This is a genomic window from Limosilactobacillus equigenerosi DSM 18793 = JCM 14505 (assembly GCF_001311375.1).
In the GTDB taxonomy this organism is placed as follows: domain Bacteria; phylum Bacillota; class Bacilli; order Lactobacillales; family Lactobacillaceae; genus Limosilactobacillus; species Limosilactobacillus equigenerosi.
On sequence record NZ_BBAS01000002.1, the window covers coordinates 1 to 57,671 of the forward strand.

Consider the following 57,671-nt stretch of genomic DNA (forward strand, 5'->3'; position numbering starts at 1 on the left):
ATCAAACGAATTAATCATTCGTAATGACTGTATATTATATTACTCCCTACTTAGTTAATTTGCAATACCTTTTTATAAAAAAATATGGTTTGTTTTACTTGTTCCTCTCCGTATAGCGATTCTGCCCCTTTCATTTCCTACTAGATTAAAAAACTGGTACTTCAACCGTACCAGTTTGATCATTAATCAACAATTAACTTATCCCTTATTTACGGTGAACTTACACCGAAAACCACGATTACTATAATATGATTGCACCCCATTATAATAGGCAAAGGTTCGGCCATGGCGTTTACTGCCAAATAACGCATCCCCATGTTGACGAAATGCCGGGTCCGTTGCTAACCATGATTGGGACTTTTGGTCAAAATCCCCTAGCGTCTGCAAAAACTGATAATCTTCTTCAGTTAGCACGGCTGCTCCAATTTCATTAGACAATTGTTCCATCGATGTTGCATTCTTACGTGCCGCTAATGCTGCTTCATCGTAACAAACCGCGCGCCGGTCAACAGGTGATTCCTCAGCACAATCAAAGAAGACGTAGGTATCATCCGTTTCATTTACAAGATCAACTTCGCCCCCAGTCGCTTCCATCCGCGCTAAAACTTCCCATTGCTGATCAAGCAACAGGGCTGTTTGAACTGCTGTCCAATCAATTTCTGGGTGTCGTTCGGTTAACCGTTGTTGCAAAGTCGTTAAAAATTCTTGTTGATTAATTTCAATCATTAAGTCACCTATCACTAAAAATATTCCATCATATTAACGAAATTAATTTTACAATACTTATTACTAAAAGCACACTATTTAATAATCAATTCCACTTTCGGCTAGTATCAATTCGTCTTTTAATTGATACCGAAAATTTTTCACCCATTTTTGGTCAACTACATCGTGAGCTAATAAAAATCGTTGCCATGTGATATGGTAAAAATTCTACTAAATATTCCTCTAACGCATTATAGTGTTGCCCTCCTCGTTATCGATTTAAAGGCTAACTACCAAGATTAATCCGAAATAATCGACATTTGTATCTTCGTTTCGTTGAAGTAACTGATCATACTAATTTAAAACAAAATAGTAACCAATAATGCCACCTAGTTAGTCCAAAACTAACTGGGTGGCATTTTATTACTTTAAATTCCGAAAAATATACTTACCTTTTCCGTGACCGGTAACTGGTTTGATGCTTTCATCTCTGATTCTCCAGTTTATCGTATTCCTCTTCCGTCACAGGCTCACACCAAGTGACAGTGGCATTCGGATCATCCACTCCAGGAGCGATATGAGAAAACCAACTGTTCTTCGTTGCACCATGCCAGTGTTTCACCTCAGTCGAGATGTTTACCACATAACCGGGCTTTAGTAGCTGATCGGGTTTTCCTTTCTCCTGATACCAACCCTCACCGGCTACGCAGAGAAGTATCTTAGCTGCCTTAGCCAACTCATTAAAGCTAACAACTACGCCATCCTGCAGAACATCATCGTCTTTACTTTTATTATATTTCTTTACCAGTAACTTCATAATAGCTAAAGTTTCAGGCTTCAAGTAACTTAATGAATCAAAATCAATTACATAATCGTCCATGGCATATCCATGCTTTCATGATAAGCTAACTTTTTCACTTCCAGTATGATTCCTTTTTGAAAAATAACCAAGTTAGACGACTTAACACTAAATTATTCCACGTTGCAGTGCCATAAAAATCGTAATAACCAACAAATCTGCACTACCACCTAAGCTATAGTTTTTCTTTTTAAAAGTTTGATTGAGCTGCTGCATAAACTGTCTGCCAGCTGACGTACCGTAGCCACCTAGATTCAAGTATGTTTTTGCCTGTTCATGTGCCCAGGTAATCACTTCAAGGTTACCTGCTCTCTTAATTAAATTAGAATCTTCAATCTCACTTACTATCTTCATCAAGGTATCCAGCAAGCGCGTATTCAATTCACCATGACTTTGAGCTAAAAATGGTAATGAAATATCTCGCACTAACGGATAACCGGCTTCAGCTTCTGCTCTAACACCGCCCTTGCCATATTGCAAAAATTGTTTTTCACCAGCCGTCTCTTGCTTTTGTCCTAGATCACGCTTAACTAATCCTTTAGTCATTTCTTGAATAACTATGAATTCATCGCGATCATTTTTTTGACAATAGCTACTAGCACAGACAAATAAACCTAATGAAAAAAACTGCTCCTTTATGAGTATTTACATGGTCAGTAGCATTAAACATTGTTTTTTCAGCTTCTATTCCTGCCTGACGCAGCATTTCAAACATTTGTTTTAAATCTGTTCCACTAAATGTAGATCCTATTTTAGCAGCCTGGTTAAAATAATCAGATAGGCTTAAACTACTATCAATGAATAAATAAACATCCATATCAGGATGCGGCCCTACATCAACCGGATCTACCAATCCCGGTTTAGGATTAGTGACTACCTCATACAGCAATGACTTCAAAGCATTGCGAGTAATTTTTTCTATTGCCATTTTGTTCTTTCTAATTACTTAAATAGCGATTACTTAATAAGAAATGTCGCAGAATCTGGTTAAAACGATCAGGTACTTCAGCCATAATATCATGACCACAATTATCAACTAAAGCTGTCTTAATAGAACGATTGACCATAGTCATCCACTTAGCAAAATCCGCATCATAATATGGACTTTGCACAGCTGCAATCACATCAATTGGTACTGAACTATTCTTGATAATATCTCTCCAATCATATTTGATATGTTCACATAACAAATCAAAATTGTCAGCTCTACTGAAGGGATGCTCGACTCTCGCTTTATCGAGTGCAAAAGTTACATTACTGCTTAATCCATTGAGAGTTTCATGTACCTGTGGCTCTTCTTTAGCTTCAGTCAGATAATTATCCAGCGTGTAATTCATAAAACCGTACTGCCAATCGGACGTATTTAGCATATAAGGTGTCTGATCAACTACAACTACCAACTTAATCAATTCAGGCGCTGTTTTAATTAGATCATAAAGTAAACTGCCACCCATGGAATGTCCAACGAAAGCTGATTGCTTAATGCCTAAATGCTGGACTAATTCGATCAAATCATCTGTTAAGCGTTGCAAAGTATGACCTTGCGTCGTTCTTTGGCTGGAACCAAAATTGCGATGATCATATGTAATCACTTGATAGCCCATCTGAACAAAATAATCTACCTGCTCGGTCCATACTTCCTGATAGCCACCAAAACCAGCCACAAAAATAATGGGATTTCCTGTGCCTTTTATCTGATAATCAATCTTAATTCCATCACTAGTTACAAAATCCATTTTATTCCTCTTTAATCGCTTGCCATGGATCCTTACTTAGAATGGGCCCAGTTGCAGTTTTAATTAAAATCTGTTGGTCACGACCTAAAGAATATTCTTCTAATGAAAAACCATTTCCCCCATGAATCACTTGCACATCTACATGCGTACCAAATTGGTTTAGATTTGCCAAGAATTTTTTAGCCTCATCTACACTCATTTTAGGTAAATCCGGCATAATCAAATCCAAGTCACTGATATGTTCAGAACTCTCCTTAACCATCTTAATGCCAGTCGCCATTTCGTAAGCAAGTGAACCACTAATACCCCACTGATAATTAGTTAAAAGCGATGCAATTTTAATCAATGCCTGAACAGCAATCAGCTTCTGTCTTTCAATTGGTAAATCTCGCCAAGATTCATGCTTAATAAAATAATCAGGATGATAGTGTTTAACCACATTAGACCCTTTTAAATAGCCAGCTAAGCGCTGATTGCGCTCGTAACCGCGTAAACCCACCGGAATTAAAGCATCTTTTACTATGCCGCGTCTGACCACAACAATTTTAGCTTTAGACAAAGAATCCTTTGCCCATTTAGGTAAAGGATTCTCTTCTAATATTAAGTCATCGTTATTAGCAAAAGTTAATAAATCATGCGGCCAAATATTAGTTATTTTTCCCATTGACCATCAACCATTCCACGCATCTTAATTGTGGCCTTACGTCCACTTTCAATGGCAATTGGAGTTTCATAACGGAAGTGTAAATCAGTTGGCTGACCCTTAGTACTTGCAATTGCTTCATCGATTAAATCATGAACTTCTTTAACTGCATCGTCATTAGCATCCCAAGATGAAACATCGTGAACTAATTTGTATAAAGCACCTAATTTTTCATAATTAAAGATATCGTATGCCATTGCGGGAACATGCTTAGTAGCTTCCTCAAGTTCTGCAATCGTTCTTTGGGTGATACGAGCAGCTGATGCCTTAGACATAGCTTGAATAGTAATGGATTTATCAGCTAAAGCAATTATTCTGTTAGATTGCAAGCCGTGAGCCAAAAAGCCACCTGAAACGGCATCCCCAGGAATAAAATCAATTACTGGGTGCCCAGCTTGACGTGCCTTAGCATATGCAGCAGCACTAGAAGCCAAACCAATGTGAATACCAATTAACTCTTCCTTATAGCCATAAGCCTGACTCGGTACATCAACAATCAAAATAATTGGACGTTTAACTTCTTTATCCTTGTCTTCTTCAACAATCTTATTAACGATCTTAGAAATGACAAAGCCTTCTTGCAAACCCACTTCACCATTACGTACACGTGGGAAACGGTTATTCTTATCAGGAACGATGGCAATATATTCTTTTCCATCAACTTCAGCTGCTAAAACCGTTGGATATTCTGACTTAGCATTCTTAATGCCAGTCAATTTTTCAAACCATAAACGACCACGACTCTTGTCAACTGGAGTATCACTAGCAACAGTTGCAGTAATTTCGTGCTTTTCAGCCTTAGTTTCGCTAAAAATTTTACGATATTCCGCAGTAGTCAAAGGCTTAGAAAAATCAATCTTATCAAGCAAAGTCAAATAGAAATCAGCCTTATCTGTTCTGTGAGCATCTTTCTTTTGACCGATAGCTTCAGAAATTGAAGTTCTGATAGTTTCGACGTCATCTTCAACTAATTCGTCAGCAATACCAGTCTTTACTCTTTGACGAGTACCTAAAGTATCCCAGATTAAATCTTTATCGCTAGAATCAAATTCACGTACGCCAGCTTCTTGTTCGATAACTTCCGGACCGTTCAAAGCAACTCTAGCTTTTTGGGTAGTAATAAGATATGACAAAACAGCACTAGTAATTGACATACCGCCAAAACTACCCACTCTACCTGGAACTAAACCGATAACAGGAACATACTTCTTTAAGGCAATGACAGCATTTTGAATTTCAGAAATTGATAAAAGCCCATAATTTGCTTCTTGCAAACGTACACCACCAGTATCCAAAACAATGATTGGATAAATAGTTTTACCATTCTTGTTATCATCTAAGGCTTCTTCCAAAGTAGCAACGATTTTAGCACCGGAAACCTCTCCGATACCACCACCTTGGAACTTACCTTCGATTGAAATAACAACCACGTCTTTGCCGTTAAGCTTACCTTTAACTAAAATAATCCCGTCATCACTTTCAGGCACGATATTCTGTGGCTCAAGGTGAGGTGAAATCATATCATATTCTGGACCGACTAATTCACGACCAGAATTTTCATCAACTAATGCAAATGCACGTTGCCGGGCATTTAATTCAACAAAACTATTTTTCATCTTTTAATGCCTCCATTGCTTGAGTCAAACGCAAGTTAACAACACCAGGGGTTGCACCAAAATCATGCACAATAAATTTACCGTTTAATGGGTAGCGGGCAAAGAAACGATTTAAGACATTTTGCCAAACTTTGCCGAAACCATCGCTACCAGTAGTAATGTCTAGCATTGTCTTATCTCCATCTGCTGGATAAACTAAAATTTCTAGATCACCGGAGGCAACTACCCCAACATGTGCGAATTTTTTTTACAGGTGTAGAATTTTGATATTCAAAATGTAATTTTTCCATTCTCTTTTACCTCCTAAATTATGACCAAGATCTAAATTTTGCAGGTGGATTGTAAAGACCATGTGACCATTCAACAAGGTCATCCATGGTTTGAGCTGCAAGAAGTGAACGCTTAGCATCTTCACGGCGTACGCCTAAATCTTCTGGCAAAGCAACAATACCTTTTTCACGCAACCGCTTTACTTCTTTTGGATTTGAACGCAAACCAACTGGAGTTACACCGGCAATTGCCTCAATAGCAGCCTTTTTTTCTTCCATGCTGTCAGTCTTGTAAAGGTAGGCAATCCCTTCCTCAGTCACAATATGAGTGGTATCTTCTGAGTAAATCATGATTGGTACATTAGCCAACTTAGCTTCTTTTCTAACTTTTTCGGCATCCAAGTGATCAACAAAGACCGGCTTCTTATTTGAACCAAAAGTTTCAACCATTTGTACAACCAACTTTTGACCCTTAGCTAATGGATCATCATCTGGCTTCAAGCTTTGCCAAGCTGGAGTTGAGTGACGACGACCAGTTGGGTTAGAACCCATGTTAGGAGCACCACCAAAACCAGACAAACGACCGTTAGTAACAGTTGAAGAATTACCCCATTGATCAATTTGTAAAGTTGAACCTACGAACATATCAAGCGCATATTGCCCAGCAACTTGACCTAAAGCACGGTTAGAACGCATTGTACCATCTTTACCAACAAAGAAGATGTCAGGACGAGCGGCAATATATTTTTCCATTCCGACTTCACCACCAAATGAATGGACAGATTGAACCCAGCCACTTTCAATTGCTGGAATCAAAGTTGGAGTTGGGTTTAATTCCCAGTTGCGACAGATCTTACCCTTAAGTCCCAATTGTTCACCGTAAGTAGGTAAAAGAAGTTCAATTGCAGAAGTGTTAAAACCGACACCGTGGTTCAAGGTTTGAACATGGTGTTTAGCATATATTCCCTTAATGGCCATCATTCCCATCAAGATTTGCAATTCAGTAATTGCTTGTGGATCACGTGTAAATAATGGTTCTAGTTGATATGGTTTATCCGCTGGAATAACGATGTCTACCCAATCGCTAGGAATATCAACACGTGGCAACTTATCTACCACTTCATTAGCTTGAACAATGACGATTCCATCGTGGAATGCTGCAGCTTCAACGATTGTTGGTGTTTCTTCAGTGTTAAACCCAGTATAAAGATTACCCTCATGGTCAACCTTGTCTGCAGCTACTAAAACCACGTTTGGGATTAAATCAATGAATAAACGACCAAACAATTCAAGATAGGTATGAATGTCACCAACAGTCATTGTTCCGTCCGCAATCATTTGTGATACACGTGTACTTTGAGGACCGGCAAATGAAAAGTCCATCTTTGAAGCAATTCCTAAGTCAAAAATATCAAGGTGTTCGGGACGTGAGATACTAGACATAATCATGTGTAAATCATGAACACGTTCTGGATCAACCTTGGTTAATGCTTCTGACAAGAATGAAGCTTGCTTTTGGTTGTCACCTTCAAGCACTACCTTGTCTCCCGGCTTAATCAAAGCATTCAATACTTCAACAACATCTTTAGTTTTAGCAAATTTGCCGTTCAATAATGAACTGGCACTTGCTAAACGTGCATTCTTTGCATCTCGATGAGTATGCCAATTCTTTTCTTCAGTCATTATTTTTCTCCCATTTATTAAATAAATAATCTGCATCATCAACCAACATCGTTGATAATGTCACGATGTTCAGTTGATCCGTCTTAGCTTTTAATAGCTTTGTAAAAGCTGTTCCAGGTGAAAACTCACAGCTACTAGTTGGCTGATATTCAAGCGCAACTTGCATCATTGTTTCCCACAATACTGGATAAATTAGGTTATTACCTAAATCATAAGTAATGTCTTCTAAATTCTTTACCGCATGACCATTGTAGTTAGCCAAATAAATACAACTTGGCTTATGCAGATCTAGTGTGCTAATAAAAGCATTCAATTGATCTGCTGCCTTTTGCATTAATGGCGAATGTGATGGATTGGGCACATGCAAAAGTTTTGCTTTCGATGCACCATTTTCTTTCGCTAATTCAAGCATTTCTTCGATCGCACTAATCTTACCTGAAACGGTATTTTGCATTTCTGAATTTTGATTAGAAATATAAACTGGATTAGTCTCCGAATGCACCTGAGCAACCAGTTTCTTTACTTCTGATCTGCTTAAGCCAACTACGACACCCATGCCGTAACCTTCGGGATAACATTCCTGCATTAGCTTGGCTCTAAGAGCAACTAACTTAAAAACATCTTCCTTGCTAATTACCTTTGCGGCATAAGCAGCAGCAAAAACGCCCAAGGAATGCCCAGCAACCAAAGTTGGATTCCAGTCTAACTTTTGCAATCGATCAACTTGATCAATCTGTAAAAGTAAAATACTAAGCTGGATTTGAACAGAATCTTGATAAGCATCAGCCGTATCAACTAACTTAACATTCGTCCATTTTTCCACTTGTTCCTTTAATTGCTGGTTAACTTGATCAAGCATCCCCGCATGTTGACCCCCCTGACCTGGGAATAACCACAAGCTTCGCAAAATAATCACCTCTTTGGATCTCACTATTTTTAGTTTAAATCATTTGAATGATAATTTATAATATATAAACAGAATAATACTTAACCAAATAGTTATGAATTAGGTGATCAAAATGAACTTAACTACATTAAAATACTTTATTTCTGTGGCATCTCTCGGTTCAATTACTGAAGCTGCTAAAGAAGCTTATGTCAGCCAATCTGCCGTCAGCAAAACTATCAAGCAACTTGAAGAAGAAATTGACGTTAAACTATTCGACCGCGAAGGTAGAACGATTAAATTGAATCAACAAGGTAAACTTTTCTATTCTTACGTTTCTGATAGCTTAAATCTACTTGATAGAGGAATTAAGGCTGTTCAAGGTTCTAAAAATATCGATCAAAGCCCATTGAATGTTCTATTTACTGTAGCTTCGCCTTTAATTTCTAAAATAATTTTACGAATGCAGGAAGTATTACCCAACATTAGCTTGAATATTCATCAAAAAAATATTTTCGCCAAAGATTTAGAGCAATTTGACTTTATTATTTCCACTACTAAGATCCCTAACTTTAATAGCATCCCCATCACTACTGAGGAATTACTAATTGGGGCCAAAAAGGAAGCCTTCCTAACAGGGATTTTATTGAGCTAAAAGATTTAGAAAAATATGTTTTTGTTGGTTTGGATAAAGAAGCCGAACTGCAGCAAACTATCGACCAATTTTTAATCGCTCATAATATTATGCTCAATTATCAATATCAATCAGATGAACCCGCAACGGTACGGCAGCTAATTGCTAACGGAATCGGAATAGGTTTTATCCCCGCTATTAGCTGGCAGGATTTTGAAACACAAAATATTACTAAAATTCATATTTATCCAGAAACACCTCATCGCACAATTTATTTAAACTCGCCTCATCACAATTTGACTGATGCACAACGCCTTTTTAGCAACGAAATAGCCAATGTTTTTTTTACAAGAACGAGAGCATGCTCAACAATAATTTTTAATTAACCCTTTGCATTTTTGAAAAAAAACCGGTAAATTAAACTTGAACTTCTTTTGGACCTCACAATTCAAAAGAAAAGAGGGCTTCATATGAAAAGATATCAGTTTAAAAGTTATCACACGGCTGATATTGGTGATTATTTAAAAGTATTTGCTTGTACGGCTGTGATGTCACAGCCGATCATGTCAATGATCATGGGCGCGAATCAGTCAACTAATATACAAGACATCTTTGGTGTTTTCTACAATCTGGTTAAATACACTGCTCCAGCCTTTATTTTTGGGATTCTGTATACCACTATTCGAACTAATGATGAGCAAGGCAATTTTTCTTATCAAAAGCACATGCGGAGTAATTGGTCGAACTTATTTGTTCCGACCATCTGGTGGACTTTAATTTATTTATTGGGAATGCCATGGTTGCAACAGGTTAATAAATTCAATAACTTTGGCTCATTCTGCTGGCACTTTATCAATGGTAATGCGGCACCGTACTTGTGGTACAACACGATGATGCTGCAATTTATTATTTTGATGCCAATCTTTTGGGGATTAAGCCGCTATGTAGGACACAACTTAACACGCGGAATTTGGGTCGCAGTTATCACTTTTGTACTCTATTTTGCTTGGCTTTGGTTTTATGATTATTACGTCTTCCACGGCGTACACGAACATGATTGGTATCTGCTAGATCGTATTTTCATTTCATTCTTTATTTATGGTGTATATGGTATGCTAGCCTGGCAATTGCGCGGTCAATACAATCGGTTAGTCACTAAGTTCTGGTGGCTAATCGCAATCGCATTTGTTGGCTGCTTCATTTGGACTAACATTGAATTACAAAAGTTTGGTCATCCAATCAACTTAAACAATGCACCATATTACAAGCCTTCAATGACACTCTACTGTTTGGCAGTTATTGCGCTAGTTTCCGCATTTTGCTTGCATCAAGTGCGGAAGAATTCACAGACTAGTTTAAACGTTTTCCACTTCTTAGCCACTTATGCCTATCGTGCATATCTGTCTAATGTTTTTTGGAATCAATTAATCTGGCGCGGACTTAATATGCAATATCATGCCACTTATCATCCAATCTTAACCCTATTTGGCACATGGATTTTAACCTGGATTCTGTCATTTACTTCTGCGTATTGCTTACATGTCTGGTGGATGAAAGCGAAGACGTTGATTTTAAGGTAAAAAAGGCGCTACTTCTGATTTTTTTCAGAAGTAACGCTTGTTCTACCACTAGTCAAGTAAAACTTTGATACATAAGCGATAAGTTTTTAATAACTTAACTATTTTAAACTTGTCGATTTTAAATTTGATTACAAATGTTCAAATTTAGGTACACCAAAAAGACCTTAAGTATTTTAAAACAAAATAGTAACCAATAATGCCACCTAGTTAGTCAAAAACTAACTGGGTGGCATTTTATTACTTTAAATCCCGAAAAAAATATACTTACCTTTTCCGTGACCGGTAACTGGTTTAATAACCTGGTGCACCAACATCACTCTTAATAATTCTGAAGCTCGCGACGCTTTAATTCCCAAACCATTCATGACATCAGACCGTCCAAAAATTATTTGATCCCTAAATTTCGTCGCTAATTTTGTGATTTGATGACCGGTTTTGGGTGGAAAAATATTATCAATGTCCGGTTTCATTTGTTTCCTAAACTTACCGATAATATGCAATGCTCGATAGTAATTTTTCAGGGTAAGTCCTTCCTTAAAAATAAAAATAATTTTAAAGTTAAACTATTAAAAAACTGTGTTATTATACATAGGAAAGTAAAAACACGGTTCGGTTGGTAGTCCGAACATCAGTACCCACTGATCAGTATCCTTCCCTCCAGGATGTCCCACTTTCTTAGTCTAATTTAAGGAGGGGACATGATGGTTACTCAATCTTGTCTAACAATTATTTTTGATGGTAGTTTTTACAAAGCTATTTTAGAATGTCATGATGATGTTAACTATTCAGTTGCATCCGTTACCCTTGGCAGTTCAATACCAAAGATGTCATTAATCCTAAAACTGGTAAATCAGGATTATCAACGATTTCATTTTCATCATGAACCAAACGGAACGCCAATCGTTACGAAACACATTAACCCAAACGTGCCCAACGATTAGCCAATCGGACAATGCGGTCTCATGGCATTAGTACTAAAGCCCAAAGTACCCTACAAAACCAATTTGAGGAACGAAAAAGGTTACGTAAAGCAAAACACACTACTGAAAAACAATTAGCACAAGAGCTTCGTTACCAAAAACGAGTAGCTAAGCATCGCAAAAAAAACATCGTGGTCATTAATGTTATGCATGGTCGTTACTATTGACGACCATGTTTTATTTTTGCCTAAAAAAGTTGATATCTAGTTTCAGTACCTCAATTAGCTAGAATCGTAAAACAAAACTTCCTACCAACTTGGAAAGCAAAAAAGTGTACTAATTCCAATTGTCAAAAGAGGAATCCGTACACTTTTAATCTATTCATAATACCATAACACTGGCGTTTTCAGGCTATTCATCTGTACGTTCAAGCACCGTTACGATCTCAACATGCCACGAGATCAGTTGATCAATTACACATTCTTAATTAACCGCTAGTTAAGGCGGTTTGGGCTATCCAACTAAAAGCAGTACATCCGTTTACTCGAATCTAAAATGTTGAATCTTGAAGGATTTTAGTGATGGATAGTAGTTCACGGATTTTGTTGGTTTGTGGGAAAACTTATCTATATTGAACAGTGATATGTGTATTTTTTATAATCATGAAATACCTTTAATATTAAAGTTGATATTAGCTATTTTTTTCCTCATTTAATATTTTCAGCACATCAACAATTTTAGGCACAGTGATAATTTCTGACGCATCAACATCCCAATTATTTTCGTTAATCTTTTTACTATTTGTAACCCCATGATAAATCCTGGAACTATAGCCTTTTGATTCACACAATTTAATCATTTGATTTATTTTTTTCTTTGTTTTCATCAAAGAATTTTCTACCTGCATCTAGATATAGATACTGAATTCCTAAAAAATAATTTTCTAAATGCGGCATTATTGACAGGTTCCTATCATTTTCAAAAAAAGTTAGCTGATGTTTTTGTTTTGTGATAGAAATTATTATCCAGTACTGATTTGTTGAGATAAATATCCTTTTTTTAATTTGCCATTATCAACTATGTGTTCATTAATTTTACCAATAATAAATATTTTATGCTGCGCTATATTCCTAAGATGATATCCAATTCTATAAGACACGAATCGATCAAACATCCCATGCTCAAATTCAAGCCATTTTTGATAATATTCAGAGCTTAAATTACTTTTGGTCCAATTTTCTAAATAATTAATAATCAGTCTAGAATCCGAGAGGAAGTCAATTATTGCCCTAGCCACATGGGTATGAGATTCGACCGTATTTTCTAGTCGATTAATACTGAATATTAAATAATCATGTGCATCATTACCAATATAGAAAATATGAACTAACTGATTTAATAACCCCAAAGTTTATGCAAAAGTATGTGCAAGTTCTCTGTCATCACTATCTAAATCCCTGTTTAGTTTTATACTCATTGTCATATTTGGAAGTGTCACCATAAAAAAAATGGTATTTTTTCTGCACCATTTCCGTCCAATGTATCATTCGAGTTCAATCTACTTATACCTTCCCATCACAATATCTTTAACTTTTTGCAGATAATTATCAGTATATTCAAATATAAACAATTAACTATCAATGACAACCAGCATAACTTTCCCCTTATCTCCCAATTTTTATAAATGGTATTACTAATAAGGCCTAAATAGGCAACGTCACCTATGGATATTTAATATATTAATAACAAATCAAGATAACTAATTCAATAACGTTACTATAATTAACAAACTAAATTTGGTCCCCTGTCAATAAAATGTACAAATTAAATGGAGACTTTTGTGACTATGCAGCTTGTAATTTATAATGCTTTAATTGGCAATCTTCCTCAAACGTTTTTGGCGATTTAAATCCGCAATGGCTATGAATTCTGACAGTGTTGTAAAAAGTTTCAATGTACTCAAAAACCAACCGCCGAGCTTCGTGATAACTATAGATGTTGAATTAATTTAACCATTATCGCTTAATAAGCGCATGAAATGACTCGATACAAGCGTTGTCCCATGGATAATCCTTCTTAGAGTAAGACAAGGTAAATCCACATGTTGCAGCCATATAAGCCGTTGATGTAAACTGGCTACCACGATCACTATGCATAATTAGCGGACGAGTTACGTTGCGCCTGCGCTTAGCTCGCCCAATAAGCGATACAACATTACTTACTTCAAGATTATCAGACAGGTCCCAGGCAATAATTTTGCGCGAAAACAAATCCATGATAGATGTAGGATACACAAAGCCCTTACGTGTCGAAATATACGTCGTATCAATACACCAAGCAGCGTTTGGTGCATCGGGATTAAACTGTTCATCAAGTAGGTTAATAAGCTTTGAAGAGTAGTTTGAATTTTGTGTAGTAGCTACCCATGGCTTGATGTAAATGGTCTTGATTCCTAATTCTCGTATGTATAATCCCACTGTCCTAACCGATATATTATACCCAGCTTTCCTTAATTCTTGGGTAATTTTAGGCGCACCATAAACACATCGAAACTTCTTCCAAATTCTAAGAATTTCGTTCTTAATGACTTGTTTTTGATTTTTGGACTCAAGTATAGGACGTCGAATGGTGTCATAGTAATTTAACCGTGATAAGTCTAGGTTTTTAATCACCCAAGAGGCTGAAGAATATTCCGGTCCTTTTTTTTACAAGTTTTACCAACGATGTCATAAATGACCTCATTGCACTCAGCTACCCCAGAATCCTTATAGTTTTTTTAAGACTTCAATAGCTCCTTTGGCATCACGTAATTCACGCTTTAACCGTGCGTTTTTCTTTTCAATATCACTGGCATAATTACCAGAACCAATTCTAACCCCAAACCTTTGTGATTTACTGTTTCTAAAATTGTTCTATTCAATTAGACAAACTGGGATTTATGAAGCTGAATTTATCTACGAATTTATCTATTAAAGATTTTATCCATATTTGAATAAAATAAGGGTAAATCCAAATTTTCTTGCTTCCCAGCATCATAAATACTTTTACATCCATACATAATGTCTTTTACATCATTATGTAACGTCATAATTCTGCTTGTGAGCTCATTTCCTGCAAACATTCGTTTCATTATCATACCTGCGACAGCAGAAGGTATTTTGTAAGGAAGAAGTTCATTTTTATATAATTTCAAATTGACCCCTCTAGCTTTTACTACTTTAACAGTTTCTCTTACCGATTTCACTGCTATAGATAATGCGTGGGAATCTCTCATAAGATTAATCGCAAGCTGTTTTGGGTCATCAATTTTTCCTGCTCGTGCAGCAGTAGAAGTAACACCTGCATTTATTGCCATGTGAATCCATATCCATTCCACCATATCATAAGGAACTTCTGTTTTTAGGTCTGTAGATTTAAGAAGTTCTATCAAATCTCTATAGTTTGGAATGCTTGCTTTTTCCTTGCTTTCAAGCATTATATGGTCAAATAGAACACAGTTCAACTCTTGCTGTATCATACTTCCACCAGCAGTAGGAAATCCTATAATGTATTTAAAATTACCTACTATTTCTTCAATCTCTTTGCGACTGTTCCAAAAGTTACAGAATAATATCAAACTTCCCGTAATGTTGTTTTGCGAAAGTGTTGCTATAGCATCTTTTATTTTTCCGCGTGAAACACTCAAAAGAATAAAGTCATAACTTGTATCCGGTTTTGCAAGATTTACAGTGTATGTATCTGTTTTTTCTTCTCCCTTATTATTATAACGTCCGTCTAATATAGTTATATTCAGCTTTGCTGGAACATTTTGTTTTTTATTTTCCCTAACTAAATGCTCAATCTGATGTCCTGCTTTTTGAAATACATATCCATAAGTTGTACCTATCACACCTAAGCCTAAAATACATATTTTCAAATTTAGATCCTCCTTTAGTTCTTTGTATTAATTATAACCGATTTCGAATCTCTTTTTACCTTGTCCAATTTTTATTCTAACCCCAGGGCTTTTTTTTGTACATATTCCTAAACTATCTCTATATGGTTTTTTTTCTTAAGTATTCAATGCATCTCTGAAATCGTTCCATATATGTGTGATTATTAACTTCATAATAGTTTAAATAATCAACTTTATCAAAAACCTCAAGAGTAGCCTCACCGCTTAAAAGATTTTTATATACTAACATGATTAAATGATATGATCCATCGATTCCTAAAATAAGGTGCATCATATACGTTGAACCACCATTTTATTCAGGACACAATGCTTCAATACTATTTGGCGCCACAAGTACTTTCTTTTGTTTTACCGGTGACCATTTAACTGTATTAACCAAATCACCAAGATTCACATGAACAGCATCAAACTTTTTGTATGGATGATCATCATTTTCGCCTTTAATCGGATACGGAAAGAGCATGTACGTTCGTTGTATGGACCCTGAATTTACGTAAATTCTTAATTGTGGAACTCTAACGTGAAGCTTCTTTCCATCAATTACCACGCCTACTTCTTTATAGATGATACTTTTTTTACCTTCATATACCTCCAAATTAATTGCTAATTTACCCCTCAGATCATTTTTCAAAATTGTTGAACGAGCATAGTATACTGCACATCCTGATATTATTAACGAAAATACACTAATTCCTGTGGTAATATTCATTCTTAGATTACATCTTCCTTGTACAAATCCCGAATAGACCATTGAAATCTATTTCGAAAAAGTTGCACTCTTGCTTTTTGAGTGTGTTAAAAAGCACCTGGACTAAGTCACTTCATTAAAATCTACTCATTTTAAACACAAAACAAGCATCTAAAATATCCCATTATGTTGACCTAAATCGCACTTTATGTAACGCGACCCTACCAACCCTTCACCAAATTTTAATCGATTTCTGTCCGTTCCAGCAACGTCACACTCTCAACATGCGTCGTTTGTGGGAATTGATCAACCGGTTGAATTGGCTTCGTTACCCGATAACCTTGTTCCATTAATCGTTGCAGGTCCCGGACTAACGTGGCGGGATTACATGAAACATAGACAATCTTTTGGGGCGCCATTTTCCCGGCTGCTTCAATTAATTGTTCATCCAAGCCTTTCCGTGGTGGATCAACAATCAAGACATCTGGTTTTAAGCCGGCTGCTTGCCACTTGGCCATTTGTTCTTCGGCCTTACCAACCACAAATTCAGCATTCTCAATCTGGTTATGTAACGCATTTAACTTGGCATCTTCAATCGCCGCCGGAACTATTTCAACCCCATAAACTTTTTGCGCATGCTTCGCCACCGCCAACGAAATGGTCCCAATCCCACAGTACGCATCAATCACCGTTTGGGTCCCATCTAATTCAGCCGCATCAATGGCTGCTTGGTAAAGCTTTTCTGTTTGTTGCGGATTAACTTGGTAAAACGATAATGGTGAAATCGTAAAATCAATCCCCAACAATTGATCATGAATCGTTGGTTCGCCCCATAAAACGTGATTTTCCGGTCCTAACACGACATTCGTATTTTTAGCATTCACATTATGGATAATGCTCGTAATTCCCGGAATTTGATCCACCATGCCCGCCACTAATTCCTTAGCGTGTGGTAATTTTGATGTCCGTGTCACAATTACCACCATGACTTGGTGACTGTAATAGCCACGCCGGACCATTAAATGCTTAACATCACCCGTTTGCTTCGTTTCATCATATGCCCGTAACTTTAAGTCCCGCATTAAATTCCGCACCGTAACAATCGTTTGGTCAATCACCGGATCTTGGATATAAAAATCTTCCATCGGCACTAAATCATGACTACCACGCTTATAGAAGCCTGTTTGTAACGCCCCCCGTTGGTAACGAACGGGCACTTGGGCTTTATTCCGGTAATGGTATGGTGCCGCCATTCCGAGCGTTGGCGCCACCGTTAAATCAAGGTGGGCTTTAGTTAATAAGTCTTGAATTAACTTTTGCTTAAACTTTAATTGGGCTGGGTACTTCAAATGTCCTAACGGGGCAATCCCGGTTTGTAAAAACATTTGGTTGGCATTTTCCACGCGGTCAGGACTCGTGGTTAAGCGTTGCGTTAGCATTCCCCACGCAAAGTTTTGGGTTAATTTCGTCACCCGCACTTCCACTTTTTCCCCCGGCAACGTATCCGGCACGAAAATTGGGTATTGAGCGACTTTTAACACCCCGTTTCCTTGATACGTTAAATCCGCAATCGTCCCCGTGATGGTCTCACCCCGGTGAACTGGTAAATTTACTTTCATTCAAATCTCCTTAATCGACAAAAGCGGTCCGGTTTTGTTGCAAAACCCAACCGCTTTTCATTATTCATCCGCTAAATGATTATCAACATCCCGAATGAAATCTTGTTCCATCCGTTTCATTTCGGGGGTCATTTCACTGCTAATCGCATTCGTTGGAATTTGTTCCACATTGGCCACCACTTCAATATGTTGATGTAAATTATGGAAATGCTTTGGTGCATCCCCACCGTATTCACCATCTAAGTTAATCATCAAGCGATCAGCTTCATTCAATGGTTCAATCAACACATCTTTGGCCTTGACGTAAATCACCCGCTCATCATCAACGTGGGTTCCTTTCAAGGCTTTGGCCATAATTTGGAGCATGCCAGCAAGGGAACTATCCTTCACAATTAACAACGAGAAGTTACCATCATCCAATGATGCATCTGGCACCACTTGTTCAAAGCCTCCGACGGAATTCGTTAAGGCTAATAAAATTGTGGAAATATCACCTTCATAAACTTCGCCATCGTATGTCACTCGGACTTTGACCGGCTTCACCCGTGGCAACAATTCCGTTCCCTTGGCAAAGTAAGCTAAGTAACCAAACATTGACTTCATTTGTGATGGAACTTCATAGGTCAATTCCGTTAACGTTCCGGCCGCCGCAATGTTCATAAAGTAGTGATCTTCAACTTGCCCCACATCAATTTTAAATCGATTCTCCGGATTTAAAATCACGCGGGCCGCCCCAACTGGATCTTCCCGGGGAATCTTTAAGGCCCGAGCATAATCATTCGTCGTCCCGGACGGAATCACGGCCAATAATGGGCGATGCTCAAAGCCGGCAATCCCATTCATGACTTCGTTAATCGTCCCGTCACCACCGGCAGCCACGATTAAATCAAAGCCTTCCCGCACGGCCCGAGCTGCTTCATTTAAGGCCGAATTAGGTTCCGGCGTCGTAGCAAACGCACTCGTTTCATAGCCGGCTTGTTCATACACGGCTAAGATATCAACTAAATCATGCTTAATGGCTTCGCGCCCCGATGTTGGATTATAAATAATCCGTGCTCGCTTCGTCATCTACTTCTACCTCTATTGTGCGTTTAAGGCTTGCATTAACAACTTGTTAACCACGCCAGGGTTGGCCGTTCCCTTGGTTTGCTTCATAATTTGTCCAACTAAGAAACCAACCGCCCGGTCTTTCCCGTTCTTAAAGTCTTCAATTGATTGTGGGTTATTAGCTAAAATTTCATCCACAATTGGTTGTAATTGGGCTGGATCAGATAATTGAACTAAGCCATTCTTCTTCGCGAATTCCGCTGGTTCTTCCCCTTGTAAGATTCCTTGGAAGACCTTCTTGGCCATCTTAGATGAAATCGTGCCATCATCGATTAACTTAATCATTCCGGCTAAGTTAGCTGGCGTTAACTTAGTTTGTGGTAAATCAACGTGTTCGGTGTTTAAGTAACTGTTCACGTCGTTCATTAAGTAATTGGCTACCTTACGGGCATCCGCACCTTCAGCAACCGTGGCTTCAAAGAAGTCCGACATTTCCTTGGTTTGCGTTAAGACCATTGCATCATAATCCGTTAAACCAAGGTCATTGACATAGTGAGCCCGCCGTTCACCTGGCATTTGTGGCATTTCCGCCGTAATTTCCGCAATCCAGTCATCGCTAACATGAACGGCTGGCACATCTGGTTCAGGGAAGTAACGGTAATCGTCACTTCCTTCTTTCGTCCGCATGGAAATCGTTGACTTCGTGGCTTCATCGTACCGCCGTGTTTCTTGAACAATTTGCCCCCCAGCTAAGAGAACTTTTTGATGCCGTTCTTGTTCAAAGTTCAACGCATTCCGCACATAATTGAAGGAATTAATGTTCTTCATTTCCGTTTTGGTCCCAAATTCCTTAGCCCCATATGGCCGCACCGAAATGTTGGTATCAACCCGCATTGAACCTTCTTCCATCTTCACGTCGGAAATCCCCGTAAATTGAATCCGTTGCCGTAAGGCTTCTAAGTACGCTACCGCTTCGTCAGGTGAAGCGATATCAGGCTTAGACACGATTTCAATCAATGGCGTCCCTTGCCGGTTTAAGTCCACGTATGAATATTGACCGGTGTGGGTGTTCTTCCCGGCATCTTCTTCAATATGCATTTCAGCAATCCCAATCTTCTTTTTCTTGCCGTCAACTTCGATTTCCACCCAACCATCGTGAGCAATTGGCGTTTCGGATTGCGTAATTTGGTACGCTTTCGGATTATCAGGATAGAAGTAATTCTTCCGATCAAAGTGCATGTTTGGATTAATTTCCGCATGGAGGGCTAACCCAGCCATAATCCCGGCTTTCACCACACCCTTGTTTAACGTTGGTAAGACCCCAGGGTATCCCCAATCCAACATGTTAGTGTTTTCGTTGGCTGCCGCCCCAAAGTTAACTGGCGAAGGGCTAAAAATCTTGGAGTTAGTTTTTAATTCAACGTGACTTCCAACCCAATTGTCGTTTCAAAATTCATCTTATTGGTCTCCTCCTAACTTAGCGTGATGATTGTGGGCATCCGTAGTTTGTTCAAAGACGTACGCCGTGTTGTAAAGCGTTTGTTCGTCGTACTTCTTCCCAATTAATTGCATCCCAACTGGCATCCCATTCTTCTTGGAGAAGCCGGCTGGAATTGACATCGCTGGCACCCCAGCTAAGTTGGCCGTCACCGTTAAGATATCGTTGTAGTACATCTTCTTGGGATCATCAATATCTTCACCAATCTTGAAGGCCGTTGAAACTCCCGTCGCCCCGATAATCACATCATGATCTTCAAAAACCTTTTCAAAGTCTTGGGCAATTAAACGCCGAACCTTAGCCGCTTTGTTGAAGTAAGCATCGTAGAAACCAGCAGATAAGGAGAACGTCCCTAACATAATCCGGCGCTTAACTTCTTCGCCGAACCCTTCCGAACGTGTCTTAACGTAAACGTCTTCCAAGTTTTTCACATCATCAGCCCGGAACCCGTACCGAATCCCATCAAACCGTTGTAAGTTTGACGAAGCTTCGGATGACGCTAAGATGTAGTAAACCGGTACCCCATACTTCGTGTGTGGTAAGGAAACTTCATCGACAATCGCCCCGAGTGATTCTAAGTGCTTTAACCCAGCTTCAATGACTTCACGTACATCTTCATCAATTGCGTCACTAACGTATTCCTTTGGCACCGCAATCCGTAAGCCCTTAACACTCGCTTCGTCTAAGCCCGCTGCAAAGTCAGGCACCGCTTGGTGTGAACTCGTCATATCATGGTCATCTTGACCGCTAATGGCACTCATCAAGATGGCGTTATCCTTGACCGTCCGCGTAATCCACCCCACTTGGTCAAAACTCGAACCAAAGGCGATCACGCCCCAACGGGAAACCCGACCATACGTTGGTTTCATCCCAACAACCCCATTAAAGGCGGATGGCATCCGAATTGAACCACCAGTATCCGTCCCCAAGGCACCAAGGACGTCCCCAGCTGCCACCGCCGCGGCTGAACCACCAGAACTACCACCTGGTACCCGTGTTAAGTCCCATGGGTTCTTAGTCGTCCCAAAGTAAGACGTTTCGGTTGAGGAACCCATTGCGAATTCATCGAGGTTCGTCTTCCCGACATTGATTGCCCCAGCTTGGTTTAATTTTTCCACCACCGTGGCATCGAAAACGGGGGTGAAATGTTCCAACATCTTCGAAGAAGCCGTCGTCGTTAAGCCTTGCGTTAAAATGTTGTCTTTCACCGCTAAAGGAATCCCGGCTAATAATTGGTCTTCCTTAATCCCAGCTGCATCTAAAGCTTGGGCTTGCTTAAGGGCCGCTTCATCATTACGGTTCACAAAGGCATTAACATCAGCTTCCGTAGCGTCCATCCGCTTGAGACTGGCTTCCACTAATTCCGTGGCCGTTACTTTCCCAGCCACTAAATCAGCATGTAATTGGGTAATATCCGTTTGGTTAAAATCCATGGTTAATTAGTCCTCACTTCCGTCTAAGATTGCTGGCACCTTGATTAACCCATTTTCAGTTTCCGGCGCATTATCGAGTAAGGCTTGCCGCAATTCATCACTACTCTTAACGGCGACGTCTTCACGCATCACATTAACTTCATCCGTGGCCGTCGTCATTGGGGCGACGCCCGTCGTATCAACTTCTTCTAATTGATCAAACAATTCCACAATTGCTTCAAGTTGTGGAACAAATTTATCTAATTCTGCATCCGTAAAGGATAACTTGGCCAATTCGGCCACGTGCTTTACCTGTTCACGGTCTAAATTTGCTGCCATGCATCGGTCCTCATTTCTATCAAATTCAATTATCTACAAACATTTATTTTACCACACTTCAACGCGTTAATAAGCACTGAAGACGTGGCGGTTATAGTTATCGGAGTTTCCATCACGATAAACCACCGCTTGGATATCATTATCCGTGGTTTGAATCTTAATTTCGATTGGCACCCCACTTGGTAAATACTTCTTAGCTTGGCGTTCGACATATTGCGTAAAACTCTGAATTTCACTCTCGCTATAGAACTGAGTGGAAATCGTCACGTTCATCCCGCTTAAATTGCCGTTATAGTATTGCGCTTGGGCCGTCACCCCACTTAAATTCGGGAAGAAGTTTTGAATCCGATCCCGAAAGTTCGTGAAGTTTTGCGTATCATCATCTTTTTTTATCGGTCTTCGTGGTTGTTGTTTCGACTTCTGGTAACAGTTTGGTTTGGTAATCAAGCTTCTTCCAGTGTTGGATTTGATTTCCTTCAGCGCGTGTATAAGCGACAAAGTTCCCACCAACCAAACTTTCATCACCAGCTTGTTGGTAAATCGCAAAGACAATTGGAATCCGTTGCGTCGCCTTTTTTTGCCGGAGTCGTTGCATTTTCGCGGCAGCGGCTTTCCCAGCAGCCTGGGCTTCACTTGATTCAATGTCCTTCGTGTACGTTGGTCCATCAGCTTTCTTTTGATACTGATATTGTGAATTAACCGCAATCCCAATCACCATCCCCCGCAACGATAATTGATTGCCTGATTGTGTCATAAAATCTTGCTCTTCAATTTGTTGCAGATATTCTGGATTGGGATTATCTTTACTTCCCTTGGCCGGATTTAACCCTTGGGGATGCTTTTCTGATTTGCGAGCCAACCATTGGTTAATAGTGTGACTAGATAAGTATTGTCCCTCTTGAAAAATATACGTTTTGGGGGCAAATTCTTGTTTAGCCACATTTATCAGCCCACTATCAAAACTCTTTAAGCTCGTAATGGAGTTCCCATTGTCTAAATTCACGCCTCGCGACTTACTAACGAGATACTTCCCATTCACCACCACCGTCCGGTAAGTATTATTACTCCCGTTTGATAAGGTGGTCATTTGCTTGCTTTTCGAATTGCCACAAGCCGCAAGCAAGAGTCCTAAACTCACGACCAATGATAAACTGACTAACTTCCGCTTCATTTTGTTGCTTCCTCCATCGCCGCTTGGAATTGCGTTTCATTCCAAACGAGCACTGATAATTGTTGCGCTTTTGCTAATTTACTACCAGCTTTTTCTCCCGCAATTAATAAATCTGTCTTTTTGGAAACACTACCGGTCACCTTTGCTCCCTGCGCTTCCAACCATTGCTTCGCATCTGAACGGCTCATCGTAGTTAAGGTCCCCGTTAGGACTACCGTTTTACCCGTCCATTCACTATTATCGCTCGCGGTCGTTGGCGCTAAGTAGGTGAAATTAACGCCAGCGGTTTGTAATTCAGTAATTAAAGTTTGAACTTGCGGATTGGCAAAGTAGGTTTTAAGGCTGGCAGCAATCGTCGGTCCAATTGAATCTACAGCCGCAATTTGCTCCTCATCCGCGGCCATCAACGTTGGTAAATCTCCAAACTCGGCCATTAACAGTTGGGCGGCTTTGCCCCCAACGTGACGAATTCCGAGCCCAAATAGTAATCGTTCCGCTGAATTTTGGCGACTTTGATCAATCGCAGTTAGCAATTTAGTCGCCGATTTTTCACCAACTTTATCTAACGTTAACAATTCGGCCAAGGTTAATTGATACAACCCAGCCACATCATGAACTAATTGTTTATCCCACAATTGTTCTAAAATTTTCGGTCCTAATCCATCAATATTCATGGCGTTTCGAGAAACAAAATGCGCCAAGCCTTCCTTAATTTGGGCTGGACACATCGGATTCAAGCACCGCAAGGCCACTTCATCCGCCAAATTAACTAATTCGTGTTCACACACCGGACAATGCGTTGGGATTTGATATGGTTGGCTATCGGCTGGTCGTTGATCCACGACCACCCGTTCAATTTCCGGAATAATATCACCAGCTTTATGCAACAACACCGTATCACCTAAGCGAATATCTTTAGCTTGTAGATAATCCGGATTATGTAAGGACGCCCGACTCACCGTGGTACCAGCGAGTTGGACTGAATCCATCACGGCCGTTGGCGTCACCGTTCCCGTCCGGCCCACGGTCCATTCAATCGCTCGAACCACGGTTGGCGCCTCTTCAGGTGGGAATTTATAAGCAATTTCCCACCGCGGAACTTTCACCGTAGCCCCGAGTTGGGTTTGTAAGGTTAAATCGTTCACCTTTTCTACAATCCCGTCAATTCCATATGGTAATTGATCACGTTGCGCAGTGTACCGATCAATATACGCTTTAATTTCAGCTGGTGTCCGCACCACTTGATTATCCAAATTAACCGGTAAGCCCAGCGCAGCCATTTTTTTTCCAACGCTTCCACTTGGGTCGTCACGCCGAACGTTTCATAATCCGGCACATAATACATAAAGACCGTCAATTCTCGGCAGCCGTAACTGCTGAATCAAGTTGCCGCAAACTCCCTGCCGCCGCATTTCGGGGGTTAGCGAAGACCGGTTCCCCATTTGCTTCTCGTTGGGCATTTAACTTGGCAAAGGCGGCTTTAGGCATATAACATTCACCACGAAATTCAAGCGACCACGGTTCGGGTAACGTTTGGGGCACACTTTTGATCGTCTTTACATTGGCCGTCACATCTTCTCCGACCAAGCCATTCCCCCGCGTTGACGCTTGGACCAAGCGTCCTTCTTCATAAACTAATGATAACGACAAGCCATCAATTTTTAATTCCAGGTTATAAGCTAAGTCCTCAGTTGCAACTTGGTTGGCTAACCGATTATTAAATGCTAATAATTCATCGAGCGAAAAAACATCCCCCATTGATAACATTGGTTGCTCATGCGGTACTTTGGCAAGTTGACCTTGGGTTTGTCCACCAACTAATTGGGTGGGGGAATCCGGAGTTACTAAGTCCGGATACTTAGTTTCAATCGCAACTAATTCGGCATAGGCTTGATCATAGACATAATCGGCGACGCTAGGTGCATCTTGTTCGTAATATTCTTTCCCCCATTGACGCAATTGGGCCCGTAATTCCGGCAATTTAGCTGCGAGTTGGTCCTTGGATAATTCGGTTAACTGTTCGTTTGCCATGGTTATTCCTCAACTTTAGTAATCGGCGCAAAGCTTGCTAACAAGCGCTTCACCCCTTGTTGTGGGAAGGCGATATCTAATTCCATATCAGTCCCGGTTCCATTGACTGAGACCACCGTTCCCGTTCCCCACTTTTTATGCGTGACCTTATCACCGGTTGCCCAACTTTCCTTATCAGCTCCCGTCCCAGTATTCGCCACTTTTGGGGCCACCTTTTTACCTGGGGTCCGTCGTGGCGTTGACCGGTATGTCGTGGCCTGACTGGCTTGACTTGCATAACCACCGTAAAGGCCTTGGGAGGTTTTTCCAAAGGATAAGCCACCTTGGTTTTCACTTTGAATTAATTGATCATCAATTTCATCCACAAAATCGGATGGTTGGTTTCGTTGCACCCGTCCATATAGCATCCGTGAATAAGCATTCGTTAGGTATAATTTCCGTTCGGCCCGCGTGATCCCGACATATGCCAACCGGCGTTCTTCTTCCATTTCTTCGTTGTTTTCCATTGAACGCGCTAATGGAAAGACTCCGGTTTCCATCCCAACTAAGAACACCACTGGAAATTCCAACCCCTTCGCCGCGTGTAGGGTCATTAACGTCACCGCTGGTTCTTGTTCATCCACATCATCTTGATCCGAAACTAACGCTAAATCAGCTAAGAAATTCACGATTTTTTTCTAATGGGTCAACCTCATCGTCAGCGTGTTGCTTATCATATTCCGCCGTTACCGACTTAAATTCATCTAAGTTTTCCCGGCGAGCTTGGGCTTGTAAGGTCTTATCTTGACGTAAGCTTCATCATAGCCAGACTTATCTAAAATATAATCCGTTAAATCCGTAATTGACATCACCTTAGCATGATCACGTAAGTCTTCCATTAACATCCCAAAGGCTTCCAATTTATTTTTCGCCGCTGCCCCTAATTCGGTTGCCATCATCACATTTTGCGCCGCATATAACATGGGCCAATGATTATCCATTGCAAAGGCTCGGAGATGTTCGACACTCGTCGCTCCGATGCCTCGTTTAGGCGTATTAACCACCCGCATAAAACTCATCGAATCATTGGGATTGGCAATCAACGTTAAGTACGCTAAAATATCCCGAATTTCTTTCCGGTCATAGAACTTGTGGCCCCCAACCATCGTGTACGGGATTGAACTCTTAAGGAAGGTTTCTTCAATTACCCGCGATTGGGCATTCGTCCGGTAAAGCACGGCAAAATCATTGGCGTGGCGACCTTGTTCCCGCATTAGGGTTTGAATTTGTTGCACGATAAAGCGCGCTTCATCATGCTCATTTTGCGCCCGATAGTAAGAAATCTTGTCTCCCGCTTCATTTTGCGTCCACAAATTCTTATCCTTACGTTGTAAGTTATTGGCGATCACTTCATTGGCCGCTTGCAAAATCGTCTTGGTGGAACGGTAATTTTGTTCCAACATCACCGTTTGGGCTTGAGGATAATCCCGTTCGAAATTTAAAATGTTGTTCATATTGGCGCCCCGCCAACCATAAATACTTTGGTCCGCGTCCCCAACGACACATAGATTTTGGTACCCCTTGGCTAATAAGTTCACCAATTGATATTGCGCATCGTTAGTATCTTGGTATTCGTCAACATGAATGTATTGGAATTTTTGTTGGTAACGTTGCAACGTTTCCGGTGACTTTTCAAATAATTCAATCGTTTTCATGATTAAATCATCAAAGTCTAACGATTGATTAGTTTGTAAGGCTTGTTGATATTGAGTGTAAACTTGACCCACCATTTGATGGAACGGTCCGCGGTGTTTAGCCAGATAAGTGGCCGGCATTTCCATTGCGTTTTTGGCATTCGAAATCGCCGCTAAAATTTGGCGCGGATCAAATTTTTCCGTATCAATATTCAAATCACCACAAATTTGCTTCACTAACGTCCGTTGTTCACTCGGATCGGCAATCGTAAAGGCGCGGTTGTACCCAAGTAACTCAATGTCCCGGCGTAAAATCCGCACACACAAGGCGTGGAAGGTTGAAACCCAAATATCTTTAGCGTCATCCCCCAATAAATTGGCAATCCGTTCTTGCATTTCCCGCGCGGCCTTATTGGTAAAGGTAATCGCTAAAATATGCCATGGCAAGACATGCTTAGCTTCAATTAAGTACGCAATCCGGTGCGTTAACACCCGTGTCTTCCCGGAACCCGCCCCGGCCATCACCAATAATGGTCCTTCAGTGGCTAACACGGCTTCTTGTTGCTTGTCATTCATTCCTTGTAATAATGTTGCTTCAATACTCACGATTACTCTCTCCTTAACTGTAAACTGGAATAAAAACGCAAAAACCCCGCTCTGCCGAAGCAGTTGGGGTATCTAAAATTTAACGATCATATTGATCGAGATCATATGTTTGAATAATTTGAATTAACTTTTGTGCGTAATTCGGGTCCGTTGCGTAATTAGCATCTTGCAACGCTTGCGCGGCTTCTTGATAGTTTTGTGCTTTCACCACTGGTTCGTAATTATCAGATTTATAATACGTTCCTTCGAGCATCAAACGCGTATGATCGGCAATCGATGCATCCCAACTATCATAAACCTTAAAGCGCCCCTTAATGGTAATCCATTGACCATTCACATATTCACGCGTCGTAAATAGCTTTGAATTGGCCCCGGTCCCCTTAATTCCAAACAAATTATTATCTTCTTTCGATAATTGGCTCTTGCCCCAATTCGACTCTAAAATTGCTTGAGCAATCGTAATTGACGACATCACGTGATACTTAGCTTGCATCCGTTGGGCTTCAGGGGCCACGCGTTTAATAAAGTCCCGCTTTTCTTTGGCTTGCCGTTCAATCGTTTGTTGCTGTTCCATTCGTAAGCGATAATTCATGTAGGCGTGCCGACCAAAGTACGCCCCCACGAGTACAATCATTAATGATAAAAACTAATGATTAGTTTCGTGATTAATTTCATTTTCCGCCGGCGTCGTTTTGCCATTGATTGCTCCTCCAGATTAAACATGATTACCTTATATGATACCGTACTTAACCACAAATTTTAAGTCCTGTAACATAAATGAAAAATGAGGCCGGAATCCCGTTAATTCCCGACCTCATCTGATTCAAATTAATTTTAGTGGAATTGCATCCCACCATCAATTTCTAAGGTTTGCCCCGTCATGTAATTGGAGTCTTCGCCAGCTAAGAAAGCCACTCCGGCTGATGCCTTCGACCGGACAACCGACCTTAACGATACTCCTGATACCCCTAGCATCGTCGAAATTAGTTTTGAACATGGGATCCCCGTCGCGCTTAATGGTGAAGAACTTCCATTAGAGACGCTCATTGCTCAATTAGATCAGTTAGCTGGCCAACATGGTATCGGCCGGATTGATCATATCGAAAATCGGCTGGTTGGGATTAAGTCGCGGGAAGTCTATGAAGCTCCCGCTGCCACGGTCTTAATTAAGGCCCACCAAGACTTAGAAAACTTAACCTTAGAACGGGGATTAGGTCATTACAAGCTATTAGTTGAACACGAAATTAGTAATTTAATCTATAACGCCCAATGGTTCTCACCATTATTTAAAGCGTTAATGGCCTTTATTAAAGCCAGTCAACAAGACGTTACCGGCGTGGTCCGGGTTAAATTATTCAAAGGTAATGTTATCTGTGAAGGGCGGCAATCACCAGTTTCCCTTTACAATGAGGATTTGGCAACTTACACAAGTAGTGACTCTTTCGACCACGAAGCTGCCAATGGTTTTATTAAACTTTGGGGGCTTCCAACTCAAGTTTATGCCCAAGTTCACCAACATCACGATCACAAGGAGTAAATTATGAGTATTGATACTGCCTGGGGTGGCCGGTTTCAAGCCGCCGGATCCCAATGGGTCGATGAATTCGGCGCCTCAATTAACTTTGATCAATTAATGGCGGCTGAAGATTTAGCCGGTTCGCTTGCCCACGTCAAAATGTTGGGCGATACAGGAATCTTAACCGCTGCTGAAGCTGATCAAATTACAGCGGGCCTTCACACCTTACAAACCGAACTTAATGCGGGCCAATTAACCTTTGACGCCACCCATGAAGATATTCACATGAATTTAGAGGCCTTGTTAACGGAAAAAAATCGGCTCCGTGGCGGGCAAACTTCATACTGCTCGGAGTCGGAATGACCAAGTTGCCACTGATTTCCACTTATATTTAAAGCATCGGTTGCCGTTAGTGATTGATGCCATCAAACAATTACAAACCGCCCTTGTTAACCAAGCTAGTCAACACATTCACACGATCATGCCTGGCTATACCCACTTACAACACGCCCAACCAATTTCGTTTGGCCACTACTTAACGGCTTACTACGCGATGCTCAAACGGGATATCGAACGGTTTGAATTTAATCAACAGCATACTGATCTCTCGCCCCTTGGTGCCGCCGCTTTAGCCGGGACCACCTTCCCAATTGATCGGGAAGAAACCACTCAATTACTCGGCTTTAAACAACCATATACCAACTCACTGGATGCTGTCAGCGATCGGGACTTTGCCCTTGAATTTTTAAGCAATGCTGCCATCTTGATGATGCACCTCTCGCGGTTTAGTGAAGAATTGATTAGTTGGTGCTCCTACGAATTTAATTACTTAGAAATGGCTGACGAATACTCCACCGGTAGCTCGATTATGCCCCAAAAGAAAAATCCTGATATGGCTGAACTCACGCGGGGCAAAACCGGACGGGTTTACGGACATTTAATGGGCCTCTTAGCCACAATGAAAAGTTTACCGCTTGCTTACAATAAAGATATGCAAGAAGATAAAGAAGGCGTTTTTGACACCGTTAAAACCATTATTCCGTGCTTAAAAGTGATGACCGGCATGATTGAAACGATGCATGTTAATACCGCTCAAATGCAACAGGCGGTCCAAAATGACTTCAGTAACGCCACGGAATTAGCTGACTACCTCGCCGCTAAGGGGATTCCGTTCCGGCAAGCCCATGCTATTGTCGGGCAATTAGTCTACGAAGGAATTCAAAACCACCAAAATCTCCAAGACTTATCATTAGCTCAATTTAAAGCGATTGATGCCCGGATTGACGCTGATGTTTACCACGTTTTAGATCCCACTGTTGCCGTTGAACAGCGGACTTCACTCGGTGGTACCGGCTTTGACCAAGTTGAATCCCAAGTTAAACAAGCCCAACAAGAACTTCAGCTTCCGTAATTATTATTAACAATAAAGCGCTCGCAATCGCGAGCGCTTTTTATAATTAATCTAATTTTAGTTCTGCACAGCTTTGGGGCGTTACCCCTGGTAGCCACTTCGCAAGCCCTCGTTGTAAATCGGACAACTCACCAGTACTATAAGCCATTAAATGGCCTTGACTAGCATTGGATAATTGCTGAGTTGCTTCAAGGTGACGTTGCACGGCTTGGACCGTCGCAATCGCTGGATCAACTAACGTTACTTGCGGTCCAAGCACTTGTTGAATTTCAGGGGTTAAAAATGGAAAATGCGTACACCCTAAAATTAACGCTGTAATCGGTTGGTTAACTAACGGTGCTAAAGCAGTTTGAACCGCGGCTAAAGCAGCCGGGGTCCCAGTTTGACCAGTTTCGACCACCCGCACTAACGGTTGCGTCGCAAGACTAGTTACTTGAACCGTTGGATTCAGGTACGTTAATTGTTGCTCATACGCCCCGGAATGGATCGTGCTATCAGTGGCAATCACCCCAATTTGAGTGGCCCCAGTTGCGAGCGCCGCTTGGCCCCTGGTTCAATTACTCCAATCACTGGAATGGGCAAGGTTTGCCGTAACAATGGTAACGCGGCCGCCGTAGCCGTATTACATGCAATCACCATTAACTTAACGTCATGCACAACAAAATAATTGGCAATGCGTTGCACAAACATTTGAATTGTTTCATCGGTCTTCGTTCCATACGGGAAATGTCCTTGATCACCAATAAACATAATTGATTCACCAGGTAATTGGGCTTTTAATTGGCGCACCACTGACAAACCACCAATCCCAGAATCCATGACCCCAATTGGTCGATTATCCATTTGGCTCCCCCTTTCAAGTTAAACTAAGTACTTCTATCATAACACAAACCGCCAAGGGGAGCGCTCCCTTGGCGGTTAATTAGCTTTAATTACATTTCGTCTGGTGCTTGCACGTCTAACATGAGTAACGCGTACTTAAGGACATGACTAACCGCTTGCACCACGGCTAACCGCGTATCCCGTAACGCTTCATCATCTAAAATCCGCGTATGGGCGTAGTAACGGTTAAATCGCTTGGCTAATTCTAAAGCGTACTTAGCAATCACACTCGGGTCGTAATTCTTCGCTGCCCGTTCAATTGCATCCGCGAATTGGCCCATAAAGGAAACAATTTCCCATTCAGCTTCACCAATTTGCGTTAAGTCCGTCGTGCTAAAGTCCCGTTTGTTTCCTTTCCGTAACAGACTTTCGGCCCGGGCCCGTGAATATTGTACGTAAGGACCGGTTTCCCCTTCAAACTTCACCACTTCATCAAGATTAAAGTCGATGGCATTCCGCCGGTTGTTCTTCAAGTCATGGAAAATTACGGCACCGACCCCAACTTGCTTCGCAACTTCATCGGCGTTCGCTAACGTTGGGTTCTTTTCGGCAATTTGTTGCCGAGCAAGGCGAATTGAATCGTTCAAGACGTCTTCTAAGGAAACCACGTTCCCTTTCCGGGTGGACATCTTCTTCCCGTTCAAGCTCATTAACCCAAAAGAAATATGTTCAATTTGGTCGTACCAGTAAAGCCCATTTCCTTTAATCCAGCCCGTAATTGCTTAAAGTAGGATTCTTGTTCAGCCCCCACCACGTAAAGTGACTTCACGTGGCCATACATCCGCTTGCGGTAAAGGGCAGCCGCAATATCCCGCGTAATGTAGGTCGTTGTCCCGTTACTCTTGATAATTAACAATGGTGGTAAATCGTATTTGTCTAAGTCAACGATTTGTGCCCCTTGACTTGGCTTTAAAATGCCTTTGTTCTTTAAGAGTTGAATTGGTTCATCCATCTTTGGTGCCATGAAGGCTTCCCCAGAGTATGAATCAAAATCTACCCCTAACATGTCGTAAACCCGTTGGAAACGTTCTAAGGAAATTTCACGGAACCACTTCCATAAGCGCCGGGCTTCTTCATCCCCATTTTCCAACTTAGCAAACCATTCCCGGCCTAAGTCATCGTATTCAGGGTGATCTTCAGCTTCCTTACTAATCCGCACATAGTATGACAACAGCGTGTTAATTGGGTCCTTGGCAATTTCATCATCGTCCCCCCACATCTTGTAGGCGGCCATCATCTTCCCAAATTGGGTTCCCCAGTCACCAAGGTAATCAATCCGGACTGGTTGATAATATTCTTTTTCCAAAATCCGGGCAATTGCTTCCCCAATCATCGTGGAACGTAAATGCCCCATCCCCATTGGCTTGGCAATGTTTGGTGATGAGTAATCCATCGTTACATGAGCATTGTGACCGAGATTACGCCGCCCGTAGTTCGCTGGATCTTGCAAAATTTCCGTTAAAATATTAGCCCCAACTTGCCCTTGGTCCATGTAAAAGTTAATGTATGGACCGGCTTGTTCGACCTTTTGATACCCCGTTGTATCTAATTGCGCGATTAAGTCTCCGGCAATCATTTGTGGTGCTTTCCGCAAGGTCTTAGCCAAGAAAAACGTTGGGAATGCAAAGTCCCCGTGTTCACTATCCTTTGGCCGTTCAAGCTTATTTAAAATGTCATCGATGGTTAAATCCGGCAAAACCGCTTGGAGCGTTTGCGCGATTTGTAATTGTTCGTCCATTGGTTCCTCCGCTTATTTTCTAGCAGTTAAAACTTATTCATACCGAACTATTATACCAAGGAACTACACTGTGATTCAATCATTCTCAGCATGTCTCTTAAATTTAAGTTATAATAAAATCATTACAAGACGAAAGGATTTTCATTATGCCACAACCATTTGATCGACGGCGGCGTCCGCGGACCAGTCACCGCCCTACGCCCCCAGTGATTGTTAATCTCGGGGATCGCTTTCCCTTAACCATCAAAAAAACTTGGGGTTGAAGGCCAAGGAATTGGCTACTTCAAACACAAAGTTTGTTTTGTACCCGGCGCTCTCCCTGGCGAAGTCGTTGTTGCCGAAGTGACCAAAATTCACGAGAAATACTTAGAAGCTAAAATTCATCAACTGCGAACTCCTAGTCCGGCCCGCGTAACCCCACGAGATGCTTATGCTGGAGAAGCTGGGGGCTTTGAATTAGAACACTTAGCTTATGCTGAACAACTTAAATTTAAACGCCAAGTCGTGCTAGATAGCTTAGCTAAATTTAAACCGCGAGGCTACAAACACTATGAAGTCCGTGATACGATTCCGGCCCCCCACCCTTATGGTTACCGCAATAAAGCCCAATTCCAACTACGCCAAGTTGATGGCCACGTTGTCGCCGGCCTTTACCGCGCTAATAGCCATGACGTCATTGATATGGAAACGTGTGCGATTCAAATGCCGGCCACAATGAGAGTGATGCGGCAACTCGTTGCTTGGATTGAAGAATTGCAACTCCCCATCTATGATGAAGCTACCAATAGTGGGATTATCAAAACTATTGCCATCCGTGAATCAGCTAGCACGAATGAAATTCAGGTTACGTTTATTACCAACAGTAAAAAAATTACCGCAAAAACGGCGCCTCATTGAACGTTTGCAAACGACTTTCCCCAACGTCGTTTCCATTATGCAAAACTTCAATCCCGGTGATACACCTCTGGTTTGGGGTGACGAAACAATGCTGTTAGCCGGGCGCCCAACCATTACCGAATCATTAATGGGCCTGGATTTTCAATTATCAGCACGCTCCTTCTTACAATTAAATCCGGAACAAACCGAGACATTGTATGAAGAAGCCGCCCAAGCGGTCGACTTACAGCCAACCGATACGCTCATTGATGCCTACGCGGGGATTGGGACGATTGGCTTATCCCTCGCCAACCGGGTCCAACAAGTCCGCGGGATGGAGGTTATTCCAGCGGCCGTTGATGATGCCAACCACAATGCGCAATTAAACGGGATTGATAATGCTCATTACGAAGTCGGGACGGCTGAAGAATTGATGCCACAATGGCGCGCTGCCGGACTCCACTTTGATGCCTTAATTGTCGATCCACCACGGACCGGCCTTGATCAAGCCTTAATTGAACAAATTTTAGCGGAAAATCCCACTAAATTCGCCTACGTTTCTTGTAACATGGCCACGTTGGCACGAAACCTGGCACGGCTTACCCCTACCTATCGAGTGGACTATATCCAACCGGTTGATATGATGCCCCAAACTCCACGGTGCGAAGCTGTTGTTAAATTAAGTTTAAATCCTAATGCATAAATAAAAGCTGGCGAGAAATGAAAATTTCCTTGCCAGCTTTTTTCGACGGCGCCTTGCGACCTGGATGTAACTACGTTCGCCACGCAGAAGCTAGTGCCTAACTATGACGAAGGCGCCGATCCTAGCATAGCTAGTACCAACGTCTTGTCTACGTTAGGCCACGGCTTCCCTAATGCGTGGCTCACGACCTGATACTAACTACGCTCGCTCAGCAGCACCTTAGGGCCTAACTCAAAATGACGCCGAACCTGGCTAAACCAGTTCCGACGCCATTTGTATCGTTACGCCAACAGGCGCTTTGATAGCTAAGCTCGCGAACTATTTAGTCATATAATCTCTTGTCATTGGCAGATTTTGACCACTTGGACCCTTGGTTAATAGGTATTGAATACAATCAATATTACCGGATTCAAATGACGCTGCACAAGCTTGGAGATATAAATCCCACATCCGCATAAAGCGTTGATCATGCGTCTTGGCAATTTCAGGACTCGCTTGTTTAAAATTCCGATCCCAAGTCTCTAACGTCTTTTGATAATGACGCCGCAACGTTTCTAAATCGGTTAACTGTAAACCGGCATCAACAATATGCCCTAAAATTTCCGTCATCCCTGGAATATAACCACCAGGGAAAATGTACTTATTAATCCACCCGTTATAGGCACCACTCTGTTGCCGGGTAATTCCATGAATCAATGCGACCCCATTTGGGGCTAAGTATCGTTCAACCGTTTGGAAATATTCACCCAGATTTTCCGGCCCCACATGTTCAAACATGCCGACACTCGTAATGTAATCAAACGGGGCATGATCCAATTGACGATAATCTTCCAAAATAACTTGCGCCCGATTTTCAAGTCCTTCCGCTTTAATTCGTTCGTTCACGGCGCGGGCTTGTTCTTGACTTAAAGTAATCCCGACCACTTTTAAATCATATTCTTTGGCTGCCGTAAGCATTAAAGTTCCCCAACCACACCCAATATCTAATAATGTTTGACCGGGTTGCGGATTAAGTTTCTTCAAAATATGATGTACTTTCGCCATTTGAGCCTCTTTTAAACTTAAGTGGGGATCTTCAAAATAAGCACATGAGTACGTCATCGTTTCATCTAGCCATTGGGCGTAAAAATCATTTCCTAAATCGTAATGACTTTGAACATCTGCTTTTGACTTAGCTTGCGTATGCGTTTGTTTAGGCAAAAAGTGGCGATACTTGCTACTCCGTAAAAAAAGAATCAGCGTTTTGATATGCTGATAAAATTAACTTCTGAATTGATCCATCAATCTCAATCCGCCCATCCATATAGGCTTCTCCCAGCGTTATCGAAGCATTCTTTCGTAAGTCATTAATAGCAATCTCATCATTTAATTTAATTGCCACTTCAGGGTGACCGTTGCCACCATATTGTTCAGTTTTACCATCCGGATACGTCACTACCACCGGAATATTAAACGACTTCTTCAAAACCTGCTTTAAAACAAAATTATCAAACATCTTACCTAATCCTCTCTCAAAAATACTATAGTTATAGTCTAGCACTTTGGAAGCGACTTCATAAGTAATTCGACCCTTAATTGTCCTAAATTAAACCAATCCTTAATAAATGTATCAAAACCTAAAAAAACGCCTTAGCAAAATTGCTAAGACGTTTTTCATATAAGGTTGAATCGTTGGTAGATAACCAACCAATCGATTAACGCTTACTAAATTGACTAGCCTTACGAGCCTTCTTAAGACCTGGCTTACGACGTTCCTTCATCCGTGGGTCCCGCGTTAAGAGACCAGCCTTCTTCAAGGCATCCCGGAAGTCAGGGTCGACTGCTAACAAGGCACGAGCAATCCCGTGACGAGTAGCACCTGCTTGACCAGCGAAACCACCACCGTTAACGTTAACTAAAACATCGTATTGACCTTCAGTCTTCGTTACACCAAATGGTTGGTTCACGATAGCACGTAAGTTAGCGAACGGAATGTAATCTTCGATTGCGCGCCCGTTCATAGTAATTTGACCTGAACCTGGTACTAACCGAACCCGTGCGGTTGCATCCTTACGACGTCCAGTAGCACTGTATTGTACTTGTTGAGCCAATTCCGTTCCCTCCTTAGATTAAGTTCGTGATGTCTAACACTTCTGGTTGTTGTGCCGCATGCTTGTGGTTAGCATCAGCGTACACATGCAACTTCATCCCAGTCTTGCGACCAAGAGGGTTGTGTGGAAGCATCCCCTTGATAGTCTTTTCAACCATCCGTTCTGGGGCAAGGGCCATAAATTCGGCTGCCGTCCGCTTCTTAAGACCACCTGGGTGGTTTGAGTGACGGTAGTAAATCTTTTGGCTAAGCTTCTTACCAGTTAACTTAACTTGTGCTGCATTGATCACGATGACGTTGTCACCAGTGTCAACATGAGGGGTGAAAGTTGGCTTGTTCTTACCGCGTAAGACAGATGCTACAACTGATGCTAAACGCCCCAAAGGAACGTCCGTAGCATCAACGATGTACCACTTGCGTTCAACTTCACCAGGTTTTGCCATGTATGTCGTTCTCACGATTATGATCCTCCAATATTTGTCTTTCTTTTACAATAAATTGTGTACCGAGTAATTTATGGAAAAGAAATACCAACACTTAGTTTACTCGGTTTTGTTAAAATCGTCAACGGTTTTTACATTTGTTTCATCGTAATTAACGCTAACTAAATAGAGGCCGGCTGCCGGGGCAGTCATCCGAGCGGCCTGGCGATCATGCGCGGCTAAAATGCGAGAATGTCATCCACCGGTCGTTGCCCATTACCAATTTCAAGTAAGGTCGCTACCATAATCCGAACTTGATTGTATAAAAAGCCATTTCCTTCAAATTCAAAGATAATTTCATCATTCACATCATCGCGCACCACACTCGCATCATCAATTCGGCGAACATTACTTTTGGCTTGGCTACCGGATGCCACAAATGAAGTAAAATCATGCTCACCAATCAAATCCTGCGCGGCCTGATTCATTTTAGCGACATCAACCGGGTATTTATAATGCGACGTATAAAAGCGTTTAAACGGATCAACAAACTCGCCTTGCGCCACTCGATACCGATAGCGTTTACTGTGCGTATCATAACGAGCATGAAAATCTGGCGCCACTTGTTCAGCTTTTTCACCAAAATGTCGCGTGGTAACAGACTATTTAACGCTTTTCGCATCGATTCGTTGCTTAATTCAAATGGACAATCAAAATGCGCAACCTGATTTAAAGCGTGCACGCCCGCATCCGTCCGGCCCGAACCAATTACATGGAGCGGTGGGGTTGGATTCTTCGCAATTTTATTCACGGCAATTTTTAAGGTTTGTTCAATCGTCCGTTTGTGAGGTTGAATTTGAAAGCCGGCAAAGCCCGACCCATCATAGGCAAAGGTAATTTTATAACGATACATCTTTTTCCTCACTTTCTTAACCAAATTAGACTGCATGTTATAGCAACCATCACAATGACTAACCACGTATCAATCCGCTTCCACTGCATGATCCGATATTGACTCCGCGAAGCATCCGGGTCATAACCACGTGCTTCCATTGCCGTAGCTAATTCGTCCGCGCGTTTAAATGATCCAACCAATAATGGCACCATAATCGGCACGAGCGAGCGTAACCGATGAACTAATCCACCTTGATTAAACCGCACCCCCCGCGCTCGTTGCGCATTCATAATGACATTAACTTCATTAAATAAAGTCGGCACAAACCGTAATGCAATCGCAATCATCATGGTAATTTGATTGACCGGCACTTTTAACACCTTCAATGGTTTCAACAGGGCTGCCAATCCATTCGCAAGTGATAGTGAGTCCGTAGTCGCCGTAAGCGCCGTTGACACATTAATAATTAAAAAGAATCGTAAAAAAATCGTGCCACATTGCCGTAAACCATTAGCTGTAATGGTAAAAATCCACCAATGCCAGTACACTTCCCCGCCACTTGAAAAAAAAGGAGCTGAATTAAGACCGTCATCGCAATCACAGCTAGTAACCCGCGAATGCCATGCCAATAAAATTTTAATGGAACCCGGGTCGTTAACATCGTCAGCATTAATAACCCAACTAACACTAAATTACTCAACCAATTATTGGCAATAAATACCAAGCAAACAAACCACAGACATAAAATTAATTATCCGGGCATTTAACTGATGCCACCATGATGAAATTGGCACATATGAACCAAATAAAACCTTAGTTTGCATCATGTCCCTCCAATTCAGTTGCCAATTGGGTTGCTAATTGTTCCATCGTTAACGGTAGCGGCTGTAGCTGGGCGCCACTTTGCCGGGCCAAGTACGCTAATTGAACCGCGGTTGGTAACGATAATTGCCAAGTTGCTAATTGCTCCGCTTGTTCAAATAATTCCCGCGGTGGTAATCGTCGCTACTTTTCCCTCGGTTAATACAACCACTTGATTAGCAACTTGGGCAACTAATTCCATATCATGTGTAATCATGACAATTAACATCTCTTGTTGTTGACAAGTTTGAATTAATTCTACTAATTCATGTTGCCCTTTCGGATCAAGCCCCACTGACGGTTCATCTAAGATTAAAACTTGCGGTTGCATGGCTAAAACGCCCGCAATCGCCACTCGGCGTTGTTGGCCACCAGATAATTCGAATGGTGATTGGTCAAACAACTTGGGATTAACCTTAACTTGCTGTAAGGATTTAATTGCCCGCTGCCGCGCATCCGCTTTAGATAACCCTAAATTTAACGGGCCAAACATTACGTCATCCAACACGGTTTCCGCAAAGAGTTGCTTTTCTGGAAATTGAAAGACATACCCAATTCCTTGGCGCCATTGATCTAATTGTTTGGAAGTTGCTTGGCGGTCAATTATGACTTCATTCCGCTTAATTTGACCTTGTTGTGGTGACTGCAACCCGGCTAATAACTGCATTAACGTAGTTTTTCCACTCCCAGTTTGCCCAATAATGGCTGTCACTTGCCCACTTTCCATCGTTAAATCAATTCCGGATAAGGCAGGACGTGGATTAGTTTGTAGACTTGGATAAGTAAAGCCTACCTCTTGGAATTGAACTGTCGTCTTAACCATGTTTGCATTTCTCCTTGCGTCGTAATCTGAGTTGGCACCTGGATTTGATGCATTGCTAACGCCGCTTTTAACTGCGCTACTGGTGGTTGGTCAAATTGATACTGCGTTGCTAATGCCGGATCACCTAAAATTACTTGTGGTTGGCCACTTGCGACTACTTTCCCTTGATCCATTAACACTACCCGATCTGCTAATAGCGCTTCATTCACATCATGGGTAATTGATAAAATCGCCAGGGCTTGCGTTCGTCGTAATTCAGTAATCGTTGCCATTACCTCTTGACGCCCCACTGGATCTAACATACTTGTCGCCTCATCCAAAATGAGTAACTGAGGTGATAAGACCATCGCACCGGCTAAAGCCACCCGTTGCTTTTGACCACCACTTAATTGTTCCGGTTGACTGGCAACAAACTTTTGCATCCCCACTTTCTTTAACCATTGTGGAATCAAGCGCTGCATTACGTCCCGATCAAGCAGGTGATTTTCTAAGCCAAAAGCCAAATCATCAGCCACCGTGGCGCCAACAAATTGATTATCCGGATTTTGAAATACCATCCCAATCTGTTGATGAATCGCATTTAAATGTTGCTCATCAACCGGAATCCCGCCAACCGTAATTGTTCCACTTGTTAATGGTAATAACCCATCAATTAAGCGAGCTAAGGTACTCTTCCCACTTCCGTTTTGACCAATTAAAGCCACCCATTCTCCTGGTTCAATGGTTAGATTAACCTGTTCCAAACTTGGTTTAACAGCCTCGGGATATTGATATGTCACATCTTTTACTTCTACTAACGCCATCGGCTTTTTCCTCCGTAACATATCTATTCTATCAAATTTATGCCAAAATAAAAAAAATCACTTACAACTGGGATGCGCCAAAAAGGCCTTCGAGCTAGACTAAAAGATTACTCTTCATCATCGTAGCGCTCTATATCACCAGTCATAGTGATTCTTTATTACGTATTAAATTGAAATAGTGATTAAACTAATTCTAAGATAACCATCTTAGCAGCATCACCACGACGAGGCATCGTCTTGATGATCCGTGTGTAACCACCGTTCCGATCAGCGTACTTAGGTGCAAGGTCTTCAAAAAGACTTTGTAATGCTGATTGAACCTTGATGTTGTCACCATCTTCCTTAACGTCAGCAACCACGTTGCGAACGAAGGCAGCGGCCTTACGACGTGATGCTAAATCACCACGCTTGGCCAATGTGATCATCTTGTCCATCGTCTTACGAACTTCCTTTGCCCGTGCTTCAGTCGTCGTAATTGAACCATTAACGATTAAACTCGTAGTTAAATCACGTAATAAAGCTTTCCGTTGGGAACTAGTCCGTCCTAATTTACGGTAACTCATTAGTTCACCCTCCTTTTTAATCTATTTTATCTCTTTTGATTAGTCTTCTTGGCGGAATCCAACCCCAAGATCAGCTAACTTCAACCTGATTTCATCCAAGGACTTTTGTCCGAGGTTCCGAACCTTCATCATGTCCATTTCAGAACGTTCAGTTAAGTCCTTCACCGTTTGGATATCAGCACGCTTCAAGCAGTTGTATGACCGTACTGATAAATCAAGTTCTTCGATTGTCTTATCAAGTACCTTTTCTTGATGCGTTTCTTCACGTTCAACCATCACTTGTGTGGCTTGGGCTTCTTCCGTTAAGTTAACAAACATTGCTAAGTGATCATTTAAGATCTTAGCCGCTAAGCTAATCGCGTCTGTTGGCGTTAATGAACCATTCGTCCATACGTCTAACGTTAACTTATCGTAGTCATTACTTTGACCAACCCGTGTGTTTTCCACCGTGTAGTTTACCCGTTCAATTGGGGTATAGATTGAATCCACTGGTAAGACCCCAATTACTGAATCAGTCATGTGAGCCTTGTTGTCGTCAGCAGATGAGTAACCACGACCCTTGTCAGCCGTCATGTTGATATGCAATTCAGCGCCATCTGCGACCGTGGCAATGTAAAGATCTGAGTTTAAAACAGTTACGTCGCTATCACCTTGGATGTCAGCGGCTGTCACAACTGCAGGACCCTTCACATCAATTTCAAGATTCTTGGCTTCTTCACCTTCAAGCTTAAGCGCAACCTTCTTTAAGTTCAAAATGATTTGCGTAACGTCTTCCGTTACCCCATCAACTGTACTAAATTCATGTAATACGCCATCGATTTGAATGCTCGTAATCGCTGCCCCAGGTAAGGAAGCTAACATTACGCGCCGAAGTGAATTACCTAACGTCGTCCCGTAACCACGTTCAAGTGGTTCCACAACGAACTTACCGAAGTTGTCCGTTTCTTCGATTTTATGAATGTTTGGTTTTTCGAATTCGATCATTCTACTCTACTACCCCTTTCAAAACGTGAATCGCAAATATAAAGGCACCTGCCCGATTAAAACATCGTGGTGCATCCTAGACACGACGACGCTTTGGAGGACGAGAACCGTTATGAGGAACTGGCGTTACGTCCCGGATGGCCGTAACTTCTAATCCAGCAGCTTGAAGTGCCCGGATAGCAGATTCACGACCGGAACCTGGACCCTTAACTTCAGCTTCAACCGTCTTCATCCCATGTTCCATTGCTTGCTTAGCAGCAGCTTCTGATGCCATTTGAGCAGCAAAAGGAGTTGACTTCCGACTACCCTTGAATCCAAGAACACCAGCTGATGACCAAGCCACAGCGTTACCTTGAACGTCAGTAATCATGATTAAAGTGTTGTTGAAAGTAGCGTGAATGTGTGCCACACCAGTTTCGACATTCTTCTTTACACGACGCTTACGTGTACCCTTCTTAGTTGCCATAAACTAATTTACCTCCTTACTTAAAGATTTAATTATTTCTTCTTACCGGCGATCGCAACGGCTTTACCCTTACGAGTCCGAGCATTGTTCTTCGTGTGTTGACCACGAACTGGTAAACCACGACGGTGACGCATCCCACGGTATGAACCAATTTCTTGGAGCCGCTTGATGTTTAATGAAACTTCCCGACGTAAGTCCCCTTCAACCTTAAGTTGGTCAATTTGAACCCGAATCTTGTCTTCTTGTTCTGGGGTTAAGTCACGAACACGAACGTCTTCAGAAACACCAGCATCAGCTAAAATCTTAACTGCTGTCGTGTTACCGATCCCATAAATGTAAGTTAAACCGATTACGATTCGCTTGTCACGAGGTAAATCGACACCTGCAAAACGAGCCATTTAGACACCTCCTTTATTTTCTATTACTTACCTTGGCGTTGCTTGTGCTTAGGGTTTTGGCAAATTACCATCACCCGGCCACGCCGCTTAACAATTTTACAACTATCACACATCTTCTTAACTGATGGGCGTACTTTCATTGTGAAATCCTCCTAAATGCTTTTCAGGCGGTGCTTACTTGAACCGGAAAGTAATCCGACCCTTAGTAAGGTCGTAAGGAGACATTTCAACCCGCACCCGGTCACCAGGTAAAATCTTGATGTAGTGCATCCGGATTTTCCCAGAAACGTGGGCTAAAATTTCAACCCCATTTTCCAATTCAACTTTAAACATCGCATTTGGTAAAGTTTCAGTAACCTTACCTTCAACTTCGATTACATCGGCTTTTGCCACTGACAATTTCCTCCTTGAACAGTCAAAAAAACGTAAAAATGGTGGAAAATCGACTGACCCTCCACTTTTCTAGCTAAACCTTTCAAATTATACCACATGCGTTCATTGAACACAAACTAGGCTATGAAAGGCTTTCTAGTACGGCTTTGACATCAGCGTATACTTTTTCAATATCTTGTTCACCGTCGATATTGTGAAGCACACCTTGCTTTTCATAAAAGTCAATTAATGGCGTGTTAAGCTTAATGTTAACATCTAACCGGTTCTTGACCGTTTCTGGCTTGTCATCATCCCGTTGATAGAATTCATGACCACCACAAACATCACAAGTATCTGCAACCTTTGGCATGTTGTAGAGTTTGTGGTAAGTAGCACCACATTCCCGACAGATGAACCGACCACTTAATCGTTCCACTAATACTTCTGGGTTAACGTGAATGTTAACCACCGCATCAAGCTTCCGATCCGCAGCAGCTAACATTTCATTTAAGCTGTCTGCTTGGACCAAGTTACGAGGAAAACCATCAAGCATAAACCCATTGGCCGTATCCGGTTGAGACAACCGTTCGGCAACAATTCCATTGGTAACTTCGTCAGGAACTAATTCACCTTTATCGATGAATTGCTTAGCTTGAAGTCCCATTGGTGTTTCATTCTTCATTGCTGCCCGGAAAATATCCCCCGTAGAAATATGTGGAATATCAAAATCTTGGACAATCTTTTGAGCTTGCGTACCTTTACCGGCACCAGGCAAACCCATTAAAACTAAATTCATGGTTGACATGGAAATCCTCCTAATTATTCTTGCGGATGAACCCAACGTAATCACGCCGCGTTGTCATCCCTTTTAATTGTCGAACTACATCTAAAGCAATTTGAACAACAATTAATAAGCTCGTTCCCCCAAGTCCGATTGATTCATTTAAACCAAAGAATAGACTGGCTAATAATGGAATTAAAGAAATCAGACCCAAGAATAATGAACCAACTGTACTTAACCGGATCAATAACCCGGAAACATAATCTTGCGTTCCACGACCCGGACGAATCCCGGTAATGTAACTGCCTTGCTTTTGTAAGTTTTCCGCCATCTTTTCAGGATTAACCTGAACAAAGGCATAGAAAAACGTAAAGGCGACAATTAAGAATGTGTACAAGGAAATCCCCGGACCAGATGATAAATTAAAAATACTTGATAAAACTTGGAACCAAGTATCACCCGAATGGGTTTGTTGGAAGGCGACCAGAATTGTTTGCGGCGTTGAAACAAACGCCCCTGCAAAGATCACTGGAATCACCCCAGAAACATTTAACTTCAATGGAAGGTAACTGTTTGCTGGAGAGGTTGTTGTCCGGCGCGTATATTGCATACGCAACCGCCGTTCTGCTTGTTGAACCCACGTGACAAACCGCACGATAATTAACAAGGCAATCACAGTTGCAACAACAAATCCGATTCCGCTCCATAAAGCTGAACCAGATTCGCCTTGGATTTGGTCGTTCCATAATTGAACAACCCCGCCTGGTAATTGAGCAACAATCCCGGCGAAAATAATCATCGAAACACCATTCCCAACTCCACGCTCAGTAATCATATCACCGAGCCAAGTTGCAAACATTGTTCCGGCCGTTAAGATAAGACCAATTGTAATAAAGGCCATTGGCCCCGACGCTTCGACTAACCGGACTGAACTTAAAGCACTGAATCCAGCGGTAATCCCGATGGATTGAATAAACCCTAAGACAATTGTTAACCAACGCGTCGCTTGATTTAATTTCCGTCGACCAACTTCCCCTTGCTTACTCCATTCCACAAACTTTGGCACAATATCCATTTGTAATAATTGCACCACAATTTGGGCCGTGATGTAAGGTGAAACCCCCATCGCGAAAACAGAGTAATTAGTTAGCCCCCCACCACTAAAGGTGTTTAAAATGGAGGCCAACCCCGAGTTAGCCAATGACTGTAAGGCCGATGCATTAACTCCTGGAACAGTGATAAATGATCCCAACCGATATACCAACAACACAAATAAAGTAAAGAAAATCTTCTTCCGAATCTCTTTGACCTTAAATGCATCTTTGACGGTTGATAACATTAGATCACCTCAGTTTGACCACCAGCAGCTTCGATTGCCTTAACAGCAGATGCGGAGAACTTGTTAGCCTTAACAGTTAACTTCTTGTCTAACTTACCGTTAGCCAAAATCTTAACCCCACTCTTGACGTTCTTAATAACACCATTGGCAACAAGTACTTCTGGCGTTACTTCAGCACCATCTTCGAATTGGTTTAAAGTCGTTAAACTTACTAAAGCATAATCCTTGTGGTTCATGCTAGTAAATCCACGCTTTGGCTTTTGCCGGTAAAGAGGCATTTGGCCCCCTTCAAATCCAAGACGCGTCTTACCGTGAGCCTTTTGACCCTTTGTACCACGTCCAGAAGTGAAACCGTGACCAGATGATAAACCACGTCCCTTACGTAAACGCTTGAAACGGGAACCTTCTGAAGGCTTTAATTCGTTTAATTTCATTAGGTTGGCACCTCCTTATTATAGTTTTAGTTATTATTTAACTTCTTCAATTGATACTAAGTGAGCAACCTTGAAGATTGCACCACGCGTAGCTGCGTTATCTGGTAAGATGTTTGAGCTACCGATCTTACCAAGCCCTAAAGCTTGAACAGTCTTGCGTTGCGTTGGTTGACGGTGGGCAACACTGCGGATTAAAGTAACTTTAACTTTAGCCATGACTTATCCTCCTATTTTGCCAAGTGGTCAACTGAAACACCACGTAATTCAGCAACTTCTTCAGCACTCTTCAAGGCCTTTAAACCTTCAAAAGTAGCGCGAACAACGTTGATTGGCGTGTTAGAACCTAAACGCTTTGAAGTAACATCGGCGATCCCGGCAAGTTCCATTACGTTACGAACTGCACCACCGGCCGTTACCCCAGTACCTTCAGCAGAAGGCTTAAGCATAATCTTACCACCACCGAAAGTACCAATGACTTCGTGTGGAATCGTCGTCCCAACAGTAGGAACTTCGATCAAGTTCTTTTGAGCAGCAGCAGAAGCCTTCCGGATTGCTTCAGGGACTTCTTGTGCCTTACCCGTACCAAAACCAACGTGGCCGTTGTGGTCACCGACTACAACAAGTGCAGCAAACCGTAAACGACGACCACCCTTAACAACCTTGGTGATCCGGTTGATAGAAACAACTTGATCTTCAAGATCCAACTTAGCTGGGTCAATGTATGATTGTGTTGATGCCATGTCTGGATATTCTCCTTTCAATTAGAATTGTAAGCCGTTTTCACGAGCAGCATCTGCTAAAGCTTGTACCCGACCGTGGTATAAGTAACCACCACGATCAAAGACAACCGTAGAAATGTTCTTTTCGGAACCGCGCTTAGCAATTAATGCACCAACGCTAGCAGCTTTTTCAGTCTTAGTGTTACCACTAACTTCACTATCATGAGTTGAGGCACTTGCGAGCGTTACACCCTTTACGTCATCAATTAATTGAGCGTAAATGTTCTTGTTTGAACGGTAGACACTTAAACGTGGGCGCTCTGCAGTACCAGAGATCTTACCACGCACGCGCTTGTGACGGCGTTGGCGGATCTTGTTCTTATCTGGTTTAGTAATCACAACTGTTACCTCTCTATTTTTAAATTCGTTGTTATTAATTAACTAGCGAGTAATAAATTATTACTTACCAGTCTTACCTTCCTTGCGGATAATGTGTTCATTTTCGTAACGAATACCCTTACCCTTGTATGGTTCAGGTGAACGTACGGCACGAACTTCAGCAGCGAAGTCACCAACATGTTCCTTGTTGATCCCGCTGATTTCGATTGTAGTGTTGTCAGGAACAACCACTTCAAGATCTTCTGGCTTTTCCATGTCAACAGGGTTGGAGTAACCAACCGTAAGCGTCAACGTGTTACCCTTGAAAGCTGCCCGGTAACCAACCCCGACAAGCTTCAATGTCTTCTTGAAACCGTCCGTAACACCTTCGATCATGTTAGCAACGTTTGCCCGCGTAGCCCCGTGAAGAGCGCGCGTCTTGTTAACGTCGTTAGCACGTTCAAACTTAATCACGTTACCTTCGATGTTCATCGTAATTAAAGGTGAGATTTCACGTGAAAGAGTACCCTTAGGACCCTTAACCGTAACAACTTGACCTTCTTGAGAAACTTCTACCCCAGCTGGGACATCGATTTCCTTGTAACCGATACGACTCATGCGTACACCTCCTTTTCTTATTTATTTATTACCAAACGTAAGCGATAACTTCGCCACCGACCTTTTGGGCCCGAGCTTGCTTGTCAGTCACAACCCCGTTAGAAGTTGAGATGATAGCAATCCCTAAACCGTTTAAGACCTTAGGCACAGCATCTGACTTAACGTATGAACGAAGACCAGGCTTTGAGATCCGCTTTAAGCCGGAGATGACACGTTCGCCATCCTTACCGTACTTCAAGAAGACGCGGATGATGCCTTGCTTGTTATCTTCAATATATTCAACATCGCGGATGAAACCTTCATTCTTTAAGATTTCAGCAATGTCCTTCTTCATCTTTGATGCAGGTGCTTCTACCGTTTCGTGGTGCGCCATGTTGGCGTTACGAATCCGCGTAAGAAAATCTGCAATTGGATCGCTCATAGACATCTATGTATTTCCTCCTTTAACGTGGATTAAGTTTACCAACTAGCCTTCTTCATACCAGGAATTTGACCCTTGTGTGCCAAGTCTCGTAAGCAGAGACGGCAAAGCTTGAACTTCCGGTAAACTGAGTGCGGACGGCCACAACGTTCACAACGTGTGTATTCTTGTGAAGAGAACTTGGCCGGACGCTTGTTCTTAGCAATTAATGATTTCTTAGCCAATGTGTGGACCTCCTATTACTTAGCGAATGGCATCCCTAATTGTGCCAATAATTCGTGAGATTCTTCATCAGTGTTAGCCGTTGTAACAATAACAACATCTAAACCACGAACCCGCTTAACATTATCATAGTTAATTTCAGGGAAGATTAATTGTTCCCGAATCCCGAGCGTATAGTTACCACGACCGTCAAAGGCCTTGTTACTTACACCGCGGAAGTCACGAACCCGTGGTAATGAAACATTGATCAACTTGTCTAAGAAGTCGTACATGCGTTCACCACGAAGCGTAACCTTAGCCCCGATTGACATACCTTCCCGAAGACGGAAACCGGCGATTGACTTCTTAGCCTTCGTAATTAAAGGCTTTTGACCAGAAATCAAGGCCAATTCTTCAACGGCTTCATCAAGGTTCTTTGAGTTAGAAACAGCGTCCCCAACCCCCATGTTTAACACGATCTTTTCGATCTTTGGAGCAGCCATTACTGAGCTGTAGTTAAACTTTTCAATCAATGCTGGACGTACTTCATTAACGTACATTTCCTTCATACGGTTTTCCATGAGTAGCAATTCCTCCTTTCTCTAAAAATTAATCGATTTGTTCGCCAGACTTCTTAGCAATCCGAACCTTCTTGTCATCTACAACCTTGAAGCTGACACGCGTTGGTTCGTTCGTCTTAGGGTCAAGCAACATAACGTTTGAAGCATGAATTGGTGCTTCTTGGTCTAAAATCCCACCGTTAGGGTTTAAGCTGCTAGGCTTTTGGTGCTTCTTAACAATGTTAACACCTTCCACGATAACCCGGTTTTCGCTAGCAAGAGTCTTCTTGATCGTACCTTCTTGACCCTTGTTCTTACCGGCAATAACGCGAACTTTGTCACCTGTTTTTAAGAACATGTGTGTACCTCCTTATTATCGGTATTAAAGAACTTCTGGGGCAAGTGAGATGATCTTCATGTAATCATCACCACGTAATTCACGGGCAATTGGTCCGAAGATCCGCGTACCCTTAGGGCTCTTGTCGTTGTTGATAAGAACCGCTGCGTTTTCGTCGAACTTGATGTATGAACCATCAGCACGGTGTAAACCATGCTTCGTCCGAACAACAACAGCCTTCACAACGTCACCCTTTTTAACAACGCCACCTGGTGTTGCTTGCTTAACAGTAGCAACGATGATGTCACCGATGTTACCAGTCTTAACACGGGAACCACCCAAAATCTTAATTACCAAGAGTTCACGGGCACCAGAGTTATCTGCGACTTTTAACCGACTTTCTTGTTGAATCACGGTTAGTGTCCTCCTTCCATCAATAAATATTAATTAGAATACGAATTTAGATTTAGTATTAAAGCACAATGGCCTTTTCAACGATCTTCACTAAGCGGAAGCGCTTCTTAGCTGATAATGGCCGCGTTTCCATGATTTGAACCATGTCACCGCTTTGAGCTTCGTTGTTTTCATCGTGTGCGTAGAACTTCTTTGAGTACTTCACACGCTTGCCGTAAATTGGGTCACTCTTGTATGTGTCAACAACGACCGTAATCGTCTTGTCCATCTTGTCAGACACAACACGACCAGTGTAAACCTTACGTGCATTACGTTCTTCACTCATGCGTAATCCTCCTTTTCGTATTCGTTATTTGTTTAATTCTTGTTGGCGAAGCACTGTCTTAACCCGTGCAATGTCCTTACGAAGAGTCTTAAGGCTTGCAGTGTTTTCCAATTGCCCGGTTGCTAATTGGAAACGTAAGTTAAACAATTGTTCCTTCAGTTCCTTTTCCCGGTTTTGCAATTGTTCAGTGGTTAATCCATTAAGTTCTTTTACAAAATCTTTAGTCTTCATTAGATTGTCCACCTTCCTCACGTACTAAAATCTTAGTGCGAACTGGCAACTTTTGACCGGCAAGGCGTAAAGCTTCACGAGCGACTTCTTCTGAAACGCCGGCAACTTCAAACATAACCTTACCACGCTTAACTGGGGCTACCCAACCTTCAGGAGCACCCTTACCGTTACCCATCCGAACACCGACACCTTTGCTAGTGTATGAGTGGTGAGGGAAGATCTTAATCCAAACCTTACCACCACGCTTCATGTGACGAGTCATAGCGATACGAGCAGCTTCGATTTGACGGTTGCTGATCCAGTGTGAATCAAGCGCTTGTAAACCAAATTCACCGAATGAAACGGTCTTGCCACCCTTGGCTTCACCACGCATGTGGCCACGTTGAACCTTACGGTGCTTAACACGCTTTGGTACTAACATGTATATCTCCCTCCTTAATCCTTAGAATTCTTCTTAGCTGGTAAAACTTCCCCACGGTAGATCCAAGTCTTGATACCAAGCACACCGTAAGTCGTGTGAGCTTCGTCCCATGAGTAGTCAATATCAGCACGTAAAGTATGTAATGGAACCGTACCGTCAGAGTATGATTCGATACGTGACATATCTGCCCCGTTCAAACGACCGGCAACTTGGATCTTGATCCCCTTTGCACCGGCACGCATTGCCCGTTGCATAGCACCACGCATTGCCCGACGGAAGGCAACCCGGTTTTCTAATTGTTCAGCAACGCTTTCACCAACCAAGTGAGCTTCTAAATCAGGCTTCTTGATTTCAACAACGTTGATGTGTACGCGCTTACCAGTAAGTGCGTTTAATTCCTTACGGAGTGCTTCAACTTCTGAACCACCCTTACCAATAACCATCCCTGGCTTGGCAGTGTGAATTGAAACGTTCACGCGGTTAGCGGCACGTTCAATTTCAACAGTGGAAACAGAGGCGTCAGCAAGCCGCTTTTCAATGTATTCACGGATCCGGAGGTCTTCTGCTAAGTATGCGGCGTAATCCTTGTCAGCATACCACTTAGCAGTCCAGTCGCGGATGACCCCAACACGGAAACCAGTTGGATTTACTTTTTGACCCACTATTCGTCCCTCCTACTTTTCTGTTACCACAACAGTAATGTGGCTCGTCCGCTTGTTAATTGGGGAAGCAGAACCCTTTGCCCGAGGACGGAAACGCTTAAGCGTAGGTCCTTCGTTAGCAAAACATTCGCTAACAACCAATGATGCTGGATCCAAATCAAAATTGTTTTCAGCATTAGCGACAGCAGACTTTAATACTTTTTCGATGTCTGAAGCTGCACCATTTGGAGTGAACTTCAGAATAGCAAATGCTTCAGCAACTGACTTGTTACGGATAGTATCTAAGACTAACCGCACCTTCCGTGATGATACCCGGACCATCTTGGCAGTTGCCTTAGCTGAAGTGATGTTTTCAGCCATGTCTTAATTCCTCCTATTTATTACTTCTTACCAGTCTTCTTGTCATCAGCAGCGTGACCGTGGAAAGTCCGCGTTGGTACGAATTCACCAAGCTTGTGACCTACCATGTCTTCTTGAACATAAACTGGTACGTGCTTCCGACCATCATAAACAGCGAAAGTGTAACCAATGAAACTTGGGTAAATGGTTGAACGACGAGACCACGTCTTGATAACCGTCTTCTTTTCGCTATCAGCTTGTGCTTCAACCTTCTTTAAAAGGTGAGCGTCGGCGAAAGGTCCCTTCTTTAAACTACGACCCATTTGTGTACCTCCTCTCGGGTATATATAGAATAATGAATATTATTAACGAGTGTGTGGACCACGCTTCCGGCCACGAACAATGAACTTGTTTGAACGTGCCTTGTGTGAACGGGTCTTCTTACCAACAGTCTTCTTACCCCATGGTGAAAGTGGTGATGGTAAACCAACAGGTGCCTTACCTTCCCCACCCCCGTGTGGGTGATCGTTAGGGTTCATAACAGAACCACGAACGTGAGGACGTTGACCAGTGTAACGCTTCCGACCGGCCTTACCAATCTTGATCAGACCGTGTTCATCATTCCCGATAGCCCCGATCGTTGCACGACAAGTAGCTAAGATCATCCGAACTTCACCAGATGAAAGACGAACTAAGACGTACTTTTCTTCCTTACCAAGTAATTGAGCTGAAGTACCAGCAGAACGGGTTAATTGACCACCCTTTCCTGGCTTCAATTCAATGTTGTGAATAACAGTACCAACTGGAATGTTCTTCAATGGTAATGCGTTACCAACCTTGATATCAGCTTCTGGACCAGATTGAACCGTCATTCCAACCTTTAACCCCTTTGGAGCTAAGATGTATGACTTTTGACCATCAGCGTAAACTAATAAAGCAATGTTTGCCGTACGGTTTGGATCGTATTCGATAGCCTTAACCGTTGCAGGTACATTATCCTTAATCCGCTTAAAGTCGATAATCCGGTATTGACGCTTCGTCCCACCACCACGGTGGCGAACAGTCATGCGACCAGAGTTGTTACGACCAGCCTTGTGCTTTAATGGTGCCAATAAAGTCTTTTCAGGCGTTGACTTCGTGATTTCAGCGAAGTCGTAACCGTTCATGTTACGGCGACCATTAGTGGTTCCTTTGTATGTACGAATTCCCACGTTTGTTTCCTCCTATCTTTTAAGATTTATTCGTTATCGTCACCGAATAACTTAATTTCTTTTGAATCAGCAGTAAGCGTAACGATGGCCTTACGACGACGCTTCGTGTAACCCACGTAACGACCTTGGCGCTTTTGCTTACCCTTAACATTCATGATGTTTACCTTGGCAACTTGAACACCAAAGATTTCTTCAACGGCGTTCTTAACATTAGTCTTCGTTGCGCGTAAATCAACATCAAACGTGTAACGCTTTTGGTCCATCAAGCAGCAGATGCTTCCGTGATAACCGGGCGTAAAATAATGTCGCGTGCTTCCATTATGCGAGCACCTCCTCTACTTGAGAAAGAGCAGACTTCGTGATCACAATCTTTTGTGCGTCAACAACATTTAAGATGTTAACACCAGCAGGCGTAACAACCGTCGTGTTAGGTAAGTTACGAGCTGAAAGTTGTGCGTTCTTGTCATTGTCAGTTACAACAACTAAAGTCTTTTCGTTTACGTTCAAGTTGTTCATAACACCAGCGAATTCCTTCGTCTTTGGTGCGTCAAAGTTGATTGAATCAACTACTACAAAGCTTTCAGCGTTAACCTTTTGAGTTAAAGCAGACTTAATAGCTAATTGACGAACCTTCCGTGGAAGTGCGTAGTTGTATGAACGAGGCGTAGGTCCGAAGACAATCCCACCACCACGGAATTGTGGGGCGCGGATAGAACCTTGACGGGCACGACCAGTACCCTTTTGACGCCAAGGCTTCTTACCACCACCGCGAACCGCAGAACGGTTCTTAACGGCGTGCGTACCTTGCCGCATTGAAGCACGTTGACGTAAGATTGCTTCAAATTCGGCGTTTTCGTTTACTTCGATAGCAAAGATGCTGTCGTTTAATTCAACAGTACCGTTTTGGCTACCATCTTGGTTGTATAATGCAACGCTAGTCATTGATTACTTCCTCCTTCCTAATTATTTGTTCTTTTGCTTGCTAAGGCTCTTCTTCGTGTTAGCCTTAACTGAGTCCTTGATGACAACAAATGACTTGTTGGCACCTGGAACGTTACCCTTAACTAACAAGGCGTTGTTTTCAAGGTCAACCCGGACAACCCGTAAGTGTTGCATCGTCCGCGTGTTGTTACCCATCCGACCTGGGAGCTTCTTACCCTTGAAGACGTGGTTAATAACGGCCCCAAGAGAACCAGGACGACGGTGGTAACGAGAACCGTGACCCATAGGTCCACGACGTTGACCATCCTTGTGAATGTTACCTTGGTAACCATGACCCTTAGTGACACCCGTTACATCAACAGTTTCACCTTCTGCGAAGAGATCCGCCTTGATTTCGTCCCCAACTTTTACGTCATCTCCTAATTCAGCGTCGCGGATTTCTGCGATGAAGCGCTTAGGAGTCGTATTTGCTTTTGTAGCATGACCTTGTTCAGCCTTGTTGCTCAATGCTTCACGCTTGTCAGCAAAACCAAGTTGAACAGCTTCGTAGCCATCGTTTTCCATGGTCTTGATTTGCATTACGACGTTTGGCGTTACTTCGATAACAGTAACTGGAACCAATTCGCCGTTGTCAGTGAAGATTTGAGTCATACCGACCTTTTTACCTAAGATTCCTTTGGTCATGAGTACACCTCCATTTTAAATATTTTTTGGTTTGAATTTTAAATTCAAAAATTAAAGCTTGATTTCGATGTCAACACCAGAAGCAAGTCGAGCTTCATTAATGAGTCAACCGTCTTAGGCGTAGGATCAACGATATCGATCAAACGCTTGTGCGTCCGAATTTCAAATTGTTCCCGTGACTTCTTGAACTTGTGTGGTGAACGAATCACCGTGTATAAAGTACGTTCAGTAGGTAACGGAATTGGACCTGAGATTTGAGCACCAGTCCGCTTAGCAGTTTCAACAATCTTCGTTGCTGAATCATCTAAGACACCGTGTTCGTAGGCCTTTAAACGAATCCGAATTTTTTTGGTTTGCCATTTTCTTTCCTCCTTCGTCAATTTTAGAAAATATGACTGGCTCCATAGAAATTACCGTCACATCCGTGGCAAAGCGGCCGGGTGTGTCGCAACCTTCCACTTCATCGCCTCATGCCATGAAACCTTGATTTATCAGTGTTTTCACCCTGATTTTCCTCACGGCACTTTTAATATAATACATGATATTCCCTGTTATATCAAGGGTTTTAACGATTTTTACCCGAGTTTTTATTTACAATTTTGTTACAACAACTCGAAAAGGTTTTCATTGAATTTTTTTACAAATTTTATGTATTTTTAATGTCATACCTCCCATTATTTCCGCAAATTTTACCCAATATACAAAAAAAAGAAGTCATGACCAAAATGTTGATCATGACTTCCATTAACGATTAACAACTTAGATTAGTTGTTACCACCGTTCTTTTCAATGATTTCTTCTTGAATTGACTTAGGCACAGCTGAGTAGTGGTCAAACGTCATTGAGAACGTCCCACGACCTTGCGTAGCTGAACGAAGCGTCGTAGCGTATCCGAACATTTCGGAAAGCGGAACATAGGCGTGGACAAGTTGTGCGTTCCCACGTTCTTCCATCCCGTCGATGCTACCACGACGAGCCGTCACGTGACCCATAACATCCCCAAGGTTATCTTCAGGAGCAACGATGTCAACCTTCATGATTGGTTCAAGGATCGTTGCACCACCCTTAGGAGCAGCGTTCTTAAGGGCTAAGGATGCAGCAACCTTGAAGGCGGCTTCAGATGAGTCGACTTCGTGGTAACTACCATCGTATAACTTAGCCTTCAAGTCAACTAATGGGTAGCCGGCAAGCACACCGTTTTCCATCGCTTCCTTAAGCCCTTGTTCAACGGCTGGAATGTATTCACGAGGAACAACCCCACCGACAATGGCATCTTCGAATTGGAATCCAGCCCCTTCTTCAAGTGGCGTAAATTCAATCCAAACATCCCCGTATTGACCCTTACCACCAGATTGACGAACAAACTTACCTTGAGCTTGTACCGTCTTCGTAAGAGCTTCACGGTATGAAACTTGTGGCTTACCAACGTTACTTCGGCGTTAAATTCACGACGAAGACGGTCAACAATGATATCAAGGTGCAATTCACCCATCCCGGCGATTAACGTTTCACCAGTTTCAGGGTTCGTTTCAGCCTTGAACGTTGGATCTTCTTCAGCTAACTTTTGAAGACCCTTGTCCATCTTGTCTTGGTCACCCTTAGACTTAGGTTCAACAGACACTTGGATAACTGGTTCTGGGAATTCCATTGATTCAAGTGAAAGTGGTTGATCTGGGTCCGTTAATGAGTCCCCAGTCGTCGTGTTCTTAAGCCCAATGGCAGCGGCGATATCACCAGAGAAGACTTCTGGGATTTCCTTTTGTTGGTTTGAGTGCATTTGAAGCAAACGACCAACCCGTTCACGCTTACCCTTCGTAGCGTTAAGAACGTATGAACCAGATTCAAGCGTCCCGGAGTAAACCCGTAAGAACGTTAACCGACCAACGAATGGGTCAGTAGCAATCTTGAAGGCAAGGGCAGCGAATGGCTTGTCATCACCGGCCGTAAGTTCGATTTCGTTACCGTCTTCGTCCGTAGCGATGAATGGCTTAACATCAAGAGGTGATGGTAAGTAGTCAAGCACGGCATCAAGCATCATTTGGATCCCCTTATCCTTGTAAGCAGAACCTGCTAAAACAGGGAATAAAGTTTGGTCCAACGTAGCTTGACGAATGGCAGCCTTGATTTCTTCAACGGAAATTTCTTCCCCTTCAAGGTACTTAGCCATGATGTCATCGTTAACATCAGCTAACGTTTCAATCATTGCATCATGACGAGCTTCAGCTTCGTCCTTTAAGTCGGCTGGAATTTCAACCGTGTCCCAAGTTGAACCTTGGTCATCGTGATCGTAAAGGTAAGCTTGCATCGTTACCAAGTCAACGAGTCCCATAAATTCATCTTCGGCCCCAATTGGTAATTGGATTGGTAATGGAGTAACGTTAAGACGATCCTTCAACGTTTCAACCGTGTAGTCGAAGTTAGCCCCCATCTTGTCCATCTTGTTAGCGAAGACAATCCGTGGCACGTTAAAGTCGTCAGCTTGACGCCAAACCGTTTCCGTTTGTGGTTCAACCCCGGCTTGGGCATCAAGCACCGTTACGGCACCATCAAGCACCCGAAGTGAACGTTCAACTTCGACCGTGAAGTCAACGTGCCCTGGGGTATCGATGATGTTAATCCGGTGTTCCTTCCAAACGGCTGTGGTAGCAGCAGACGTGATCGTGATCCCACGTTCTTGTTCTTGTTCCATCCAGTCCATTTGTGAAGCCCCATCATGAGTTTCACCAATCTTGTGAATCTTACCCGTGTAGTAAAGAATCCGTTCCGTAGCAGTGGTCTTACCGGCATCGATGTGAGCCATGATCCCAATGTTACGAGTTTTTTCAAGAGGATATTCACGCTTGTTAGCCATCTTAAAAAAAGTTCTCCTTCCATATTGGTTAAATAAATTTAGTAGTTATTTGATAAAAGGGGCGTGCGCCAGCTAGCGCCGTCCCCTCTTGCGTAAAATACGTCGCGATTAGCTCGCTAAACGCTGATTACCAGCGGTAGTGAGCGAAGGCACGGTTGGCTTCAGCCATCCGTAACGTATCTTCCTTCTTCTTGATTGAAGCACCAAGGTTGTTTGATGCATCAATGATTTCGTTAGCAAGACGTTCAACCATCGTGTGTTCTCCACGAAGCCGAGCGAATTGAACTAACCAACGAAGTGCCAACGTCCGTTGACGATCTGGGCGAACTTCGATTGGAACTTGGTAGTTAGAACCACCAATCCGACGTGCC

General features: G+C 42.3%; 51 protein-coding genes and 19 pseudogenes (1 of these 70 running past the window's edge). 7 read left to right on the forward strand and 63 right to left on the reverse strand.

Translation table 11 applies throughout. The features are described from left to right. Positions 1-198 precede the first annotated feature (198 nt). The 9 genes and pseudogenes from JCM14505_RS01535 to JCM14505_RS01575 all read right to left on the reverse strand — a co-directional run bounded on the left by JCM14505_RS01535 (position 199) and on the right by JCM14505_RS01575 (position 8,502). Entirely contained in the window at positions 199-726 is a 528-nt protein-coding gene (locus JCM14505_RS01535) for a DUF4256 domain-containing protein (protein WP_054652394.1), read from the reverse strand. A gap of 463 nt (positions 727-1,189) precedes the next feature. Then, entirely contained in the window at positions 1,190-1,585 is a 396-nt protein-coding gene (locus tag JCM14505_RS08880; protein WP_153010955.1) for a cupin domain-containing protein, read from the reverse strand. Positions 1,586-1,672: 87 nt separating this feature from the next. Further along, positions 1,673-2,492 (reverse strand): annotated as a pseudogene (locus JCM14505_RS01545) (triphosphoribosyl-dephospho-CoA synthase). A gap of 10 nt (positions 2,493-2,502) precedes the next feature. Next, a complete protein-coding gene (locus JCM14505_RS01550; protein WP_054652396.1) occupies positions 2,503-3,300 on the reverse strand; it encodes an alpha/beta fold hydrolase in 798 nt (265 codons plus the stop codon). A 1-nt stretch (position 3,301) separates the two neighbouring features. Beyond that, positions 3,302-3,964, reverse strand: a complete 663-nt coding sequence (locus JCM14505_RS01555) for a malonate decarboxylase holo-ACP synthase (protein ID WP_054652398.1) — start codon at positions 3,962-3,964, stop codon at positions 3,302-3,304. Continuing rightward, a complete protein-coding gene (mdcD, locus tag JCM14505_RS01560; RefSeq protein WP_054652400.1) occupies positions 3,952-5,619 on the reverse strand; it encodes a biotin-independent malonate decarboxylase subunit beta in 1,668 nt (555 codons plus the stop codon). Before mdcD ends, JCM14505_RS01555 begins: the two co-directional genes overlap by 13 nt. Next, positions 5,609-5,909 (reverse strand): annotated as a pseudogene (locus JCM14505_RS01565) (malonate decarboxylase subunit delta). Before JCM14505_RS01565 ends, mdcD begins: the two are co-directional and overlap by 11 nt. Before the next feature lie 18 nt (positions 5,910-5,927). Continuing rightward, positions 5,928-7,571 (reverse strand): malonate decarboxylase subunit alpha, encoded by a 1,644-nt coding sequence (gene mdcA / locus JCM14505_RS01570; RefSeq protein WP_054652402.1) that lies wholly within the window; start codon positions 7,569-7,571, stop codon positions 5,928-5,930. Then, positions 7,564-8,502, reverse strand: a complete 939-nt coding sequence (locus JCM14505_RS01575) for an ACP S-malonyltransferase (RefSeq protein WP_225352214.1) — start codon at positions 8,500-8,502, stop codon at positions 7,564-7,566. The genes mdcA and JCM14505_RS01575 overlap by 8 nt, the downstream gene beginning before the upstream one ends. A gap of 88 nt (positions 8,503-8,590) precedes the next feature. On the opposite strand from JCM14505_RS01575, the gene JCM14505_RS09325 reads away from it, so the two are divergent. The 4 genes and pseudogenes from JCM14505_RS09325 to JCM14505_RS01595 all read left to right on the forward strand — a co-directional run bounded on the left by JCM14505_RS09325 (position 8,591) and on the right by JCM14505_RS01595 (position 11,818). Beyond that, on the forward strand, positions 8,591-9,112 hold the full coding sequence (locus JCM14505_RS09325) for a LysR family transcriptional regulator (protein ID WP_225352215.1): 522 nt from the start codon (positions 8,591-8,593) through the stop codon (positions 9,110-9,112). Between the two features lie 29 nt (positions 9,113-9,141). Further along, a complete protein-coding gene (locus JCM14505_RS09330) occupies positions 9,142-9,477 on the forward strand; it encodes a LysR family transcriptional regulator substrate-binding protein (RefSeq protein WP_263848926.1) in 336 nt (111 codons plus the stop codon). An 84-nt stretch (positions 9,478-9,561) separates the two neighbouring features. Beyond that, complete coding sequence (locus tag JCM14505_RS01585; RefSeq protein WP_054652406.1) at positions 9,562-10,671, forward strand: acyltransferase family protein; 1,110 nt, start codon at positions 9,562-9,564, stop codon at positions 10,669-10,671. Positions 10,672-11,372: 701 nt separating this feature from the next. Then, positions 11,373-11,818, forward strand: a pseudogene (locus tag JCM14505_RS01595) (YjdF family protein). 464 nt (positions 11,819-12,282) lie between these two features. Here JCM14505_RS01595 and JCM14505_RS01600 read toward each other — a convergent pair. From JCM14505_RS01600 to JCM14505_RS09335, 14 genes and pseudogenes are all read right to left on the reverse strand, one after another. After that, positions 12,283-12,477, reverse strand: a complete 195-nt coding sequence (locus JCM14505_RS01600) for a hypothetical protein (RefSeq protein ID WP_156249810.1) — start codon at positions 12,475-12,477, stop codon at positions 12,283-12,285. 1,129 nt (positions 12,478-13,606) lie between these two features. Next, positions 13,607-14,263, reverse strand: coding sequence for an IS3 family transposase (locus tag JCM14505_RS01610; RefSeq protein ID WP_225352216.1), 657 nt, complete (start codon positions 14,261-14,263; stop codon positions 13,607-13,609). Positions 14,264-14,553: 290 nt separating this feature from the next. Beyond that, on the reverse strand, positions 14,554-15,507 hold the full coding sequence (locus JCM14505_RS01615) for a ketopantoate reductase family protein (RefSeq protein ID WP_054652414.1): 954 nt from the start codon (positions 15,505-15,507) through the stop codon (positions 14,554-14,556). A gap of 331 nt (positions 15,508-15,838) precedes the next feature. Beyond that, a complete protein-coding gene (locus tag JCM14505_RS01625) occupies positions 15,839-16,255 on the reverse strand; it encodes a hypothetical protein (protein ID WP_054652418.1) in 417 nt (138 codons plus the stop codon). A 221-nt stretch (positions 16,256-16,476) separates the two neighbouring features. Next, positions 16,477-17,853: a 23S rRNA (uracil(1939)-C(5))-methyltransferase RlmD gene (gene rlmD / locus JCM14505_RS01630; protein ID WP_054652420.1), complete on the reverse strand. Its 1,377-nt coding sequence runs from the start codon at positions 17,851-17,853 to the stop codon at positions 16,477-16,479. A 60-nt stretch (positions 17,854-17,913) separates the two neighbouring features. Beyond that, positions 17,914-18,921, reverse strand: coding sequence for a diacylglycerol kinase (locus JCM14505_RS01635; RefSeq protein WP_054652422.1), 1,008 nt, complete (start codon positions 18,919-18,921; stop codon positions 17,914-17,916). A 12-nt stretch (positions 18,922-18,933) separates the two neighbouring features. Further along, positions 18,934-20,357, reverse strand: a pseudogene (gatB, locus tag JCM14505_RS01640) (Asp-tRNA(Asn)/Glu-tRNA(Gln) amidotransferase subunit GatB). A gap of 1 nt (position 20,358) precedes the next feature. After that, positions 20,359-21,831, reverse strand: coding sequence for an Asp-tRNA(Asn)/Glu-tRNA(Gln) amidotransferase subunit GatA (gene gatA / locus JCM14505_RS01645; RefSeq protein WP_054652423.1), 1,473 nt, complete (start codon positions 21,829-21,831; stop codon positions 20,359-20,361). A gap of 6 nt (positions 21,832-21,837) precedes the next feature. Continuing rightward, positions 21,838-22,149 carry an Asp-tRNA(Asn)/Glu-tRNA(Gln) amidotransferase subunit GatC gene (gene gatC, locus JCM14505_RS01650; RefSeq protein WP_054652424.1) on the reverse strand — a complete coding sequence of 104 codons (312 nt, stop codon included), beginning with the start codon at positions 22,147-22,149 and terminating at the stop codon, positions 21,838-21,840. A 66-nt stretch (positions 22,150-22,215) separates the two neighbouring features. Then, a pseudogene (locus JCM14505_RS01655) lies at positions 22,216-23,320 on the reverse strand (CamS family sex pheromone protein). Continuing rightward, positions 23,317-25,351, reverse strand: a pseudogene (ligA, locus tag JCM14505_RS01660) (NAD-dependent DNA ligase LigA). The pseudogenes JCM14505_RS01655 and ligA overlap by 4 nt, the downstream one beginning before the upstream one ends. A 2-nt stretch (positions 25,352-25,353) precedes the next feature. Further along, positions 25,354-27,630 (reverse strand): annotated as a pseudogene (gene pcrA, locus JCM14505_RS01665) (DNA helicase PcrA). Between the two features lie 79 nt (positions 27,631-27,709). Further along, complete coding sequence (locus JCM14505_RS01670; protein ID WP_082405583.1) at positions 27,710-28,264, reverse strand: glycoside hydrolase family 73 protein; 555 nt, start codon at positions 28,262-28,264, stop codon at positions 27,710-27,712. A 200-nt stretch (positions 28,265-28,464) separates the two neighbouring features. Then, positions 28,465-28,554, reverse strand: a pseudogene (locus tag JCM14505_RS09335) ((S)-acetoin forming diacetyl reductase); the annotation flags it as partial. Here JCM14505_RS09335 and JCM14505_RS01675 point away from each other — a divergent pair. Together JCM14505_RS01675 and argH are read left to right on the forward strand one after the other, a co-directional pair. After that, positions 28,538-29,167, forward strand: a pseudogene (locus JCM14505_RS01675) (adenine nucleotide alpha hydrolase family protein); the annotation flags it as partial. The pseudogenes JCM14505_RS09335 and JCM14505_RS01675 sit on opposite strands and share 17 nt — an antisense overlap. Positions 29,168-29,170: 3 nt before the next feature. Beyond that, positions 29,171-30,557, forward strand: a pseudogene (gene argH, locus JCM14505_RS01680) (argininosuccinate lyase). Positions 30,558-30,603: 46 nt separating this feature from the next. On the opposite strand, the pseudogene murI reads toward argH, so the two are convergent. Then, a pseudogene (gene murI, locus JCM14505_RS01685) lies at positions 30,604-31,400 on the reverse strand (glutamate racemase). A gap of 89 nt (positions 31,401-31,489) precedes the next feature. Next, a pseudogene (gene argS / locus JCM14505_RS01690) lies at positions 31,490-33,177 on the reverse strand (arginine--tRNA ligase). A gap of 146 nt (positions 33,178-33,323) precedes the next feature. Between argS and rlmD (JCM14505_RS01695) the strand changes: the two are divergent. Next, positions 33,324-34,756: pseudogene (gene rlmD, locus JCM14505_RS01695) on the forward strand (23S rRNA (uracil(1939)-C(5))-methyltransferase RlmD). 318 nt (positions 34,757-35,074) lie between these two features. Here rlmD (JCM14505_RS01695) and JCM14505_RS01700 read toward each other — a convergent pair. The 38 genes and pseudogenes from JCM14505_RS01700 to rpsG all read right to left on the reverse strand — a co-directional run. After that, positions 35,075-36,251, reverse strand: a pseudogene (locus tag JCM14505_RS01700) (class I SAM-dependent methyltransferase). Positions 36,252-36,450: 199 nt separating this feature from the next. Continuing rightward, the gene (gene rpsI / locus JCM14505_RS01705; RefSeq protein WP_054652426.1) at positions 36,451-36,846 is read right to left on the reverse strand and encodes a 30S ribosomal protein S9; all 396 of its coding nucleotides are present in this window, start codon (positions 36,844-36,846) and stop codon (positions 36,451-36,453) included. Positions 36,847-36,859: 13 nt separating this feature from the next. Then, a complete protein-coding gene (rplM, locus tag JCM14505_RS01710) occupies positions 36,860-37,303 on the reverse strand; it encodes a 50S ribosomal protein L13 (protein ID WP_054652427.1) in 444 nt (147 codons plus the stop codon). A gap of 84 nt (positions 37,304-37,387) precedes the next feature. After that, a pseudogene (gene truA / locus JCM14505_RS01715) lies at positions 37,388-38,180 on the reverse strand (tRNA pseudouridine(38-40) synthase TruA). An 8-nt stretch (positions 38,181-38,188) separates the two neighbouring features. Beyond that, a pseudogene (locus tag JCM14505_RS01720) lies at positions 38,189-38,986 on the reverse strand (energy-coupling factor transporter transmembrane component T family protein). A 152-nt stretch (positions 38,987-39,138) separates the two neighbouring features. Next, positions 39,139-39,846, reverse strand: coding sequence for an ATP-binding cassette domain-containing protein (locus tag JCM14505_RS01725; protein ID WP_054652428.1), 708 nt, complete (start codon positions 39,844-39,846; stop codon positions 39,139-39,141). Then, positions 39,813-40,649: an energy-coupling factor transporter ATPase gene (locus tag JCM14505_RS01730; RefSeq protein WP_054652430.1), complete on the reverse strand. Its 837-nt coding sequence runs from the start codon at positions 40,647-40,649 to the stop codon at positions 39,813-39,815. Before JCM14505_RS01730 ends, JCM14505_RS01725 begins: the two co-directional genes overlap by 34 nt. Positions 40,650-40,831: 182 nt before the next feature. Continuing rightward, the gene (gene rplQ, locus JCM14505_RS01735) at positions 40,832-41,212 is read right to left on the reverse strand and encodes a 50S ribosomal protein L17 (protein WP_054652432.1); all 381 of its coding nucleotides are present in this window, start codon (positions 41,210-41,212) and stop codon (positions 40,832-40,834) included. A 39-nt stretch (positions 41,213-41,251) separates the two neighbouring features. Then, positions 41,252-42,196 carry a DNA-directed RNA polymerase subunit alpha gene (locus JCM14505_RS01740; protein ID WP_054652435.1) on the reverse strand — a complete coding sequence of 315 codons (945 nt, stop codon included), beginning with the start codon at positions 42,194-42,196 and terminating at the stop codon, positions 41,252-41,254. A gap of 76 nt (positions 42,197-42,272) precedes the next feature. Then, complete coding sequence (rpsK, locus tag JCM14505_RS01745) at positions 42,273-42,662, reverse strand: 30S ribosomal protein S11 (protein WP_054652437.1); 390 nt, start codon at positions 42,660-42,662, stop codon at positions 42,273-42,275. Between the two features lie 32 nt (positions 42,663-42,694). Continuing rightward, complete coding sequence (gene rpsM, locus JCM14505_RS01750; protein WP_054652439.1) at positions 42,695-43,060, reverse strand: 30S ribosomal protein S13; 366 nt, start codon at positions 43,058-43,060, stop codon at positions 42,695-42,697. 23 nt (positions 43,061-43,083) lie between these two features. Further along, a complete protein-coding gene (rpmJ, locus tag JCM14505_RS01755) occupies positions 43,084-43,200 on the reverse strand; it encodes a 50S ribosomal protein L36 (protein WP_054652441.1) in 117 nt (38 codons plus the stop codon). 34 nt (positions 43,201-43,234) lie between these two features. Beyond that, positions 43,235-43,453, reverse strand: coding sequence for a translation initiation factor IF-1 (infA, locus tag JCM14505_RS01760; protein ID WP_003681606.1), 219 nt, complete (start codon positions 43,451-43,453; stop codon positions 43,235-43,237). Positions 43,454-43,574: 121 nt separating this feature from the next. Then, a complete protein-coding gene (locus JCM14505_RS01765; protein ID WP_173571617.1) occupies positions 43,575-44,228 on the reverse strand; it encodes an adenylate kinase in 654 nt (217 codons plus the stop codon). A 19-nt stretch (positions 44,229-44,247) separates the two neighbouring features. After that, positions 44,248-45,552, reverse strand: coding sequence for a preprotein translocase subunit SecY (gene secY / locus JCM14505_RS01770; protein ID WP_054652445.1), 1,305 nt, complete (start codon positions 45,550-45,552; stop codon positions 44,248-44,250). After that, the gene (gene rplO / locus JCM14505_RS01775) at positions 45,552-45,986 is read right to left on the reverse strand and encodes a 50S ribosomal protein L15 (RefSeq protein WP_054652448.1); all 435 of its coding nucleotides are present in this window, start codon (positions 45,984-45,986) and stop codon (positions 45,552-45,554) included. The genes secY and rplO overlap by 1 nt, the downstream gene beginning before the upstream one ends. Positions 45,987-46,019: 33 nt before the next feature. After that, positions 46,020-46,202 carry a 50S ribosomal protein L30 gene (gene rpmD, locus JCM14505_RS01780; protein WP_054652450.1) on the reverse strand — a complete coding sequence of 61 codons (183 nt, stop codon included), beginning with the start codon at positions 46,200-46,202 and terminating at the stop codon, positions 46,020-46,022. Positions 46,203-46,213: 11 nt separating this feature from the next. Next, positions 46,214-46,726 (reverse strand): 30S ribosomal protein S5, encoded by a 513-nt coding sequence (gene rpsE / locus JCM14505_RS01785; RefSeq protein ID WP_054652452.1) that lies wholly within the window; start codon positions 46,724-46,726, stop codon positions 46,214-46,216. A gap of 21 nt (positions 46,727-46,747) precedes the next feature. Beyond that, on the reverse strand, positions 46,748-47,104 hold the full coding sequence (rplR, locus tag JCM14505_RS01790; protein WP_054652454.1) for a 50S ribosomal protein L18: 357 nt from the start codon (positions 47,102-47,104) through the stop codon (positions 46,748-46,750). A 60-nt stretch (positions 47,105-47,164) separates the two neighbouring features. Beyond that, positions 47,165-47,701, reverse strand: coding sequence for a 50S ribosomal protein L6 (gene rplF, locus JCM14505_RS01795; protein ID WP_054652456.1), 537 nt, complete (start codon positions 47,699-47,701; stop codon positions 47,165-47,167). A 28-nt stretch (positions 47,702-47,729) separates the two neighbouring features. Further along, complete coding sequence (gene rpsH, locus JCM14505_RS01800) at positions 47,730-48,128, reverse strand: 30S ribosomal protein S8 (RefSeq protein ID WP_054652458.1); 399 nt, start codon at positions 48,126-48,128, stop codon at positions 47,730-47,732. A gap of 32 nt (positions 48,129-48,160) precedes the next feature. Next, a complete protein-coding gene (locus JCM14505_RS08560) occupies positions 48,161-48,346 on the reverse strand; it encodes a type Z 30S ribosomal protein S14 (RefSeq protein ID WP_082405584.1) in 186 nt (61 codons plus the stop codon). A gap of 15 nt (positions 48,347-48,361) precedes the next feature. Next, a complete protein-coding gene (rplE, locus tag JCM14505_RS01805) occupies positions 48,362-48,904 on the reverse strand; it encodes a 50S ribosomal protein L5 (protein WP_054652460.1) in 543 nt (180 codons plus the stop codon). Between the two features lie 28 nt (positions 48,905-48,932). Next, a complete protein-coding gene (rplX, locus tag JCM14505_RS01810) occupies positions 48,933-49,241 on the reverse strand; it encodes a 50S ribosomal protein L24 (protein ID WP_054652462.1) in 309 nt (102 codons plus the stop codon). A 24-nt stretch (positions 49,242-49,265) separates the two neighbouring features. Beyond that, entirely contained in the window at positions 49,266-49,634 is a 369-nt protein-coding gene (gene rplN / locus JCM14505_RS01815) for a 50S ribosomal protein L14 (protein ID WP_054652464.1), read from the reverse strand. A 58-nt stretch (positions 49,635-49,692) separates the two neighbouring features. After that, on the reverse strand, positions 49,693-49,959 hold the full coding sequence (rpsQ, locus tag JCM14505_RS01820; RefSeq protein ID WP_054652466.1) for a 30S ribosomal protein S17: 267 nt from the start codon (positions 49,957-49,959) through the stop codon (positions 49,693-49,695). A gap of 24 nt (positions 49,960-49,983) precedes the next feature. Then, positions 49,984-50,190 (reverse strand): 50S ribosomal protein L29, encoded by a 207-nt coding sequence (rpmC, locus tag JCM14505_RS01825; protein WP_054652468.1) that lies wholly within the window; start codon positions 50,188-50,190, stop codon positions 49,984-49,986. Then, the gene (gene rplP, locus JCM14505_RS01830) at positions 50,180-50,611 is read right to left on the reverse strand and encodes a 50S ribosomal protein L16 (protein ID WP_054652470.1); all 432 of its coding nucleotides are present in this window, start codon (positions 50,609-50,611) and stop codon (positions 50,180-50,182) included. Before rplP ends, rpmC begins: the two co-directional genes overlap by 11 nt. 14 nt (positions 50,612-50,625) lie before the next feature. Continuing rightward, positions 50,626-51,273, reverse strand: a complete 648-nt coding sequence (gene rpsC, locus JCM14505_RS01835; protein WP_054652472.1) for a 30S ribosomal protein S3 — start codon at positions 51,271-51,273, stop codon at positions 50,626-50,628. A 12-nt stretch (positions 51,274-51,285) separates the two neighbouring features. After that, on the reverse strand, positions 51,286-51,633 hold the full coding sequence (gene rplV / locus JCM14505_RS01840; RefSeq protein WP_054652474.1) for a 50S ribosomal protein L22: 348 nt from the start codon (positions 51,631-51,633) through the stop codon (positions 51,286-51,288). A gap of 20 nt (positions 51,634-51,653) precedes the next feature. Then, positions 51,654-51,935, reverse strand: a complete 282-nt coding sequence (gene rpsS / locus JCM14505_RS01845; RefSeq protein ID WP_054652476.1) for a 30S ribosomal protein S19 — start codon at positions 51,933-51,935, stop codon at positions 51,654-51,656. 42 nt (positions 51,936-51,977) lie between these two features. Continuing rightward, complete coding sequence (gene rplB, locus JCM14505_RS01850; RefSeq protein ID WP_054652478.1) at positions 51,978-52,823, reverse strand: 50S ribosomal protein L2; 846 nt, start codon at positions 52,821-52,823, stop codon at positions 51,978-51,980. Positions 52,824-52,849: 26 nt separating this feature from the next. Beyond that, positions 52,850-53,142: pseudogene (gene rplW / locus JCM14505_RS01855) on the reverse strand (50S ribosomal protein L23). After that, positions 53,142-53,765: a 50S ribosomal protein L4 gene (gene rplD, locus JCM14505_RS01860; protein WP_054652480.1), complete on the reverse strand. Its 624-nt coding sequence runs from the start codon at positions 53,763-53,765 to the stop codon at positions 53,142-53,144. The pseudogene rplW and the gene rplD overlap by 1 nt, the downstream one beginning before the upstream one ends. 21 nt (positions 53,766-53,786) lie before the next feature. Beyond that, positions 53,787-54,449 carry a 50S ribosomal protein L3 gene (gene rplC, locus JCM14505_RS01865; RefSeq protein ID WP_054652482.1) on the reverse strand — a complete coding sequence of 221 codons (663 nt, stop codon included), beginning with the start codon at positions 54,447-54,449 and terminating at the stop codon, positions 53,787-53,789. A gap of 51 nt (positions 54,450-54,500) precedes the next feature. Then, positions 54,501-54,829 (reverse strand): annotated as a pseudogene (gene rpsJ / locus JCM14505_RS01870) (30S ribosomal protein S10). A 384-nt stretch (positions 54,830-55,213) separates the two neighbouring features. Continuing rightward, a pseudogene (fusA, locus tag JCM14505_RS01875) lies at positions 55,214-57,300 on the reverse strand (elongation factor G). Positions 57,301-57,427: 127 nt separating this feature from the next. Next, on the reverse strand, positions 57,428-57,671 hold the 3' portion of the coding sequence (gene rpsG, locus JCM14505_RS01880) for a 30S ribosomal protein S7 (RefSeq protein ID WP_054652484.1). It continues 227 nt past the right edge of the window; 244 of the gene's 471 nt are visible here — the last part of the coding sequence; the start codon falls outside the window, past its right edge — the gene reads right to left on this strand; it ends in the stop codon at positions 57,428-57,430.

What these genes read in the sequence shown, in the direction of transcription:
- JCM14505_RS01535 (WP_054652394.1), bottom strand. Translation starts at nt 726, where the DNA reads ATGATTGAAATTAATCAACAAGAATTTTTAACGACTTTGCAACAACGG.
- JCM14505_RS08880 (WP_153010955.1), bottom strand. Translation starts at nt 1,585, where the DNA reads ATGGACGATTATGTAATTGATTTTGATTCATTAAGTTACTTGAAGCCT.
- JCM14505_RS01550 (WP_054652396.1), bottom strand. Translation starts at nt 3,300, where the DNA reads ATGGATTTTGTAACTAGTGATGGAATTAAGATTGATTATCAGATAAAA.
- JCM14505_RS01555 (WP_054652398.1), bottom strand. Translation starts at nt 3,964, where the DNA reads ATGGGAAAAATAACTAATATTTGGCCGCATGATTTATTAACTTTTGCT.
- mdcD (WP_054652400.1), bottom strand. Translation starts at nt 5,619, where the DNA reads ATGAAAAATAGTTTTGTTGAATTAAATGCCCGGCAACGTGCATTTGCA.
- mdcA (WP_054652402.1), bottom strand. Translation starts at nt 7,571, where the DNA reads ATGACTGAAGAAAAGAATTGGCATACTCATCGAGATGCAAAGAATGCA.
- JCM14505_RS09325 (WP_225352215.1), top strand. Translation starts at nt 8,591, where the DNA reads ATGAACTTAACTACATTAAAATACTTTATTTCTGTGGCATCTCTCGGT.
- JCM14505_RS01585 (WP_054652406.1), top strand. Translation starts at nt 9,562, where the DNA reads ATGAAAAGATATCAGTTTAAAAGTTATCACACGGCTGATATTGGTGAT.
- JCM14505_RS01600 (WP_156249810.1), bottom strand. Translation starts at nt 12,477, where the DNA reads ATGAAAACAAAGAAAAAAATAAATCAAATGATTAAATTGTGTGAATCA.
- JCM14505_RS01625 (WP_054652418.1), bottom strand. Translation starts at nt 16,255, where the DNA reads ATGAATATTACCACAGGAATTAGTGTATTTTCGTTAATAATATCAGGA.
- rlmD (WP_054652420.1), bottom strand. Translation starts at nt 17,853, where the DNA reads ATGAAAGTAAATTTACCAGTTCACCGGGGTGAGACCATCACGGGGACG.
- JCM14505_RS01635 (WP_054652422.1), bottom strand. Translation starts at nt 18,921, where the DNA reads ATGACGAAGCGAGCACGGATTATTTATAATCCAACATCGGGGCGCGAA.
- gatA (WP_054652423.1), bottom strand. Translation starts at nt 21,831, where the DNA reads ATGGATTTTAACCAAACGGATATTACCCAATTACATGCTGATTTAGTG.
- gatC (WP_054652424.1), bottom strand. Translation starts at nt 22,149, where the DNA reads ATGGCAGCAAATTTAGACCGTGAACAGGTAAAGCACGTGGCCGAATTG.
- JCM14505_RS01670 (WP_082405583.1), bottom strand. Translation starts at nt 28,264, where the DNA reads ATGATTGTACTCGTGGGGGCGTACTTTGGTCGGCACGCCTACATGAAT.
- JCM14505_RS01725 (WP_054652428.1), bottom strand. Translation starts at nt 39,846, where the DNA reads ATGGTTAAGACGACAGTTCAATTCCAAGAGGTAGGCTTTACTTATCCA.
- JCM14505_RS01730 (WP_054652430.1), bottom strand. Translation starts at nt 40,649, where the DNA reads ATGGCGTTAGTAGAAGTAAAAGATGTGACATATCAATATCCCGAGGCT.
- rplQ (WP_054652432.1), bottom strand. Translation starts at nt 41,212, where the DNA reads ATGAGTTACCGTAAATTAGGACGGACTAGTTCCCAACGGAAAGCTTTA.
- JCM14505_RS01740 (WP_054652435.1), bottom strand. Translation starts at nt 42,196, where the DNA reads ATGATCGAATTCGAAAAACCAAACATTCATAAAATCGAAGAAACGGAC.
- rpsK (WP_054652437.1), bottom strand. Translation starts at nt 42,662, where the DNA reads ATGGCAACTAAGAAGGGTACACGTAAGCGTCGTGTAAAGAAGAATGTC.
- rpsM (WP_054652439.1), bottom strand. Translation starts at nt 43,060, where the DNA reads ATGGCTCGTTTTGCAGGTGTCGATTTACCTCGTGACAAGCGAATCGTA.
- rpmJ (WP_054652441.1), bottom strand. Translation starts at nt 43,200, where the DNA reads ATGAAAGTACGCCCATCAGTTAAGAAGATGTGTGATAGTTGTAAAATT.
- JCM14505_RS01765 (WP_173571617.1), bottom strand. Translation starts at nt 44,228, where the DNA reads ATGAATTTAGTTTTAATGGGTTTGCCTGGTGCCGGTAAAGGTACGCAA.
- secY (WP_054652445.1), bottom strand. Translation starts at nt 45,552, where the DNA reads ATGTTATCAACCGTCAAAGATGCATTTAAGGTCAAAGAGATTCGGAAG.
- rplO (WP_054652448.1), bottom strand. Translation starts at nt 45,986, where the DNA reads ATGAAATTAAACGAATTAAAGCCTTCAGAAGGTTCCCGTTTCAAGCGT.
- rpmD (WP_054652450.1), bottom strand. Translation starts at nt 46,202, where the DNA reads ATGGCTAAAGTTAAAGTTACTTTAATCCGCAGTGTTGCCCACCGTCAA.
- rpsE (WP_054652452.1), bottom strand. Translation starts at nt 46,726, where the DNA reads ATGGCATCAACACAATCATACATTGACCCAGCTAAGTTGGATCTTGAA.
- rplF (WP_054652456.1), bottom strand. Translation starts at nt 47,701, where the DNA reads ATGAGTCGTATCGGTTACAAGGAAATCGATGTCCCAGCTGGGGTAGAA.
- rpsH (WP_054652458.1), bottom strand. Translation starts at nt 48,128, where the DNA reads ATGTCTATGAGCGATCCAATTGCAGATTTTCTTACGCGGATTCGTAAC.
- rplE (WP_054652460.1), bottom strand. Translation starts at nt 48,904, where the DNA reads ATGGAAAACCGTATGAAGGAAATGTACGTTAATGAAGTACGTCCAGCA.
- rplX (WP_054652462.1), bottom strand. Translation starts at nt 49,241, where the DNA reads ATGTTCTTAAAAACAGGTGACAAAGTTCGCGTTATTGCCGGTAAGAAC.
- rpsQ (WP_054652466.1), bottom strand. Translation starts at nt 49,959, where the DNA reads ATGAGTGAAGAACGTAATGCACGTAAGGTTTACACTGGTCGTGTTGTG.
- rpmC (WP_054652468.1), bottom strand. Translation starts at nt 50,190, where the DNA reads ATGAAGACTAAAGATTTTGTAAAAGAACTTAATGGATTAACCACTGAA.
- rplP (WP_054652470.1), bottom strand. Translation starts at nt 50,611, where the DNA reads ATGTTAGTACCAAAGCGTGTTAAGCACCGTAAGGTTCAACGTGGCCAC.
- rplV (WP_054652474.1), bottom strand. Translation starts at nt 51,633, where the DNA reads ATGGCTGAAAACATCACTTCAGCTAAGGCAACTGCCAAGATGGTCCGG.
- rpsS (WP_054652476.1), bottom strand. Translation starts at nt 51,935, where the DNA reads ATGGGTCGTAGTTTAAAGAAGGGACCTTTCGCCGACGCTCACCTTTTA.
- rplD (WP_054652480.1), bottom strand. Translation starts at nt 53,765, where the DNA reads ATGACTAGCGTTGCATTATACAACCAAGATGGTAGCCAAAACGGTACT.
- rplC (WP_054652482.1), bottom strand. Translation starts at nt 54,449, where the DNA reads ATGACCAAAGGAATCTTAGGTAAAAAGGTCGGTATGACTCAAATCTTC.